Origin of the sequence: Neobacillus solisequens (genome assembly GCF_051233465.1) — a bacterium.
Lineage (GTDB): Bacteria > Bacillota > Bacilli > Bacillales > Cytobacillaceae > Neobacillus.
In genome coordinates this window covers 57,672-115,342 of the sequence record NZ_JBKFGJ010000010.1, presented here as the reverse complement: position 1 = coordinate 115,342, position 57,671 = coordinate 57,672, and the positions used below count along the sequence as shown (strand labels likewise).

The window sequence follows — 57,671 nt, the reverse complement described above, 5'->3', positions numbered from 1 at the left end:
ATAATTCATTAAGATGAAAAATTCATTTGAAGAACGTGATACATTATTAATAGAAAGGAATGAGGGTGAAATGAAAAAACATATTCTGATCATCGAGGATGAAGCTCAAATTGCCCGTGTCTTAAAAATGGAATTGGAGTATGAAGGGTATCAAGTAACGGTGCAGCATGACGGTATTACCGGCTTGGATGCAGCCTTGCATACTGAGATTGACCTGATTTTATTAGATATGATGCTGCCCGGAATAAGCGGAATGGAAGTGCTGAGAAGGTTTAGAAAAGAAAACAGCGTCATTCCAGTTATTCTGTTAACAGCTCGGAATACAACATTGGACAAGGTAGCAGGGCTAGATCATGGTGCAAATGATTATGTAACAAAACCTTTTGAAATAGAAGAGTTATTAGCCAGGATTCGAGCGTGCATCCGGAATCATCCTATAGGTGGAAATCCTAATGAGGACGCATCCTTATTAACTGTTCAGGATCTCCTCATCAATATGGATACAAGAGAAGTGAAAAGGAGCGGAAAGCTAATCGCTTTAACGCCAAAAGAGTATGATTTCCTAGTTTACCTAGTTATGAACAAAAATAAAATTGCTACACGTGAGAATATTATTATTAATGTCTGGGGTTACGAGTACGAGGGTGAAACGAACGTCATTGATGTTTTTATACGACATTTAAGAAAAAAAATAGATGAAGGTTTTTCAGAACCATTAATTACAACTATCAGAGGCATCGGCTTTACGATAAAGGAGAAGAAGGATGAAGATCACTACAAAAATTAATCTTCTAACCACCGCTTGGATGCTAATCATATTAATTCTTATTAACTTTGCCGTCTTCTTCTTATTTATGAAAACGACTGTAAATATGGAAGTGAATATGCTTTCTCAAAAGGCTGAAGAGGTTTTGGAAGGGCTCGATAAAAATCAGGAGCCATCCGATACAGAAGGAATATTAAAAGAATATTTAGCAGAACATTCCTACATTCGAGTTATTCAGCAAAAGGATCAAATCCTTTATGAAGTAACGAATGATCATTTACTCTCTAAAAAGATTAAAGGAAAATATACAACAAATAAACAATCCCAAACACGTTTAATTTCTGCTGAAAAGGGAGAGGAACAAGTATTGGTCGTACGTATGCCAATCAATAAAAGTACTAGTTTAGAGATTGGTGAACGATTACAGGGCCTAGAAGCAAGAAAGGAAATTCTTCGAGTTATCTTAATATCATGTACAGTAATAGCTGCCTTGTTATCCTTGCTGGGAGGAAGATGGCTCGCCAACATCATTATGAGGCCGATTTCGAATATGATTCATACGATGGAGGAAATTGAAAAGAGCGGTATTCCAAAGACCATCACCATTCAGAATAATACGAAAGATGAACTTCAGATGATGGCAAGTACGTTTAATCGGATGATAGGAAAACTGCAAATCAATATGGAAAAACAAAACCAGTTTGTCTCTGATGCCTCCCATGAATTAAAAACACCTTTAACCGTTATAAAGAGCTATGCCAATTTACTAAGAAGGCACGGTATAGAAAACGAACAATTAGCTAATGAAGCAATCACCGCGATTCATGCGGAGGCAACCAGAATTCAGAAAATGACTGAGACATTTTTAGACTTGGCCGCTTTAGAAAATGAAACTGTTTTAGAACTTGACCAAATAAATTTAGTAGCTTTATGCCAAAGTACTTTAAAACAACTTAAAGATGTCTATCATCGAGAAATAACATTTTACTATGAAGAAAACCCAATTACAATTTGGGCAGATGAGTTAAAAATTAAACAGGTGATCATTATATTACTTGATAACGCAATGAAATACAGTAATGACAAGATACAAGTATTTTTAGAAAAAAATAAACAACGTGCTATATTCCGTGTAAAAGATACTGGAATCGGTATACCTCGGGACGAAATTCAACATATTTTTGAGCGTTTTTACCGGATAGATAAGGCCAGGAGCAGAGAAACGGGAGGAACCGGTCTAGGATTAAATATTGCCAAAAGTATCATGAAGCTGCATAAAGGGGAAATTAAAGTTACAAGTAAAGAAGGTGAAGGAACAGAAGTTTCATTATTCTTTCCTTTATAAGAGAAAAAGCTAATCCATGTGGATTAGCTTTCACAATTTATGCGCATATTACTACTATTGATTTATTTTGCAAACCGATGATTCCCAATCGTTACGGTTACGGGGCGTGATAAAATCCATTTACTTGAAGTGATTTTTGGATTGTAAAAGTACAATGAGCCACTTCCCTGTCCGCTAAATGCTAAAGCTTCATTTACAGCACGCTTTGATTCTACATCAGACTGCTGATTAATCGTTCCATTTTGGACTGGTGTAAAAGCATAGTGTCCACTGTCAATTTGATAGATGACACCATGAACAGTTGAAGGGAAAGAGGGATTTTTTAGACGGTTTAAAATGACTGTTGCGACCGCAACTTTACCTGCATACGGCTCCCCAACCGCCTCGGCACGAACAAGACGGGCAATTAGATCCTTGTCAGCATCAGAAATAGTAGAATTCGGGATTACTAGATTTTGCCCAGCATATAGAGCTGAACTTGTTGCATGGTTGGCATCCATTAAATTTCGAATCGGGACACCAAACTTTGCTGCTATTTTCCAATAGGTTTCACCCGTATTAACTTTATAAGTAGATGTTGCTGCCTCTGTTTGGACATTTAACGTAAAAGACGATATCGATAACATCAATCCAGCTGCAATGACCAGTTTTTTTAATTTATTCATTTAATAACCTCCTAGATTCGCATCGCGGTTTCTCTAGTACCAAGGCTATCAGCTGTAACATACTTATTCACCGCCCAAAAAGTGGAAGGCGTTTTTCCCCCTTACATGCCCCTTGTTATAAAAGGACTTTTTTAACATATGGAAAAAAGGTCCATCAAAGTCCTCCTTCCTGTTAGTGGAAATATATGAAAAATTAGGAGCAAATTTTACAATATATCAACTGCTGTCATAATCCTTTTCACTAATTTGTCAACATTTTCCTCAAAAGCAGCTAGGATTTCACTGGCACAAAGGTAATAATATAATAAGAAACAAAAAAAGGAGGATTTTCGATCATGGAAAATCAATTAGTCAACATTTTGAATAAGCAAATTGCCAACTGGTCCGTGTTATATGTAAAATTACATAACTACCACTGGTACGTAAAAGGCGGTCAATTTTTCACATTACATGTAAAGTTTGAAGAGTTCTATAATGAAGCTGCTTTACATATTGATGAGCTTGCTGAAAGATTATTAGCAATCGGCGGAAATCCTGTTGCTACAATGAAGGAAAGTCTTGCACTTTCTTCTATTCAAGAAGCAAACGGTGCTGAAACAGCTGATGAAATGGTGCAATCCATTATAAATGATTTCTCCATTATTATTGGTGAATTAAAAGAAGGAATGGGTATTGCCGGGGACTTAGGTGATGAAACAACAGGAGATATGCTGCTGGCGGTTCACTCCGGCCTGGAAAAGCATGTATGGATGCTTAAAGCCTTCCTTGGAAAATCAGTTTAGAATAAATCTTTTCAAGTCCAACTTTTACGGTTGGACTTTTTTATATATAATTTTTTTAGGAGGTGATAAAATTAATGAGTAAACATGAAGTTATAGTCTATAGCAGCAATGGCTGTGCCTACTGCGAAAAAGTTAAAGCCTTTTTAAAAGAACATGGAATTGAATTTGAGGAGCGAAATGCATCAATACATAAGGAATATATGGATCAACTAATAGAGAGGAAAATTTATGCTACTCCGGCAACCTTTATAGATGGAAATTTAGTATTAGGATTTCAGGAGAAGAAATTAAACAAATTGCTTGGATCTACAATCGAGTAGAGGGAAAATAAGCTGACTTATTTTCTCCCCTCTCACAACACCGTATTCTTTTGAAACATCTATACCGAATTTGGTTGAGGTTTCAAGGATCAGATAACTCGTTTCAACTCAACATAACAGCTTTCATTTTCGGGTTTTAGTAATCAGTGTAATTGCTTGATAGCAATTCTCCTATTTCGTGCTCTAGCACCTATAAGGAAACGTTTCGCGCAGTGTAATCCTTCATAATCTCTTCTACATCTTAATATAACTTCAATCGCTAACCGATAATAACCCGTTGTGTCATCTTTGTAAAAGCATATCGACGTGAGGGATATTATCTTCTAAATATGTTTCGGATATGGTTTGAAAACCAAAGGAACTATAGAATTTTCTTAAATAATCTTGGGCTTGAATTTTAACATTTGTTTCTTTTAATTCGTTTAGGATAAAATCTAGCCCTTTTCTTAAAAGTTCCTCTGCAATTCCTTGTCCCCTGTATTCTTTCTTCACAAAGACTCTTCCAATAGAAATTTCTCGATAGGAAACACCTGCAGGTACAATCCTTAAATATGCAATGATTTCTCCATTGTCTTCTTTAAAAAGATGATATGAAAAAGGATCTTTACCATCAACTTCTAGGTAAGGACAATTTTGTTCAACCACAAAAACTAAGGTTCTTTCTTTTAAAAGATTGTATAGTTCAATATTTGTTAACTCGTTAAATTTTTTCAAATTCCAACTCATAAAATTTCACCTCTTGTTTTTTGTTGCAAGTGCAATAAACTTTATATCATCAGTAATTTCTTTTGTTTCCTTTTTTAACAAATTCCCAATCAACTTCAACATTTTTTCTCACTCTTTGAAGAAGATTAAAAATAATCTCCACTTCCACTTCTGTAAACCCATCTAAGGCAACCATATTGGAATGATCATTTTCTCTTTTTATGAAAGGATAGACATTCTTGCCTTTCTCTGTTGGAAAAAGTTTTTTTATTTTTTTGTTATGTTCATCATCTTTCTTATCAATGAATCCACTTATCTCCAGTTTCTTTATAGCACGTGCTGCTGTAGTTCGGTCAACCTTTATCATCTCAGCTAATTTTTCTTGAATAATTCCAGGGTTTTCACATATTCGTACAAGGTACAAATACTGCCCTTTTGTGAGGTCATATTCTTTAAATTCCATATTACTAATAGAATCTAATGCCCTTGCAATCATTCCAATTTCACGAAGGATTTCTTTCATAATTAACTCCTTAACTAATTTTTGTTGCAAATACAATAAAAAGTCTTAAATTAAAAATAACTTATTATTGTTGTATTTACAACAAAAAAATCATAAAGATGGCGAGTAAAATTAATTTTAAAATTAACCCTTGGTATTTCTTTACCAATACACCATTTTCCATTTGTGATAGAAACGTCTCACCCGTTTGTTTTAGTGTGTTTTTTTTTACAATTTTTTACATCAAAAACATCCAAAAAAAGTGTGTTATCCCTTCTGGATAAACACACTTGTTATTAGTATATAGATTATTAATTTCCCCAAATGTGAGTTACTACCGGATAAAGTCATTTCTGATTCATTTCACATTCCTATATTGAGTGCGCCCTTTTTTCCCTCTTCATTAATTAACGAGAGGGCATTTAATAGTTCTCTTTTAAATAAAAAACAGCTAGATAAGAACAGTGATAACCAATAAATTTCTTATTAGAGAAGTTCAGAAAGGATACCAAGTTATAAACGGTATCCTTGTTTTTCTTAATTATTTATAGGTTTCACCAAAAAACGCACTTTTCAAATTGGAAAAATGTTTAAAATTGGTTCTAATACTAAAATTTGTATACGTTTTATTCCGAATACATAATAGATATTGCAGGTTTGATCAATAACATCGTGAAGAAATATACTTAAACTAGTTATTGCTTTAGTTCTTCTACTGTTAGCCTGTGAGATACGCTCATATTTTCACTACCTAGATAGTTGCCATGCCTTGCACACTAAAAAAGCTGACCCGTGAAAGTCAGCCTTTTCCTTTATTCCATTGCATTATAAACTTTTTTCGTTTCTTTATTCACTCCATACCAGCCACGTGTTGCAGTATGTCCTTCTCCGGTTCCCGGGTTATCAACGACAAATTCATAGACACGGAAAATGTATGCGCCATTTTCCTCATGGTCATATTGAACCTTTTCATTACTGCTGTTTGAAATATTGAGGGATTGTTTAACAAGATCGGCTGCTTGGTCTTGAGTTAGGGATTGATTTGCACTCCCTTGTTTGGTTTCATCTTTCTTATTAGAGTCATTGCTCGTTTGTTCATTAGATTGGTTTGGACTGTCCTCTGATGTTCTATCATTTTTCTTTTGATTCGTCTCGGCTGCAAGCTTTGCGGCATTTCTAACCATTTCTTCGATTGAAGCTACTTCAGGGACATTTTTGGTATCAGCGACTTGCTTAAATAAATCATACGCTTGATCATATTGCTTTTGTTCAAGCAAGGTATTTCCTTTCTCGATGTTTTGCTTCATCACATCAGAAAGTGTTTTTGCATCCTCAATTTTTTGAGCCCAAACATTGGCTTGATTGACAATTTTTTGATTAACATTTTTTGAAAACTTCTCTGTTAGAAGAGTTTTGATCGTCTGGGATGCTTTTTCAAATTCCCCACTATGATAAAGAGTAATACTATCTTGCATGATCTTGGAGAAATGGAGATAATCTTGCGCTTCCTGCGTTTCTTTTTCCTCAAGCGCATTTTCAAATTGGTTAATCGCCTTATCATAATCTCCCTTTTGCAATGCAGCCTTTCCGGCATCCAAGCTCTCCGTGTAGGCCTTTGGAGTACACGCAGTAAGGAGAAGCGCCGTCATAATCAGTAAAACTAGTTTCTTCATCGTAAACCCCCATTGATTCTTTATTAAAATTGTACCGTTTTCGACAGGATCTTACAATAAGGAAGACTTGGTGAATAAACCCATAAAAAAACCCCTCAGAAGTTGAGGAGTTCGTCATTATTTATTGAACTGCGAGGGACGTGGATGTGGCGGGCGCCGTCTTCTTCTCCCGCTGCCTTTTCCAGCCTGCAAAATCGTTATGAAACCACCTACTACCATCATAACCATTCCGGCTACCTCTGAATGCGAAAATAACTGTGCACCTGAAATTAACAACCCGGTCCCAAATAGGGCCATAACCAACCTTCGCGTTTGATTCTCCTTCTGCTCCATCAGCTTTTTCTCAAAGGTCTTTGATGGATTGATTCTCATCTCACCGGATTCCAGCTGGTCGATCATGTTCATGACCTTTCGTGAAGATGGGAGGATATTTAAAAGTGTATTTTTCACCTGTTCAATAACCGTATCTTTTGCCGGATTAACCGCATTACTGGTCATCAAGTCCTCCACGAATGGCTTCGTCAATGCAATAATATCAAAGTCCCTATCCAACCCGTTGCAAAGGCTATATACTGTCGCAATCGCTTTGCCAAGAAAAGTGGTCTTTGACGGGATTTGAAACGGCTGCTCATACAAAAATTCCCGCATCTCCTCAAGAAAAACTTCATTACTAAGCTTGTCAATATTAAAATTGCCATCTGCGAAACTAGAAAGCACTGCTTTAATATTCTTTGTTAACAACGATTTATCAGCGTTTTTTCTTAAAAAACGAAGATCAGCCAATGCGGCTGCAATTCCACCGGCATCTTTCAAATAAATGGCCATGGCCAGCTTGATCATGTTCTCCCGCATTTCCGATGTCATCGTCCCAACCATGCCAAAATCAATATAAACCAAGGTTCCGTCCTGCTTTACCAGCAGGTTACCTGGATGGGGATCAGCATGAAAGAAGCCTTCCTCCATTAACTGCTTTAAAAATGACAAATATAAAATCGAGGCGAGTTTCTTCTTATTAATATTTAAGTTGTCGATCTCATTGATTTTGACACCCTCGATAAACTCCATCACCAACATTTTATTAGTTGATAGCTCCTGGTAAACCCGTGGAACCTCAACACCTGGAAACTCTGCAAACTGTTCACGGAAGTTCTCGATATTGTTTGCTTCTTTTACATAATCAAGTTCATCATGGATGACTTCCTCAAATTCTAGATAGACGTCCTGTAAGTCTACGAACTTTTCCACTTTTGTAAAACGTCGGGCAAAAGCAATTAAGATTTTTAATGTAACTAAATCGAGTGCGATTGTTTCTTCTATTCCGGGACGCATAATTTTTACTGCTACTGGTTCGCCGTTTTTCAAGACGGCCTTATGTACTTGACCTAATGATGCTGCAGCAACAGGTGTTTCATCAAAAAAGGTAAACTGCTCTTGAATATTACCATTAAGCTCGCCTTCAATGCACTTCATCGCTATCTCAGAATCTACCGGTGCCACCGAATCCTGAAGCTCTGCCAGGGTGTCAGTGTATTCCTTTGGCAAAATATCGACTCTAGAGCTGACAAATTGCCCTAGCTTGATAATTAACCCGCCCATTTTTACTGCAGTAGCTGCAAATTTCTTAGCCTGTGAGATATAAATAGTCTTGGCCCTTCGCTCGGCTCCCTCTTTGCTGCGAAATCGTTTCGTTTTCCCATGCCACCAGAAATGGAAAAAGAAACCGATGAACATAAAAAAGGTGGTGCGAAATCGTTTGTTGAATAGTAAGCGTGTCATCTCACGCATGCTGGACTCCCCTTCCTGCAGGCTTAACGGGAAAGGTCTGCGTGGATTTACTTTCCCAGTTTGTTTATGCTATTCCTGTTCCGTTTCTTCTTCGGCCTCCGTCTTATCAAAAATTTCCTGAGCCATTTTTTCAAAGCGTTTGGACTTGTTGAAAAAGAAATTTGCAAACTTGTTCATAATTTCCGATTTAACTAGAATCACTGTCCCTTTCCGTGCGTCACCAAATACCACAAACTTTTCTCCTGGCTTAATTCCTAGTTCTTCCCGTGCTTCCGATGGGATGACAACCTGGCCTCTTTCACCCATGCTGGTTGTCCCAAAAATTTTCCCATGACTCATCATGTTTCATCACCTCACTTGTATGTTAAATCATACTTTTCATACAAACTATATCTTTCACAAATTATACATATGGCGATTTTATGACCTAAGGATCTTTATTAAAATTTACAAACAAATCGTCCAAACGGTACAATAAATGTAAAAAAATGCGAGGAAAAATCATGAATGCATTTATGCTATTAATCTTTGCCATATTAAGCGAAGTGTTTGGCAGTTCCATGCTTAAAGCAACTAATGGCTTCAAAAAACTATTACCCTCTTTAGGAGTAGCACTTGGATACGGAATGGCTTTTTACGCTCTATCTTTATCGTTAAAGTCTTTGCCACTCGGATTGGTGTATGCCATTTGGTCTGGCCTGGGAACGGCACTTACAGCATTAGTTGGGATTTTCATATATAAAGAGAATTTTAATGTTAGAAAACTCTTAGGCTTAGTTTCCATAATTGGGGGCGTTATTTTATTAAATGGTGGAGGGAACCACGGATGAAAGGGTATATCGCTTTAGCTATTTCGATTATAGCGGAGATTTTTGCTACTACTATGCTTAAAGCATCGGATGGCTTCACTCATATATTTCCTTCTATTGGAGTGGTCGTGGGGTATGGTCTTTCTTTTTATAGCTTATCGGTTTGTCTTAAAACCATTCCATTGAGTTTAGCCTATGCCATCTGGTCAGGAATAGGGACAGCGTTAACCGCTTTAATTGGTGTGGTTGTATGGGGTGAACTGTTTAATACCATTAAAATAACTGGAATTATCTTCATTATAGGGGGAGTGGTATTGTTGAATGCAACCACCACCCATGATGAATCGGAAAAAGAACCAGTCACATCAACTGGGAATAAACAAGGACAATGACATTCCATCCTATGTAAGGCCAAGACTTTTGATATGAATGGTTCTTTATTTAAAAAATGAAATCACTTTATACTACTGGAAATAAACATGGAGGCATCTTGATTCATAAAAATACGAGTACCATGATAGAATGTCTTAAATTTAATGGAATTAAATCCAACTTCGGATAGTTGCTTTTCCAGTTCTTCATGCAAAAAACCGTTATGGACCTTTGGATGATTTATTTGAACATTTTTGTCAAAGTCAATAATCATGAGCTTACCACCATGATTTAAAATGTTAAACAATTCTTGTAAAATTTTTTTAGTATCTGGAATATGAAGAAGGACTAGTGACATTAACACGATGTCTGCCTTAAGGTCCTGAGTTTCTTGAGTAAAATCGGAATATAGTACGTTAGAGTTGGTGATTCCTTTGTGGGCAATTTTAGCTTTCGCAACCTCTAACATTTTCTGCGAGGAATCAACCATTAAAATAGAACCAACTAAATCTGATAATTCTAAACTAATTAGACCCGTTCCACTCCCATAGTCTATTAAAGATTTTGATTTACTATTTTGCAGTTCTGGTCTTACTTCCTTTACTATCACTTTTGCTAGCTCTATTCTTTCTTCTGTATCATATCTTTTTGCCATCTCTTCAAACACGTTAAGTTCCATCTTCCACTCCCCTTTTGATAAATAATGAAAGCTACATAGTGGTCATTATAGCAAATATTATCTAATAATATTAAGCCTTACTCCTAAAACTAACAGGTGAAATAATCACTTGGAGGTATGGATGAATGACTAATCAAAATCAAAAGAAGCCTATTTTTCCCCCGCAGCATCAAACCACGCAGCCTGGAGTTGAGGCAGAAATGAATCCCCGGCCCATTTCTCAAGGCCCAGAATACAAGGACGGTGGAAAACTTGCTGGCAAAACGGCGATTATAACGGGTGGAGACAGCGGGATTGGAAAGGCAGTTGCCCTTTTATTTGCTAAAGAAGGGGCCGACATTGCCATTGTTTACTTAGACGAACATGATGATGCCGGTGAAACCAAAAAGCTAATTGAGGCGGAGGGTCGCAAATGTCAGCTATATGCCGGTGATATCGGCCATGAAGATGTTTGTAAAGATATCATTCACAAAGTACTGTCAGAGTTCGGGAGTCTGGATATACTCGTGAATAATGCCGCTGAGCAGCATCCGCAAAAGAGTCTATTAAATATTACATCAGTACAGCTGGAAAAAACATTCAGGACCAATATATTTTCTTATTTTTATATGTCCAAAATGGCCTTACCTTATTTAAAAAAAGGTGCTTCCATTGTTAATACAGCTTCGATTACAGCCTACCATGGCAATGAACAGCTGATTGACTATTCAGCAACAAAAGGGGCCATCGTTACCTTTACCCGTTCATTGGCACTATCACTTGTCGGACATGGTATCCGGGTCAATGCGGTTGCTCCGGGACCCATTTGGACACCGCTGATTCCCTCCACTTTTACAGCTGATCAGGTCGCCACTTTTGGTTCTGATACACCAATGGGAAGAGCAGGGCAGCCGTATGAGTTGGCACCCGCCTATGTTTATTTAGCGTCTGATGATTCTTCTTATGTAAGCGGGCAGACTATTCATGTGAATGGAGGAACTATTGTAGGCGGATAAAAAAATCCTGCAACAGATTTCGATTACTTTTGAAAAGTGTGAATTTACACCAAAAAATGTAAGGTAGAAGGTATTAATTTGCATCGCTATTGCGGTGCTTTTTGTTTATATAAAAATGGCTATCTTTTTTGTAACAGAGCTATTCACTGTATTTATTCGTTTCTTCAATACTTCACGTTTCCAAATCTGTAATAAGGGCAATAATTTCTTTAATATAACAAAAAGGAGGAAATATTATGTAATCATCAAAGATTTCAGAATTATATGAATCAGCAAAAGTATTGAAGGATTTTCCCCTCAGACATTAAGCACAGTTTTTCACAAAATTTAATTCTTTTAATAAAAAATGACATCCCCCAATTTTTTGGAGAATGCCTTTCCGCAGGAAAACGTCTTTTAACTCAATCACCCTTTCGTGAAATAAGGAAAATGCGATGTCTTTTGACATCGCAATCTGACCAAGTGTTGTATTAACCTATTTTATCGGTGTGTTGTGGGAATGTAGAGGATGTACTATTTAACGTGGAATACTGATTTCAGTAACGAATGGCACATCTTATATTGAGAATAACCATAATTTTACATTTGCTGTATCAATGACTTACTAGCCCGAAAAACAGGGACTTTACCAGCTTGGATTAGGAATTCTTCCCCCGTTTTAGGATCAAGACGAACACGAGCTTCACGGTGACATACTTCAAATTTCCCAAATCCTAAAATTGCAAAAGAATTTCCGCTAACTAGTGATTGTGTAATAACATCGAATACAGCCTCTATAGCTGATTCTGCATCTTTTCTGGAAAGCTCTGATTTCGCTGATACTACTTGTATTAATTTTGTTTTGTTCAAGGTTATACCTCCAGTTTGTTTATTCAATGCTCAAAAAATGAACAATACATCCCTTACTTATTCAGATACAAAAATAGTGAAAAAAAGTGAGACGCTACTCCGGCAATCACAAAAACGTGCCATATAGCATAGAGGTACTTAAACCTCCCCCAAACATATAAAATAGATCCAAATGTATGATCTTCTTAAAGTTTTTTCATTATAAAATAGCCTTGATATACTTAAAACAATGAAAGTCTCTCTTTCATCCTTACAGCTCCTTAACCGTGCCAGTGTGAATCAGGTTTGTAAACCCCAAAAATTACTTTTATTAACTCAATGGGTAATATCGATTTTTGTGCGAGAAAATTAGAAACAATCGAATATGAGGAAATAAAGAGGTTCATTAAAAATATGCGTTGAAGTCATGATAAACAATGGAATTAAAAGCTTAAGAACAATTATTCTTATATTTGATACTTACTTTTTTAATGGTAACACATTTTATCTAATTTATCAAATTTACTATTTTATCATTATCCGTCGTTTTATGTCAATAATTTTTAATTCTAATTTCTATTCATTTTTTATAAAATTTATTCAGGTAAAATTCTCAGGAAAATAATTCATAACAAAAGTAATTTCATTATTCATTCTACCCCATTCTAAAGTCTTTATTGAATCTTATGTTTCAAGAGTCATTTCATTTCTAAAGGACTTAATACGGTTCCCTTTGACAGGATGGGTAACACAAAAAGAATGACCTTTTAAACTACTCATTCTTGAGTAGGGTTCCTTGTTTTTTAAAAATAAAAAAACAGACTCCCATAAAAAGAGTCTGTCAATTTTTATTTTTATAATTAAGCTTTACGCACGTTAGCTGCTTGAGCTCCACGTTGACCTTGCTCAACATCGAAAGTCACTGCTTGACCTTCTTCTAAAGATTTGAAACCTTCGCCTTGAATAGCTGAGAAATGAACGAATACGTCTTCTCCACCTTCACGTTCGATGAATCCGAAGCCTTTTTCGCTGTTAAACCATTTTACTTTACCGTTTTCCATTTTTGTTGCCTCCTAGTGTGTAAAAGCACACATTGTGTTACTATCCTTGCTCTCAGTGATCATCAAGACGAAAAGCTTTACTAATACGATCCTTTACACCGAACAAAAATAATTCATATTTATATTAACATATTTCACAAATATTTGCAAGAAGACATAAAGTGACCATTTTGGCCTTCCTTAATTTACACATTTAGTTTTATATTCTTTTGATGTTCTTATTAAAGTAAATCAACTGTTAGCAAAACAAGGATAAAGTCACTTAGTTCTAAAATAAGGGTTATTTTATAAGCCATTATTTATTAAATTAGGATATTCCGTAATTGTATGCTACACTTGGTTTACCATTTGATTTACTGTTTTCATGTCCCCTACTCCTTTACGAGTGGGGGTTTTTTTCACAAGAAAGAAAAGCAGACTCCAATAAAAGAGTCTGCATTCCCTACTTTATAAAATTAAGCAGCTTTACGTACGTTTGAAGCTTGAGGTCCATGCTGACCTTGCTAAACATCAAAAGTCACTGCTTGACCTTCTTCTAAAGTTTTGTAACCTTTACCCTCATCCATAAATTTATCTTTCCTTCATCTTATTTTTACAAAAATGCATATTCTCCTACAGGAACTCCTATTATTTAATATCCATTCACCCATCTTATTTGTTTGTAATATTGATGTACTTTTTTATCAACTGTTCTGCCATGTTACTTAAACAAGAAAAAAAATTTGCTACATCTGTCGCTGGTTTCTACTTTTAAATTTTAATAGATGAAAAAGAAATCTTACGAAAATAATTGGTATTCAAAGGAAAAGACCCCCTTTATGTCGAAAACAATTACTTAAAGGGGATGACCATAATGAATAAAGTTAGTTTATTAAAAAAACTACGAGATTCAAGTAAAGGTAATTTGTTTTCAACAGAGGTTCCAAAGGCTACAAAAGAAGATGAAAAAAAGATTAAAGAAATGGTTAGTGAATTAGAAAATGAAGGTAAAATTAAATTGAGAGAATGTATGCAACGGGAATACTCCGTCTATTTACATGGAATAATTAAGTATGCTTCAGAATAAACAGGTCCATTTTCAATCCTAAGAGTTCTTCAAAAACCCTTAATCCCAATAGACGACTTAAATTTTCAGCCTATTTATATTTTTTTGTTTTCACTTTTTCCTTTGGACTCTAAAAAAAATTGTAGGACGATTACAAGCAACTGATTTATTTATAGTTTTCCATTACAAAATCGTGTTGTAAACGTCTCTCTAATTTTTTTAAGTTACCCCATCTTCTTCAAAAGTTTGGAATTTATAAGCCATTATCTTTTCTGTATTTTTATTAATGTGTTCGACTCTGATTTGTTAGCGCATTAAAAAAACGTGTATCCTTTTAATGTAGAAACGCATCCGTTTTCATTCGGATGTATTCCCTCCATTATTGCTGGTTGTCTTTAACCCATCCGATTTTTTTGCACTTTTACTTATATAAGGTTTGGCACTCTTGGCTTTGTTGGCACTAGCATTCCAACGATTCCAGCCCTTCTTTCCTGTTCCCCTACCTGTTCCGCTTTTAACCTTGGCTTTATTCATATAATCACTCCATTATTGTTTGTTTTGTTGTTTTGACATTTTACTTGGCTATTACCCGTACGATGGATTATACAATATCATAAATGTAAAGCAGCGAGCAATCCAAATCTTAGAGCTGTCCCTCAATTCACAGTGATTTGAAGTCCTAATTTAATCGTGATCCATCTGGGATTCGTTTTCGTTTATCATCAGCCAGTCGTTTCATCAAGAGATGTCCCTGTCAGAAAAAAGGAAAGAAGAGTGTTGACTTCGTCAACACTCTATACAATTCCACGTCCACAAAAGGATGGTCTCTCATACAATCCTCTCTATATTAAGATCATAATGCTCCCTTTTTAGCGATAGGACCTGGAAGTTTTTTTACGTTTACCACTTGCCCCTTTCCCCACAAATTCCCTATTCCCTTTATAGTTTCTCATTGACTTTTCCTTAGGCTTCTTGGAATATCGCGGTGTCTCAGAAGTTAGCTGAACCAGACCATCCCTCTGGTCCTTCGACAACAATTTCAAGGCAATTGAAACTAACGCGGTCGAATCGTATTGATCGAGCAATTCACTTGCTGCTTGTTTAAACCGTGTGTCCTGATCCTCCTCAACCAATTGAATCATCTTTTCTACTGCTGCCCGCTGTATAGATTCCATTGCTTCTGCTACGGTTGGTATTGATTTGCGCTGGATCTTTCCTTTTGATGCTTTTTCTATACTGTGAATCTGCCCAATTTCTCTCGGTGTAGCAAAAGTAATAGCTTGACCCGTTTTACCTGCTCGCCCCGTTCTACCGATTCGGTGAACATAGCTTTCTGGGTCTTGAGGAATGTCAAAATTGTAGACGTGGGTAACCCCTGAAACATCAATACCCCTCGCAGCCACATCAGTCGCCACTAAAATATCAATGTTTCCCTCACGAAATTTATTCATCACAACATCACGCTGCCGCTGATTTAAATCACCGTGCAACCCATCAGCAAGATATCCTCTTTTATTCAATGCATCACTTAATTCATCAACACGTCTTTTTGTCCTTCCAAAAATCACAGCTAATTCTGGATTATCCACATCCAGCAGACGGCAAAGCACTTCAAATTTATCTCTTTCCTTTACCTCATAATAAACTTGCTTTACACTTGGAGCGGTAACTTCCTTAGCTTTTATTTTCACTAGCTCCGGAGCGTTCATAAACCTTTCCGCAAGATTTTGAATCGGTTTTGGCATGGTTGCAGAGAACAGCAGGGTTTGTTTTTCTTCTGGAGTCTCTTTTAGGATTCGTTCAATATCCTCCAGAAATCCCATATCTAACATTTCATCCGCTTCATCTAAAACCACCATTTTAATGCTATCTAACCTAAGCGTTTTACGTTTAATATGGTCCAACAGTCTTCCAGGTGTTCCCGTAATAATGTGGGGGACCTTTTTTAATGCTTTAATCTGGCGGTCAATAGACTGACCTCCATAAATAGGGAGAGAATTTATACCCATGTATTTTGCAAGCCGATTAATCTCTTCTGAAACCTGAATAGCTAATTCCCTTGTGGGTGCAATTGCAATCGCCTGAACATTTTTTTTGCTCTTATCCAATTTCTCCAAGATTGGTATGGAAAAGGCAGCTGTTTTTCCAGTGCCGGTTTGCGCTTGACCAATAATGTCCTTCCCTGTCAAAGCTATGGGAATGGCTTTTTCTTGAATAGGAGATGCTTCTTCAAATCCCATATCCTTTATGGCTCTTTGAATGGGTTCACTAATGCCCATATCATGAAATGTTGTCATATTTCAAAAACCCCTTCTTTGTTTACGCTATTTTTTATATTGGACTAAACTATTTCAAGAAATGCACATTAGAATATAATTTTGAAATGCATCTGATACCCGAGTGCTTCATGAATAACGTTATTTACAAATTTTGGTGGTTTTACATTATTGGAAACTGGTGAATGCATCCGTTCTTGGAAGGTTTGCCTCTAATGAATTAACTTACATATATCCGGATAAAATATGAATGTTCCAAGAAACCTAAAAGTGTAAAAGTCAATCAATTTTGTGTATTTACAGGAGGATATAAAGTGGAAAAAGGTAAAGTTAAGTGGTTTAACAGCGAAAAAGGCTTCGGATTCATCGAACGTGAAGGTGGGGAAGATGTATTCGTACATTTCTCTGCAATTCAGGACGAGGGGTATAAAACACTTGAAGAAGGTCAAGATGTGACTTTTGACGTTGAACAAGGTCAACGCGGACCCCAAGCAACAAACGTCCATAAAGCTTGATTTAGAAGGAAGAACATAAACAGACGCTTAGAGTCTGTCAGACTGTCGACAAATTCGAAAAACTTCGAGTTTGGTGGCAGTCTTTTTTGTATAATTAAGGTATCGAGATTTTCTGGGGTGAATGAAATGCTTAGTAAAAATACACAGATGAATCGTAACCAAATACACTGCTATGAATTTGTGGACTTGTCCGAAAATGGCATAAAAATCGACTCCGTAGGGTCTAATTAAAGAGTAATAACAAAAATAATTGCTTGAAAAGGCATTCCGAATAGGCTTATTCGGAATGCCTTTTGTCTACAATCTGTGGCATCCCTATTTAAAGGGATGCCTATATTAGATTGATATTGAGAATTTTTTTAAACCATCAGGATTTCATTAATTTACACAATAAAAATGAAATGCCTATCATACTTGACACCCATAACCAAGCCAATCCCATATTGCCTGAATCAATTGCTACATATATTGCTGTTCGAATGGTTTGGTTTTTCCTGGGATATTTCCAACAAACATTAAAGTAGCTCCAAATTGTATATTAATTAATTCCTTTAAAACCACACTTCTTAAAAGTTTTCATTGATGTTTCATTTTGAAGATAATCGTAAAATAATTGGGCTTCTTTAGGATGGGAACTATTTTTAATAACACCCAAAGGATAAATAATAGGAGCGTGAGAATTTTCGTCAGCTGTCGCTACAATCTTAACCTTATGAGAAATCAATGCATCTGTTTTATATACAATTCCTGCGTCAACATTGTTTGTCTCTACATATGTAAGCACCTGTCGAACATCCTTAGCATATACGATTTTTCCTTCAATAGCCTTCCAAACATTTAACTTTTCCAATGTTTCCTTCGCATATTGGCCTGCTGGCACTGCTTCTGGGGTACCAATAGAAATTTTATCTGTTTTGGTAAGGTCTTCGAATGCTTTAACCTCTTTTTTTGAATCGTTCGGTACCACTAAAACTAATTCATTCCCAACTAGATCTATTCCTTTTGACTTATCGATTAGTCCGTCTTGTACCAGTTTATCGAATTTGTCTTCGGCGGCAGAAAAGAAAAGATCGACAGGTGCTCCCTGAGAAATTTGTTGTTGAAGTGCCCCTGAAGCTCCAAAGTTATAGTTTACTTTCACATTTGAATGTTCCTTTTCAAAGGTTGCTTTAATCTCATTTAAGGCATTTTGTAAACTAGCAGCTGCTGAAACAGTCAACTCTACCTTCTCAACAGGAACTTCTTGTTTCTGCTCCTCAGGCTTTTTCGTTTGTTCCTTCGCTGAACATCCAGCCACTGCTAATAAAAGCAGCATCATCGCAAGAAATAAAAGATATGGTTTTCTCATTATCCATCTCCCTTTCTAACTAATTATAACTATTTATATCTAATTATAATTATCTATAATTAAAGTGTATATAAGCAATATCACAGTAGTCATTTTTTTATAAGAAATATACTTTTTATTTGGCGGTAAGTTAAAATAAAGCTATGGAGGGATACAAATGCAAAATGAGCTTTCCTATACAATTGAAGAGGTGTCACAGCTATTAAAGGTATCGAAATTAACCCTTTATGACCTGGTCAAAAAAGGAGAACTACCTGTGTTCCGTGTAGGAAGACAGATGAGAATTGATTCTAAAGACTTGGACAATTATATAAAAAATCATAAAACAAATCAGAATATTACATTCCCACCTTCTGTTGCGGATTCTACTAGGAACGAAACAAAGGAATCCCAAAACATCGTCATTAGCGGACAAGACTTGGTTTTAGATATATTAGGTAAACACATCGAGAAAAATTCAGCCTATAAACCATTAAGATCTTTTACGGGAAGTTTAAACAGCCTAATCTCTATGTACAATGGAGATGGTGACATCGTTAGCTTGCATCTGTTTGATGGAGATACAGGAGAGTATAATCTTCCATATATAAAAAAAATTCTAGTGGGTTATCCTTATATTTTAATAAACCTCCTTTCAAGAAAGGCAGGCTTTTACGTTAAAAAGGGGAACCCTTTAAATCTCACCTCTTGGACTGATTTAAAACGAGAAGATGTGAAAATTATTAATAGAGAGAAAGGATCAGGAGCACGAATCCTTCTTGATGAACAACTCAGAATTAACGGGATTCCTTCTAGGAACATTAAGGGTTATGAACACGAAGAAACCAACCATTTAAGTTTGGCTTCCGCTGTTTCGACTGGAATAGCTGATGTAGGTGTGGGAATTGAAAAAGCTGCGAAAATAGTTGGAATTGATTTTGTTCCCTTAATTACAGAACAGTATGACCTGGTTATTCTAAAAACAGCCAAAACAGAAAAAATGATTAACACGGTAAAGGAAATTTTATCATCCAATCAATTTCAGTCTGAAATTACCTCATTAGGAGATTATGATACATCTCAGACAGGGAAAATTATTTATGAAACATATTAAAAAGAAGGCTGCTGAAAATATTAGCAGCCTTTTCTATATACATAAACTATTTCTCTTTTTAAACTAACCTCCCTCGTATTTAAGTACAATCCTTTACAATCTAATGGATATAAATACTTTTATCCTAATTCTGATTAATGAGTCTCCGAACAAGGTTTAAATTCAACAGAAGTATTATATAGCTTTAGAATATTTTTTTATTAAGGCTACCCATTACTTTAAGTACATTCTTTCACAAACTTTCTTTTGAAAATAGAAATAGTATTAATATTGAGTAATTGTAGACCTAAAAATCACTGCTAATTTTTGTTAAAAAAATTTTCCAGCAAATTGTTCTTCTGAAATTACCTTAAATCCATTTCTTTTTAATAAAGCAGAAGTAACGCCCATCCCCTCAAGTTTTTTTCCAATGAATTCACCGTTATAAATCATTGAACTGCCACAGGATGGGCTGTATTCCTTTAGAACTACTACGGTAGCATTTATTTCTTTAGCTTTATTTAGAGTAGCGTAAGCACCTTTTATGTAAAAGTCCGTGACATCTTTTCCTGTCTTTTCAATTACTTTAGCTTTTCCATCAAGTACATCTTCCCCGTTACCACCTATTATTTCAGCAGGTTCTCTGGGAGTTGAAAATCCACCGAGTAATTCTGGACATATTGTAATTGCTTTATTTTCTTCTACAAGTTTAGCTATTTCGTTATTTAAACTGTGAGTACTGTTATATCTCACCTTCAGCCCTGCTAAACAAGAACTTACTAATATCATATATATACCTCCCGATTTAATCTTCCTAAGTAAATTTTGTTGAACTAAAAGCTGAAAATACACCCCAACTAAAATAAACCACTTTATTAGCAAGTTGCATTAGCTTTATCTCCTGTACCCCAGTAATTATTAAGACGGTCATTACTATCTTCGAATTCTCGATAATCTTCAAAATAATCAAGGCAATTTTTAGGGTAAGACCAATCAAGGTCAGTTAGTAACCATTTTTGTTGGAGTCCATTGAATGAGTTTAATATTTCTTTTAGCTCTAAAAAATCATCAAAAATGGTGTTCATTTCTTCCCACCTTTCAAGCAATTATTGCCCTTATTTTAACATTTTTTTCTTGAACTAACCTTTAGCTCAACAAGAAAAAGAATGTCGCAGCGATCATTGCCGTAACCCATATATAGCTCAAGCACCCTATACTATAAGAACGTTCCTTCACGTTCTTTCAAGTATATTAACCCTTTTCCTGACCCCAATGTTTTTTTTAAAATTGTACCTTTTCAAGTGACACTAATATAATACAATTTAAATTACATATTGATTTTGGAGTTCTGTAGAAGTGAGGTAAATTCAAATTGAATCGAAAAATTATTAATTTAGCTGTTGGAAAACCAAAGGAATACGATTGGAATCATAAAAAGGAATTTTCCGGAATAGGTAAGTCGACAGTAACATCCTTTAAGGTAGAGAAATCTAGCATTGTTGGTGATGATGTTGCAAATCACCAATTTCACGGTGGACCAGACCGTGTAGTATGTTTGTATCCATTCGAGCATTACTCTTATTGGGAAGGGCTATTTCAAAAAAAGCTGATTCTACCTGCTTTTGGGGAAAATATTACTGCAACAGGCATGACGGAAGAACAGGTTTGTATTGGAGACATATATAAATTTGGGGATACTATTCTTCAAATTACACAAGGGAGAGTACCTTGTGCTAAGATTTCCAATTATAACGATGAAAAGCAACTTTTAAAGAAAGTGATTGAAACGACCCTAACTGGCTACTTCTTTCGGGTTTTGGAAGAGGGAACTATTATGTTGGATTCGGAAATAACTCTTTTGGAAAAACACCCAAAAGAAATATCCGTATCATTTGCTACACAAATTCTTTTTCACCAAAAAGAAGATAATGCATCAATTGAAAAGATACTGACGGTTGATGCCCTTGCAGAGGATTGGAGGAATAGATTAATAAAATTGTTATGATTCTTCTGCTGTGTCGAAAACGATGGAGACCGCTAAAGCCTAGCCTAAAAGAAGGATCAGCTAGAGAAGTTAAATGCCCATTAAGCATTTAACTTCATAAAGATTATAGTCATGTAGCAGTCAACGGATTTTGTTGTTTAATTTCTTGTATTGATAAATTTAAACTATAGTTACCATGTTCGAGCAGTTGATCAAGAAACTGGTTTAATTGCTCTTGGGATTGAACCTTAATTTTTAAATGATAGCATCCACCCCCAGATATCCGGTGGGCCTCCACGATCTCATGATGTTCTTGGATAAACTGTCTAAATGATACATGATTGGCTGTTTTCATATGAATAATCACAAAAGCTGTAAAGGCCAGTCCTAATTTCATCTCATCGACAATAATAGAGTAGGACTTAATGACACCATTTTCCTCAAGTTTCTTTATTCGGTTTCCCACCGCCTGCCCGGTCATATGAATCTGTTCACCTAACTCCTTCCATTGAATACGTGAATTTTGGGATAACAATCTGAGAATCTGAAAATCAATTTTATCAAGTTCCATATTATTTCCTTTCACCATGAAATGAATTGATCTAAAAGGGTTTCATCAGAGTATCGATAAAAATAAAGGGATCATTTATGATTTTATTATAATCATAAATTTTTTGATGAGGTGAAAAAAATGAGCACAACTTTACTATTAATTGATATTCAAAATGATTATTTTCCAAATGGAAGGATGGAATTAAGCAGCCCTGTAAAGGCAGCTGAGCATGCAAGCAAGATTCTTAACTGGTTTAGACAGAAAAGCAAGCCTATTTTCCATATTCAGCATATCTCCATTCAAGAAGGAGCAACCTTCTTTCTTCCAGAAACGGAAGGTGCCCATATAAATGAAGCAGTTTTACCATTGAAGCATGAAAGCATTGTTATTAAACATAGACCAAACAGCTTTCATACTACTGATTTAGAACAGCAATTAAGAAACAAAGGAATCACAAAACTAGTAATCTGCGGGATGATGACGCATATGTGCATTGATGCCACAGTCAGAGCCGCAAAGGATCTTGGTTTTGAATGTACCCTTATTGAAGATGCCTGTGCGACTAGAGACTTATCATTTAAAAATAAAGTCGTTCCTGCTGATCAGGTCCATCATGCGTTTGTTAGTGCCCTTAATGGAATATATGCAAATGTCATGTCTACTGAAGATTTCCTGCAACAAGCTGAGAAAAACTAATAGAAAAGCGCACAGCTAGCAAAATCTGTGCGCTTTCTTCCGGCTAGGACCGTTAATTGAAAAAGAGTTTCACTTTATTTTTATCTGTTAAATTTCTCTTGGTAAACTTGCTAAGTTCATCTTCGTTTTCAAATTCCCTTAAATCTTTTCCATACCATTTTTGCAATTCTTCTCTAGTTACTTTATATTCTTTTTCTACAAAGTTAAATTGAACCCAATCTACATTTTTGACTAAGGCAAATATAAACGTTGCATTATATAATGCAGTCTTTTCATAATTTTTTTCTGTCGTCTCATTTGTTTGTATATTTTTATAATTTACTATAATACCATAGGGTTTCTCTTCTGTTTTAAGTTCTAATCCATTTATTCCTTCACCTTCAGGACTTGGCAATTGTCTAGTGATATTTCCTACAGCTCCATTATCGCCAACATAAGAGTTTTTATATTTGAATAGATCTTTGTTAAGGTTGCTTTCCGTGCTCGAACTACATCCATTAAAGATAAGTAATAATAACATAAATAAGAAGAAAAATTTTATCATCTTCCCCACAATGACATCACCCTAAATTATTTTATCATGATCATATACAAATGTTGTAAAAATAATCTACAATTTAGATAGCCACACAACAAATTTATAATAATCGGAGGATAAAGAATGAAGGAGATGGATCATCCTTTACTAAATAAACTCATTTCCCTAGAGGAAGTCTTCTGGTTCAATCCTAAATTGGAGACATTTGAATCAGCCATCCATAAATCCCTTCTTTCACAAGAAGATGTTTGGGATGCAGAGGCGCGTCTTAAACGGTTTGCTCCCTATATAGCCAAAGTTTTTCCGGAAACACAGGATATGAATGGTTTGATTGAATCTCCTTTAATAAACATTCCTTCTATGAAACAGTCTCTGGAACAGGATTACCAGCAGACCATACTAGGAGAGCTATTATTAAAATGTGATAGTCACCTTCCCATATCAGGCTCAATCAAAGCAAGGGGCGGAATTTATGAGGTTCTTAAGCATGCTGAGGATTTGGCGCTTCAACATGGACTGTTAACGCCTCAAGATGATTATTCTATTTTAGATCACGCTAAGTTCCGCCAATTCTTCTCACAATATTCCATCGCAGTTGGTTCAACTGGAAACTTAGGACTTAGTATTGGCATCATTAGTGCGAAGTTGGGCTTTAAGGTAAGGGTTCATATGTCGGCGGATGCAAAACAATGGAAAAAGGATCTGCTTCGAAGTAAAGGAGTAAGGGTCATTGAGTACAAGGAGGATTATAGTAAAGCTGTTGAGCAAGGGCGAATTCAAGCAGACGCTGATGCGTCTTGTTACTTTGTCGATGATGAAAATTCCCGCAACCTCTTTTTAGGTTATGCTGTTTCAGCATCTCGTTTAAAAAGACAACTTGAAGACTTGGGGATTACCATTGATGAACACCATCCGTTATTTGTTTACCTTCCATGTGGAGTTGGCGGCGGCCCTGGAGGCATCGCTTTCGGCCTGAAGTTAATGTTCCAAGACCATGTCCACTGTTTCTTTGCTGAACCTACCCATTCCCCGTGCATGTTACTAGGATTAATGACAGGGCTTCATGATCAAATCTCCGTCCAAGATATTGGGATCGATAATATAACGGAAGCAGATGGACTAGCGGTGGGAATACCCTCAGGGTTTGTAGGCAAAACAATTGAACCTTTTTTAAGCGGTTGTTATACCATTAGTGATGATGAGCTATATAAGCTGCTAAAGGAACTGGCTGATACAGAGGAAATTTATTTAGAGCCTTCCGCCCTTGCTGGTATGATTGGGCCTATTAAATTATGCAAAGAAAAAGGCGATTTACCCCTAAAAAGCATACACATTGTTTGGGGAACCGGAGGAAACATGGTTCCCAAACAAATCATGTCGGACTATTACCAAAAAGGATCGCAGCTAAAAACACGGGATTAGTCCCGTGTTTAGCTATTACATCAATATGGATTTTAAGAAATCATCCTCTTCAATTAGTTCAAGAGCTTTTTTCCGATAGTCTTCATCATGCAAATATGTATATCGACTCGGTTTTATGGTTGGTGCCATTTCAACTGCTTGTACAAATTCATCCTTTTTCAAGCCAATTCCTTTTACATAATCAAAAAAACCAGTTCGTGTAAAAACCTTCACCATTCGTTCAACACGATGATCCTGCACTTTTGCCATAAGATAAGTAGCAACACCCACTTGCATTCCATGCATGGCCGGTTTTTGGGAGATTTTATCAAGAGCATGAGAAATCAGGTGTTCTGCCCCGCTGATCGGTGCGCTGTTCCCGCTAATTACCGAAGAGATCCCGCCCATTGTCAGGGAGCTAATTAATTCTTTTAGAAGGATGGGATCACGGATATCTGTCATCGGGGTTCTAATGAAGCTATTGACTGCCTTTTTACTAAGCATATAGGCGAAATGATTGACTTGATCAACCCCATGTTTTTCTTCGAACTCCCAATCCACGAGTGCAGTAATATTAGACATTAAATCGCCAATACCCGCGAGGATAAAACGGTCCGGAACATTTTGGATAATTTCTAGATCAGCAATAATTCCATACGGAACTTTGGCCGGCACGGTTGTTTTCTTTTTCTCTACTAGAAGCGAGCAATTGCTGCTGGCGAAACCATCATTTGAGGCGGAGGTAGGAATACTTAAAAATGGGCTGCGTCGGGTAAAAGCCATATATTTTCCATAATCAATCACCATCCCCCCGCCCATGGCAATCACGGCATCAAAACGAGGCAGCTCAAATGCTCTTTTAATCAGGTCAAGAATGTCCAAATCTGCCGGCATCAGCACTGCTTCTATTTTCGCAAAGGTAATGGATTTCAGAATATCTTTTCTAAAGTTATGAAAAGTAAAATCGTCAAATAAGAAGAGGACATTTTTAAAATCGTGTTGTTTTAAAATTCGTTCGAGGGTAAAGACTGCTCCTTTACTAATCTCTAAAATGGCAGGTATAGAAATATTTGTTACAACATTCATTATGATTAATACTCCTTTTTTCGTCATTGCAAGGTCAGTTCTAAGACTGATTTCATGCCAGTTAGTGCCATAAATGGGTTAAGATTGCTTTGTCACTTTCCATAGAACTCCTGTATTTGGGAGATAGCCTTCCCCGCTTCCAGGCGGCTTTCGGTAGCCAAAATCAACAATATACATTTCTCCATTATACCCGAAAACAACATCAATGGGTCGTTCCAGGCCTGACCCATCCGTTTGTGATGCTGGCAAACCGCTGGAATTAATCGCAAAAGCAGTGATCTTACCAGTACTCGTATTGATTCTGGAAACGCGATGCCCCACCCCTGGGGTTAGTTTTCCTCCGGTTGTTTCTGGAGCTTCACTGCCAAATTCGGCAATATAGGCCTCATTTGTCGGACCAAACGATGGATTATAGTTAAAATCAAAACCCATGGTCGCTGAATGCGAGGTAAATACAGCGATTGGTTTTGGTGGTGTCATAGGATGCCGAGTCAGCAAAAATGTCGGCTGCTTCTTCCCTTCCGCCTTAAACATTGGATTCGTAACGGGGAGACCGCCAGTGTAATCCGGCCAGCCATACCACATTCCCTGTCTGACCCATTGGAATTCATCGGGGGACTCGGCAACAGGTCTGCTTCCCCTGACATCCATGCCATGATTTGAACAGAACAGCTGATTGAAACGGTCAAATTTAATGCCAAACGGATTTCGCAGTCCCCAAGCAAACAGCTCAAGCTCCGAGCCGTCGGGATTTGCTCGTAGAATACTGCCGCTTGCTTTAACGAAGCCTTTAATATACTCATTTGGATAAACTGGCATCCCAAATGGTGAGAAAGGGCCTGTCTGCACTGAATCATTTGCGGTGTCCGTTAAGAGATTTCTTGTTTTAAAGTTCTTACCTGTTACTTGAATGTAGGTTCCTGGATAATCATGAAAAAAAGGATACTTTTTTAGCCAGTGATTGTCTTCTCCGACTACACCAGTATTAGTGGCGGTTCCCTGTCCAAAATACATCTTGCCGTCCTGACCAAAGACAACCCGATTATTGTGATGGTCACCATAGCTCGGCAATCCGATAATAATGTCCTACTTTTTTCCATCAAGACTCACGCGGGTAATTACACTACGGTGCGCCACGTAAAGATACCCCTTATAAAAGGTTACTCCAGTTAATGGCGTATTAAAGCCATCAGCTAAAAGCTGAGGACCGTTTGTAGTCAGGCGGTAGATTTTTCCCCTACCAGAGATGATTCCTGCATCAGCGATGATGAGTTCATTTCGGTCTGTAATAGTCAGCCCAATCGGAGTAGTAATATTCGTTTCGACTGCCTCTATTTTATAACCCTGGGGAAGCTTTATTGTTTCCGTCCGGTAATTGCGCTTCGGCTGTGCGGTTTGAACCATTTGCAACACCCCTTGGATATTCTTTTTCTATAAAAATATTCAGGGGGGCTTGGAATACATGACTATTGTTTATGTTATTGATTGGTTTGATGTAATTTTGGTTTATTTTTATAGGTGCTTAATTCGATAGTCGAGGTTTCTTATTGGCGACTGTTTCTTTTTGCTCACTCTCATTTCGGGCGCCGAGGGGGCTTATTGGCTACTATTCTTTTTGCTCACTCTTATTCCGGGCGCCAAGGGGGCTTATTGGTGACCGTTTCTTTTTGCTCACTCTTATTCCGGGCGCCAAGGGGGCTTATTGGCGACTGTTTCTTTTTGCTCACTCTTATTTCGGGCGCCAAGGGGGCTTATTGGCGACCGTTATCCCATTTTTTGATTTAATTTGTAGCCAAAAACCCCATTGGAGAATTTAACCTTTTTTCACTCTGCAAGGTTTTGATGAACCCTTCATAACGTCCGCTAGCTTCCTTTTTCACTTTACACGGTCGTTATGAACCTCTTATAGCGACTGCTTGCTTCCTTTTTCGCTTTACACGGTCGTTATGAACCCCTCATAGCGACCGCTAGCATCTTTTTTCACTTTACTCGGTCGTTATAAACCCCTCATAACGACTGCTTGCTTCCTTTTTCACGCTGCTCGGGCGTTATGAACCTCTCATGGCGACTGCTTGCTCCCTTTTTCACTATACCCGGTCGTTATGCATTCCTCTATAACGACCGCACTCTATTCCTTCCTCAACATAAAAGGTTAGATCCACTATTCTCCACCATAACCTCCATCAAAACAAACTCATTTCCCTTCATCGCAGAAACAAGCATCGCCTCGAACTCATTTGGATCACGGGGCTTCACACCTTTTACTCCGAAGCTTTCAGCCAATAGGACAAAATTAGGATTGGAAAAGGTGACGCCGTAACTTTCACCAAACTTCTGCTTCATCTGGTCCACTTCTAGCTTAAGCATTGAATCATTTAAGACAATGACAATAAACGGCAGACCGAGACGCTTTGCTGTCTCCAGTTCGGCAAAATTCATTAAAGCGCCTCCGTCCCCAGTGACCACAATAACCGTTTTCTCGGGGGCTGCCAATTTGGCACCGATTGCTCCTGGAATCGAAATACCCATGGAGGCCAAGCCATTGGATATGATTAACTGCTTAGCGTGCATGGGCTGGTACGTCCTGGCAATAGCCACCTTATGGGAGCCGACATCCGAAATAATCAGGGTGTCTTCAGTTTGCACTTTTTCAATCACATGCAAAATGGCCTCAATCGTAAACCTGCTTGACCGGTTTTCTACTATAGAATAGGACTCTTCCAGTCTTTTTTTTAAATCTCCGGAAGGCTGCCATGGCTTGGCGCTTATTTCCTTGGAATCCAGCATCTTTAGTGACTCTTTTATATTCCCCACCAATTCAGATCGAACCTGATAATAGTCATCCACCTCAGCACAACATGCCCCAATGTGGATGACAGGTACCTTTTTCTGATTCCATGCAGAAGGCCCGGCTTCCACTAGATCCAGACCTATGGCAATCAGTAAATCACTTTCTTCAAATCCACGTACGACATAATCTTTCTCTTTAAACCCAAAACAATAGTAATTTTGCGGGTGCTCCTTTGGTAAGATGCCTTTTGCCATAAAGCTCGTCGCCAATGGACAGCCTAATTTCGCTGCAAATTCTTGAACCTCTTGAACAGCATCCTGTCGAATTACTTGATTTCCAACAATGATAAAAGGTCGCTGACTTTCCTGAAGCAATTGCAAAACTGTGTTAACCGAGCTAGCGTTGGGCACACAATTTGTGATGTCCGATACCCTAAGAGGCTGACTTGTCACCGCTTCAGCTGCAATATTTTCCGGAAATTCAACATAAACTGCTCCTGGCTTTTCTTCATATGCCTTCCGAAAGGATTGTCGGATAATTTCAGGAATCGTATTCCCGTCTTTGATTTGAATCGCCCATTTCGTTACCGGTTCATAGACCCGCACCAAATCCACGAACTGATGGGCTTGTTTATGATGAGTCTCCAATCCTTTTTGTCCGGCCAAAGCCACCACAGGAGAATGATCCAAGTTAGCACTGGCAATTCCCGTTAACAAATTTGCCGCTCCCGGACCAAGAGTAGCTAAACATACCCCTGGCTTCCCCGTTAATCTTCCGTAAATATCTGCCATAAAGGCTGCCCCCTGCTCGTGGCGAACAGGGATATAGCGGATTTTTTCAGAAGAAGATAAGGAATCTGCCAAATCCAATACTTCACTTCCAATTATGCCAAATATAAATTCAACACCCTCGTTTTCCAAGCACTTTACCATTAAATCTGATGCTTTCATAACAGTCTCCAACCTCCATCTTTTCTATTATTATTGTTTGCAAAAATAAGTACTTTAATATAAATAACAATATATTTATATAAAGAATGGGGACGTATGGTCTATAAAGGCTATAATGGCATAAACCTTGAATAACAAGGATTGTAACCCAAGTTATCGACTTGAGATTTTTAGCCGATAGGAAAGTATAAACTTTCCTATCAGGCATAGGTGCAACTACGCCTAGTCAACGCTCTAAAGGCTCGCCAATCGGCGAGTTTTCTAATGATTGTAAATAAACCGCCATAACTCAGGCAATTCCAAGAAACTAGCCCACGTTAAAATGAAGGTAACTTCGAAATAGGTGGGGAAGTGGCCTTGATAAAGAAACACGAACGACTAAAGCAATTTTTCTTTATATTTATAAAAAGGACAGCCATTTTTATTGGAATTTTGGCCGTTTTAATCTTTATTGCTGGAAAAATCAATTGGGAACCTTTGGAGAACAGGGTAATAGACAAACTATCCAGGCAGGAACCTGTTGGTGTCCAATATACCGAGCCGTTTCAGGCGCAAGTGAAGCTCGATATACCAGATACGAAAGCGTATAAAAAGGAAAAGTATTTAATTTTTAAAACTAATATTAAAAATACGGTTCAATTGCTAGCCTCGAAGATGGGATTCCCTAGAAATGGACCCAAACACAACTTAACTAGCATTAAAAAGGAAGTAGCTAATAAAAGCAGATTTAATCATTTGGTTTCTGTTAATGGGATTGAATTTACGGACGATCAGGCAGCGGATCAAACCGTGGCCTTATCTGATTGGGAGATCATGAAAAACAACTTATCAGACGGATTCCATGCACTGAAAGAAGTATTAACGGTCCGTATTATGACTGAGGACGGAAAACCTATAATTGTTAAGACTGATGAGGAAAAAGCAGTCGTGGTTGATTTTGATTCATCCGACAAAGTATTAAGATGGGGGAAGGAAATCCAAGCTGCTTCAGATAAATACGGTATTGACCCTGCGGTGATTGCGGCAGTGATTGAGCAGGAATCCGGTGGCAATCCTGAATCACATAGTCCGGCCGGAGCGATTGGTTTAATGCAATTAATGCCAAAGACAGCCAATGGATTAGGGGTTGATCCATATGATCCAGCTCAGAATATTGATGGAGGCACAAAATATTTAGCGATACAGCTTAATCGGTTTGGCAATTTGGAAATGGCGTTGGCTGCCTATAATGCCGGTCCAGGAAACGTGCGAAACCTTAGATATTTATATATATCTGAAACTCAGAACTATATACGTAATGTCCCAGCCCTAGCCCGAAAATACCAGAAGAAATTCACATTGCATAAGTAAAAAGAAGAGCGATCAATGCTCTTCTTTTTGCTGACGAGATAGAATAATCAAACTCACCGTAATTATTGTAAAAGCTGTAAACGCAAGCATCGGTATGGTGATAAATCCGAGCCAGTTAATATAATCACGCGAGCATGGTACCCCAGTTGTGCACATTTCGAATTGCTGAAGTGCTGGGATTTTCTGCAGCAGCGTATGATACCCCGATAGCACCATTCCAATCATGGATAATGGAAGTACGTATCGAACAATTCCGCGATCCTGGCGGTAAAAGGCAATCCCTAAAATGATCGCAAGTGGATACATGAAAATACGCTGATACCAGCATAGGGTGCAGGGGATAAAATGCATCACTTCACTAAAATATAAGCTACCTAGTGTGGCGATTACCGCAGCTATCCAAGAGATTAATAATGATTTGTTCATGTTATTTCCCCTTTGCCGCCTCGTTAACCTTCTCTTGTAAATCTTCCAAGGTTTTACCGCTGAACATTTTTCCATTTACAAATAAGGTTGGAGTTCCGGTTACACCCAATTTTTTCACATAATCCATGTCTTTTTGCCAGGCAGCCTTTGACTTTTCATCATTAAAGTTCTTTAAAACCTTATCAACTTCTGGCTCACTGACGACTTCCCGCAGAGTATCAATCAGAAATGATTTCGTAAAGTAATCCATTTTTTCATATTTCGTGTCTTCTGGCTGTTTTTCATAGAGCAGGTCATGGAATTTCCAGAATGTCTCATTACCGAGTTCTTGATAGACAGACTCAGCAAATTGAGCTGAACGAGTTGAATCCACATTGATGAACGAATCATTCATAAAATACAGCTTTGCCTTGCCGGTATCCACAAGTTCTTTTTCAATAAGTGGAATGGTATTTTTATTAAAATCCTTACAGATTGGGCATTTGTAATCGCCGAATTCAATGATCGACACTGGCGCAGAAGCATCTCCTAGGAAGGGCTCATTGCTGTAATCAATTTTGGCGATGGAAGTTTTTTTTGTGGCTTTTTCTTCTTTTCCAGAAAGATTGCCTAGAAAAATTAACGCTAAAACCCCGACGGCAATTAAGCCAATCATCCAAAACACAAACTTGGATGATTTATTCTCTTGTTTCTTTTTATTTGCCATAATCAATCTCCTTTTTAGACAGGCTATTAAGGATAACTATATCATAAAATCTCTTAAAAACTTAAAACCTTGCTCTATTAGAAAACACGCTGATTGACGAGCCGTTTAGCAGGTGAAAGAGGTGAAGTTGGCCATTATGCCTGATAGGAAGGTTATTCCTTTCCTAACCGCCAAAAAAAGCCGTTTAAAAACGGCTTTAGTTGATGCTTTGTTGATTTTCCAATTGGTTAGCCGTCATCTTTTGTTTTCCGAAGACGATTAGGAACAACAACCCTAGTCCGGCAAAAATCGTATAAATGATAATGACCTGATTATAATTGATCATTTCTGAAATCAAACCAAATAGGAAGTATCCTAATGTTGAACCAATGGAGGTTGTATTCATGTACAGGGTTGTTGCCGTTCCTTGCGCCTCAGGGATGAAGTCTTGGAAATAGGAAATGGCAATCCCTGCTGTGATGGATACCTGGGCGGCGCTCAGAAGCTGCAGCGGGTAAATTTGCCATGGTTCCCTTACAAAACTGAATAGTAAAAAGTAAACTGTTGCAATGGCAAAACCAATTTTGATTAAGATCGCATTATCGATTTTGGTTGCCAACACACCGACTATAATCATGAAAGGAACTTCAAATATGGGCGGAACACTAAAAACAATTCCAACATCCACTTCTGTCCCATGCAAAACCTTTGTAACAAACTGCGGAACATTCAACATATGAATGGAAGTTGCAGCAGATAGTAAAAACGCAGCAGCCAAATATCCGAAAATATACGGCTGTTTCATGTACTTCGTTACGGTGATGGATTCTTTGGCCACTCTTTGCTCACTGGTTATATCCTTCAATAAAAAGATCACGGTCAAAAGCACCAGTAAGTAACCGGCGGCAACAAACAAAAATAGACCTTTAAAGCCAAAATGAAGCAATAAAACAGAACCCAATGCAGGTCCAACAGTCCATGAAAGAGCAAAGAACATCCTAAAGATATTCATGATAAAAGGTGTTTCTTCACTAGGGATGTTTGCTTCCTTCAGAGCATCTCGTGCATAGGCCCAAAGCTGTGGAATACCGGCGGCTGTCACGCCCAAGATGAAAAATCCAGTCAATGCCAACCCGAGAAAATTTCGAAAATAGGCATATAACGAATAACCAATCATCCCGGCAATCGATGTTAGAATAATCAGCTTTCTTCTGCTTACCTTTGTATCCGACAATTTGGCAATATAACTGCTAATCGTAACCCCGCCTATGGCCGTGATCGTCATAAACACGCCAAAGCCCACATTGCTCATCCCCACTTCATCAATCCCGAACAGCGAGGAAAATGGAGCAAAAAAGGATGATGCGAGGCCGAGAATAAAATTAATTAGAAAAAGAACAGGAAAGGAAGGGAGTTTCCAAACAAACAGCGCTCTTTCTTTTACGGTGGAAAATGTCGTTTTGATCATACCAGCTACTCCCCTTTATCATTTAAAATGGAGATTAGTAAAACCTACTAATCTCCATCCCTAAATAGAATAACATAATTTTAAAATCTTCAAATAAAGAATTTTGACAATCTAAAAAAACAGGTTGAGCATAAACTCTTCCTGTTCTATTTATTCCTTATCGATGAGAAACAATAATCTCACATTCACCTTGAATATCAAATTCTTTCACTCCAACAGGAATGATTGCATTTGCTCCTTTATTTAAAGGATACTTTTCTCCATTTGTAAACAGCGTTCCCTCTCCACTTATTACACTTATCAACAGATACTGATCAGGATAGGAAAATGTTGCAGTCCCGTTAACATCCCACTTATACACTGAAAAGAATTCGGATTCAACAAAAGTTGTGATGGTAACCTGTTCCTTACTGTTAACCTTTGGCATCGTTTTTGTATCTTGATGTGGAACAGTTGTCACTTCAATTGCTTTATCCAAATGAAGCTCACGGACATTCCCTTCAGCATCCTGGCGGTTGTAATCGTACACACGATAGGTGGTATCAGAGCTTTGCTGTGTCTCAAGTACCAGAGTTCCTTCACATAATGCATGGATGGTCCCGCTAGGCACGAAGAAGAAATCGCCTGGCTTAATTTTCACCCTCCGAAGCAATCCATCCCAGTTACCGTCTTCTATTTGGTGAATAAATTCCTTTTTGGTTTGAGCAGTGTGACCAAAAATCATCTCTGCCCCTTCTTTGCAGTCAATAATATACCAGCATTCCGTCTTCCCCAGTTCACCATTTTCATTTACTTTTGCATAAGCATCATCTGGATGAACCTGTACAGACAAATCCATATTGGCATCAAGGATTTTCGTTAGTAATGGAAAGATCTCTTCCTTAGGATTTCCGAATAATTCAGGATGTTCTTCCCAAAGCTTGTCCAATGTTATTCCAGAAAATGGACCATTTGCAATGATAGACGGTCCATTCGGATGTGCGGAAATGGCCCAGCATTCACCTGTATTTTCGCTTGGTATTTCATACCCAAATTCTTGGTGTAAGGCGGTCCCGCCCCAAATTCTTTCTTTAAAAACGGGAATTAAAAATAACGGTTGCATCTGTGACTACCTCCATATGATGTGTTTATTTTTCTTGAAGTGCCTGATGTGCCAATAGCAAAGATCCGATGATACCGGCCTTGTTTTCTAAACCAGGACTAACTATGTAGCTGAAAAGCTCCGGTAAGGAGACATAATCATTGATCATTTCTTTTAAATGGTGGAAAATATAAGGGAATACCTGCTTTTGATTCATAACCCCGCCACCAAGAATAATTTTTTTCGGTGACAAAATAAGAATATATTGCATAAGAGCTTGGGCAATATAATACCCTTCCATATCCCAAACTTGTTCTTGATCGACAAGATCTTTCGCCTTCTTGCCCCAACGTTCCTCAATCGCAGGACCTGCTGCTAGCCCTTCTAGACAATCCCGATGATATGGGCACTTCCCTGCATAGGAATCAATAGGGTGGCGTCGTACAAAGGTATGTCCCATTTCCGGATGGGACAACCCCTGAAGCAATTTCCCCTGAACAATTGCTCCCGCACCAATACCAGTACCAACCGTAATATATAAACAACTATCCAAGCCTTTCGCAGCTCCAAGAGTTGCTTCACCTAATGCAGCAGCATTGACATCTGTGTTGAAACCGACCGGTACAGCAAATGACTCTTTTATAGCCTGGACAAACGGGAAATTTCTCCATGCCATTTTTGGAGTTGAGGTAATATAACCATACGTAGGGCTTTCAGGATTTACATCAATAGGTCCAAAGGATCCAATTCCAATAGCGTCCAAATCAAATCTTTTAAAAAATTGAATAACCTCACCCATAGTTTGTTCTGGTTCAGTGGTAGGAATTTGAATGAGTTCAACAATATTTCCTGACTCGTCTCCAACTGCACAAACAAATTTTGTTCCTCCTGCTTCAATTGCCCCTAGCATATAGAATTCCTCCATTATCGATTCATATTAACAGTTGTTACTTCAGAATCCTTGTTACTTTAAAATATTCATTTCCCCAAAAAACTATCCCAATGTGGGACGTTTTTGGTTTTCATCTATGGATCTGATAAACTTGTCTGTTGATTTACGCTCCAGTTGCTTCGCTTTCCGTAGGCGTTTCGGCGAGCCTCCTCGGCGCTTGCGCCTGCGGGGTCTTCTCCAGAACCGTACTCCCACAGGACATTGATTTTCTTCCTAGAATTCGCCCACGCACGAAGGAAATGCGTTAGCATTTTCGAGGAGTCTTCACAACTTCCGCTCCAATCAACATAGTGTAAAAAATCAACACTGTTCTTTAACACAGCCCAACTATTAAATTGATACGTCTTCCAATAGGCCGACTAATTGCAATCCTTTCAAAATACCATCCTGATCTACATCATGGGTCACATATGTGGCCACAGCTTTCACCTGTTCTTCGGCGTTACCCATGGCAATACTATTTTTTACAAATGAAAGCATTTCAATATCGTTCAGCCCATCGCCAAAGGCATACACTCGTTCCATGGGGATATGTAAATGGCTGATTAATGCCTCGATTCCTTTTGCTTTTGAACCGCCGGCAGGAAGGACATCCATGGAATACTCATGCCATCTGACAAATTCAAATTTCTTAAATTGGTAGCGATAATGCTCCTCTTCCTCCTCCATACAGAAAAGTAAAGATTGATAGACTTCTTTATTGTGATAGAAATGAGGATCATAGAGTGGTATTTCGTTAATTTTCAACGAGCCGATTCCTTCTTCAATGTACAGATGGGATTCAACGTTTTTATACATATGATCATGGTGTTCATAAATAAGGGGGTTTTTTCTGCTGCCTGAAAATTGAGTTAACAAATGAAGCTCTTCTTGATCTAACGGATTAACATAGACCGTTTTACCTTCATAAACACAGTAAGAACCATTAAAGCTAACATACGTATGAATTCCAAGTTCATCTCTTAAATCTTTAAACATAAATGGGGCTCTTCCAGTGGCAATGGCCACCACGTGACCAAGTTCTTGTAATTTTTTAACTGCCATCTTAGTGGACTCAGGTAATTCCTTATTATGATTAAGCAGGGTGCCGTCTATATCAAAGAAAATCATTTGCTTTTGTGTCATGGTCTCCACCCTTTCTATTGATACAAAAATGAACCCCCTCACATAACCGTTATATAACGTTGTGAGGGGGAATCATTATTAGTTAGCTAATCCTTCTTTTTTCAATACATCCTCAAGTGCTTGTACACATGCATCGCCGTCTTCGCCTTGAGCGTTGATCGTGATTTGTGCTCCACTTGGAATACCAAGTGACATAACACCCATAATAGATTTGAGGTTAACTTGCTTTTCCTTGTAAGTTAAAGATACCTCAGATTTGAATTTTGATGCAGTACTAACTAAAACAGTTGCAGGACGGGCATGGATACCAGCCTGGTCGATTACAGTAAATGTTTTTTGTGTCATATTTATTACCTCCTGTTTAATCATAGTTATGAAAGCGTTTCACTGTCAATCAAAGATTGTCACCATTTTTTTCGATAACTTCTTTATACCAATGGTAGCTTTTCTTCTTAATTCGGCGCAAGTCATGCTCGCCTTCCTCGTGCTGATTGACATAGACAAAGCCATAGCGTTTTTGGAAGCCATTCAACCAGCTTAATAAATCGGTAAACGACCAAGTGCAGTATCCTAGCATGTCAACTCCGTCAGATATCGATTCCTGCACCGCTTTTAAGTGTGATTTCAAGTAATCAATACGGTAATCATCATTGATGATATCCCCATCTTCTACTTTGTCATACTCACCCAAGCCATTTTCACTGATTAAAATGGGTAATTTGTAGCGATTTGTGATGCGGCGCAGTCCGATGCGCAATCCGGTAGGGTCAATGTTCCAATCCCAGTTGGTTCTTTCAAGATTTTCATTTTTGATGGTTTTAAAAACTCCAGGGATCCCGGTATCTTTTGAGGTGCCTTTTTTCCCGGTAGTATTAAAGTGCCCTTCTGTTACACCGCCTATTAACGGATTCTTTTCATAGGTTGTGGTTTGATAGTAGTTAACCCCCATGAAGTCCGGCTTGCCTTCTTTTAATAAAGCCAAGTCTCCACTTTCAACGATTGGGGCAAGATCCTTGCTTTGTAAATAGTTCCATGCCGCCTGCGGATATTCTCCCAAAGCGTAGACATCCATCCACCAATGGTTGTTAATCTCCTCGGCATTCTCTGCAGCCAAGATATCTTCTGGCTTAGAAGAAGCAGCATATGCAGGAGAGTAGGCAAAGCTCGGTCCGATTTTTCCATCTGGTACATATTTACGGAACTCTTTAATCGCGCTGGCATTGGCCAAATTCGCATAATGGTTAACCTGGTAGAACAGCTTATCATCTTTCAATCCCGGCGGATGAAGGGCCATTCTGTATCCTAAGCCTGTAAAAATATTTTGCTCATTTAAACTAACCCAATACTTAACCCGATCCCCAAAATGTCTGTATAATGTAACTGCGTAATTAGTGAAATCCTCTACGATTTGGCGTGATTCCCAGCCGCCATACTCATCCTGTAGCGCCTGAGGAAGATCCCAATGGTAGATCGTTAAAATAGGTTCAATTTTATTGACAACTAATTCATCGATTAAATCATTATAAAACTGGATTCCCTTTTCGTTTACTTCCCCTTTGCCTTTAGGAAAAATTCGAGTCCATGCCACTGAAAAACGATATGCCTTCAATCCCATTTCGGCCATCAGCCGCACATCCTCTTTATAGCGATGGTAATGGTCTACAGCAACATCACCAGTTGTTCCTTTAAATGTTTTTCCAGGAATACGGACAAATAGATCCCAGTTCGATGGGCCTTTGCCATCTTCATCCCATGCACCTTCTACCTGATAGGCAGCAGATGCGGAACCCCATAAAAAGTTTTGCGGAAATGGAAATAGCTTATCATGTATCATTAACAACTCTCCCTTTTCTATGTAATCACATCAATCATAAGGAAGTTCCGGCGAGAAATTCACCGGAACTATATTGTTACATTTCTACTTTCTGAAAAAATTGGGGAAGATATTCTTTGTGAGCTTCGAGCATTTCGTCTAAAATTTGTTTGCCAATCTTATCAGATGGAACCAATGGGTTAATTGTCATCGCCAATAATGCTGTATGATAATCGCCGGTAACAGCTGCTTCTGCAGCAACACGTTCAAACGATTTAATCTGTTGCACCAGACCTCTCACCGCAACAGGAAGGTCACCCACAGAAATTGGCTTTGGACCATCTTTTGTAATAATACAGTTCACTTCGACTGCGGAATCATCTGCAATGCTGGCAATAGCGCCATTGTTTCTGGTGTTAACAGGCTGAATATCACGCTTGTCGTTGTAAATAGAATTAATTAGGTTACATGCGGCATCGCTGTAGTATGCCCCACCGCGTTGCTCTAATTGTGGCGGTTTGATCGCTAACTCAGGGTCCTTGTAAAGTTCAAATAATTCTTTTTCAACTTGCTTTACTACCTCAGCACGAGTTCCTTTTGTGGCGGCAGCTTCTAATTCTTCTTCAAGCATTTCGCTTGTTTTGTAGTAATAGCGGTGATATGGACAAGGAATCGCTTTTAAACCGCGAAGGAAATCCAGTTCCCAGCCAAGAGCCGCAATATTTTTCATGGTCATAGAATGATCGGGATTCGCTAATTTTTCAATTACTTCATCTAGAATGCTAACTCCATCTAGGTAGACGTCCAAACCATATACCATATGGTTAAGACCGGCAAAATCTACATGAATGCGATCTGATGTAACATCAAGTGCTTGAGCAATGCCCATCTTAATTCCAACAGGCACGTTACATAATCCAACAACTTTTTTTATGTTGCTGTAACGTAAAACGGCTTCTGTCACCATTCCGGCAGGATTGGTAAAGTTAACGAGCCATGCGTCAGGACATAATTCTTCGATGTCCTTGCAAATATCCAGAATGACTGGAATTGTTCTTAATCCTTTGAACAATCCGCCTGGACCGTTTGTTTCTTGACCAATCACGTTGTTTTTCAATGGGATGCGCTCGTCTTTTGCACGTGCATCCAATAGCCCTACACGAAATTGTGTAGTAACAAAGTCTGCGCCTTTTAATGCTTCACGACGGTCTAATGTTAAATGAACCTCAATCGGAAGACCCGCTTTTTCAACCATACGCTTGGCTAAAGCACCTACAATGTTCAGCTTTTCTTCTCCGGCAGGAATATCTACCAGCCAAAGTTCACGAATAGGTAGTTCATCATATCGTTTAATAAAACCTTCTACCAATTCAGGAGTATAGCTGGACCCTCCGCCTATAGTGACGATTTTGATTCCTTTCGTCATGCTTTGACACCTCCGCTTTGCTTTACTGTCTCATAAAGATCAACAAATTCTGTAGCCATATCCTTAATAGTGATCGCATTCATGAGGTGATCCTGAGCATGAACCATGAGCAGTGATACTTCTGTTTTTTCACCCCTTACTTCACCTTGAATTAAAGAGGTTTGGATATGATGAGCTTCATTTAGAGCATCAACAGCTTCCTGTAATTTTTCACGTGCTGTTTTAAAATCTCCTTCTTTGGCCGCATAGATAGCTTCCATGGAGCTGCTTTTGCCATTTCCCCCGTGTAAAATAATTTGAAAGATAATCGATTCTAGGTTTTCCATTATAATATCCTCCTGTGTTGCCTAAACCCCACTAATCAATAGTGGGGCTTTTGGCGTAAATAGTTCTGTAAAATTAAATGGCTTTTTGATCTGATTCAAAGCTCTTTTCTTGAGTGTATAATTGCTTATCCCACATTTTGTAGAATGGAAGATAGATTAATAAGTCAAGAACGATGTTGAAAACTTGAATTAGTGCACCGGAAATGTGACCGCCACTTGCCAAGTATCCTCCGATGATTGGAGGTGTTGTCCAAGGGATGGCAATACCCGCTGGTTTTGCAACTAAGCCTAAATCCATACCGATATATGTTGTAATAGCGTTTACAATTGGTGCTAAAATGAATGGAATAATCATTAAAGCGTTCATTACAATTGGCATACCGAATGTAATTGGTTCGTTGATCATGAACACGCCTGGAGGTAAGGCTAGCTTACCAAGTTGTTTCATTTGCTTACTCTTAGACCACATTAACATAATCATGACAAGTCCGAATGTTGCACCAGAACCACCCATGTTTACAAATACTTCAACAAACTGCTGGGTAATAATATGTGGTAATTCATGCCCTGATTTAAACGCTTCCATGTTTTCAGCAGTAGCTTGTAACCAAATTGGCGACATAACGCCTCCAACGATGTTCATACCGTGCAAACCTGCAGACCAAAGTAATTGAACCAAGAATAGTGCGATAATCGTACCTGGTAATGTTCCGCCCAATAAACCCAGCGGCTTGCCTAATACAAGTGCTACGATATCGTGAATGCTGGAAATTCCAAAATACTCAATGACTAAACGGATAAGCCAAATAATTGTGATCACAATAAAACCTGGAATTAAAGCAACGAAGGATTTGCTGACAGCCGGTGGAACCCCATCAGGCATTTTAATGACAATATTTTTCTTAACAATAAAATTATAAACTTCAGTAGAGAATAAACCAATTAAGATGGCAACGAACAAACCTTTACTTCCCATATAAGCTACTGGGATGGCACCGCCCACTTCAACAGCTGTTTTTGCTCCTTCTGGAGTGAATGTCACATGGAATGGAGTGGCAACCAAGAATGCACATAGGGAGATAACCCCTGCTGTAACACCATCCAAGTTATACTTTTCAGCTAAACGATATGCAATACCAAAAGCTGCGATGAGACCCATCATTCCGAAAGTTGCATCATTGGCGTATAATAATTTCGTCAACCATTGGTCTCCAAAAATACCAGCCATAAATTCAGAGTAGTGCGGGAATGGCAAGAAACCTAAAATCAGGAAGAATGAACCGATGATGATCATTGGCATTGCAAGAATGATACCGTCACGAAGCGCTTGCAAATGTCTTTGCGCGGCTAATTTACCGGCAACTGGCATAAAGTACTTCTCTAAAAAACTCAGGAATTTATTCATGTAAGTCCCTCCTTATTTTTTAATTAAAGCAAGAGCCGTTTTTAACACTTCCGCACCATTACACATTCCGTAGTGTACTGGATTGATGGCATCAACTGGAATACCTTTTTCCTCACCAAGTTTTTTCATTTGTGGAAGTAAGTAGCGAACTTGTGGTCCAAGCAATAACACATCAGCGTTGTCGATATGGCTTTTTACTGCATCCGCACTTTCAGCCCAAATTTTAGCTTCGATCCCTTGGTCTTTTGCTGCTGCTTCCATTTTAGTTACCAATAGACTTGTAGACATTCCTGCTGCACAACATAATAAGATATTCATTAAAAACCCTCCTAAAGTGTTTTAATTGATGTTTAATCGTGATGTTCAAGAGAAGTTTGCAAACTAAAAGATATGAGATAATTTCGGGATTTTTGTACTACCGTTTGTAGTACTTTGTGCTTCCTCTCTTGATGTCTTTATTCTATTAGAAAAGCGCTTACATTTACACATAACCTTTTTCCGTTACGCAACGGAAATGGTTGTTCAAAATAGACTGACAATAGGAAACGCTTACATTTATTCCGATAAAAAAAGAAGCTGAACGACTTTGTTCACCCTCTTTTAGACGACTCTATTAATTTAATGGCAGAATCAAGTACTTCCTTCCCATTAAAAATGCCATAATGCACAATATCAATCACATCAACAGGAATCCCTTTTTTATCACAAAGTTCTTTAAAATCAGGCAGCATATACCTAACTTGTGGTCCTAGCAGCAGGACATCTGCAGTACAGATTTCCCTTTTTACCACATCTATGGGCACGGCCCAAATATGACATTCAATGCCTCTCTCGCTAGCGCTTTTTTTCATTTTTGATACTAATAAACTCGTAGACATCGCAACGGAACAGCATAATAAAATATTCATCGTTCTAATTCACCATTTCATTATTTTTTTGAAAAACAGACGCAAACTCTTGGTATGTTTTACATTTTAACAATTGCTGAACCACTTGGCCGTTATCAATGATATTGATTAATAGGTCATACATCTTTTGCAAATCACCTGAGCTATTCTTTTCAACACTTAATAGGCAGATAAACTGCACTCTTTTTCCGCCCCAGTCAATTGGCTTTTGCAGGGTGCAAATGGCCCAAAAGGTAGAATCAGTCTGCGGGGTAAGAGGGTGAGGAATCGCGACAAAGTTCCCATAACTTGTTGGCGACAATTCTTCTCTCTCTAAAACACTTTTGAGAAATAGATCATTTACAAGACCCAATTTTTTTAGCTGCTTGACCACAAAATGTAAGACATCTTCTCTTGTTTCCAAATGCTGACGCAGAAAAACTAATTCTTCGCGAATATAGTTCCCTTTTTGATTGACCTCAATGCCTAGGTACTGTTCAATTTTTTCAAAGTCGCCACCGCCTAGAATGGTTTTTACATGAATCACTGGCACTGGCAACTGCATCGGAATAGGGATGGTACTGATGAGGAAGTCTAAGTTGTTTAACGGAATTTGATTGATCTTATAGAATTCTGTGGTACCCACAATTTCAATTCTTGAACCGAATTTTGCCTCAATTTTAGTAGCAAGAAGTCTGGCACTCCCCACTCCAGATGCACAAACAATCATACATTTCTTTGGCTGGTCCATATTCTTTCTATTTTCAATAGCAGCCCCTAAATGGAGCGCCAAATAGCCCATTTCATTTTCATTAATTTCTATATCAAGCAGTTTTTTTAACACCATTCCTGCGATCACAGATGCCTGAAATGCTGCAGGATAATTCGTTTTGATTTCCTCTAGTAACGGATTTGGCAAGTTAATCCCATATTGGGTTCGATGAATCGCCGGTTTTAAGTGGAGGCAGATCGACAGAAAAAGTTCCTGATCGTCCTTTATGTTTAAATGAAGCTCCTGATCAATCGTTTCTAAGACAACCTTTGCGACATCATAAATCTGCTCTTCGATGAAGCTCTGGACCTCTTGATCATTCAAATGAAGGGCTGTAATCATTTTCGTTCCCAGCAAGTGGATGGTGATATAAGCAATCTCCTGCTCTGGAAAACGGATATGTAGTTCTATTTCAAGATCATGGACAATTTCTTTGGCAACCTCATATTGCTCGGTAGTCTTTAAGTCTGCCAATTCATTGTTATATAAGGTGACATATTTTTCACTTTTAATTCGGTTATAGGAAATGGCAATATGAATGATGAGGTTAGTTAAGCCTATATCAGATAGGACGATTTGGTGATTTCCAATATGAGTTAAGATGATTGACTTTATACCGTTTAAATCAACACCAGCAAAAACTGGATTATCCTTAAGGATCATATCAAATTCAGACTCAATATCCGCAAAAGCATAATCAGCAATACATAGGCGCAATTTGAATTCTGAACCTATCAATCTCAACCCAAAATTAGACCGCTTCTCCACCTTAATTCCGTACCGTTTGAAAATTTCTTTGGCTTCTTTAAAGTCATTTTGTAAAGTGGACCTGCTAATGTATAATTCCTCTGCTAAATCATCCAATTTAATATATTCAGTTAAAAGTAGCCGCTTCACAATATAATGAACACGTTCTTCGGGCAATGTCGGAATCTTTCCAGAGTGATCCTGATCATGACCAACGATATCTTGGAGAAAATGGCGAAACAATTGCTCATCGTGGATAAACAATTGATATCCTGTTCCCCGTATTGATTTAATGGACGCTCCAATATCTTTAACATTCGCTTCTAGTTCTTTAATATCATTGCGAACGGTCCTGGAAGTTACGTCTAACACTTTGGCCAAATAATCGCTTGTAACAGGAGAGTCCGCTTTCATTAATTCACGTATGATCACAGTTTGCCGCCCATTTAACATGATCAATCCTCACTTCCGACTTTACCAATTACTATTAATTTTATATGCTAGCATAAAATTTAGCTACAACAAATTCACCATTCTTTTTAGTGAGCACATTATTAATAAAAATAAAGTAGGAATAGTATAATAATGTTTAGAAATTCACAATAAGGAGCCCAAACATGACTAAAAACTATATTGGTTATATTGGTACATACACGAAAGGCGACAGCAAGGGCATCTACTCTTTCCATTTAAATCCTGAAGGAAAAATCGAAAACGTTCAGGTTGCCGCTGAATTAGAAAACCCTACCTATTTGAATATCACTAAGGATCATCGCTTCTTATACTCTGTTGCTAAGGAAGGCTCAAACGGCGGGGTTGCTTCTTTTTCTATTACGGAAGATGGCAAATTAACTCCGATTAATAAGGAAGTGCTCGATGGAGCATCACCATGCTACGTGAGTGTTGATAGTAAAAGTCATTTTGCTTTTTCAGCAAATTATCACAAAGGAACGATTGAATCTTATGTTCTTAAAGAAGATGGCTCCGTTTCACCGGCAGTTTCGGTTATCAAGCATGAAGGCCGAGGACCAGATCCACGACAAGACAAAGCCCACACTCACTTTGCCGGAATGACACCGGATGAAAAGTATGTAGTGGCTGTCGAGTTAGGAATTGATGCTCTTGTTACCTATAAGGTAGCGGAAGATGGTACTTTGACAAAAGTAAACCTATTACCATTAAAAGCAGGCAGCGGCCCACGCCATATCACGTTCCATCCTAATGGAAAATACGCGTATATCATGACGGAATTCAGCTCAGAAGTGATCGTATTAACCTACCATCCGGAAAATGGTCATTTTTCCGAAAAGCAATACATATCTACGCTTCCCGAAGATTTCAAAGAAAATAACCAAGGCAGCGCGATTCATATTTCTTCTGACGGTCGATATGTTTATGCAGGAAATCGTGGACACAACAGCATCGCAGTTTTTAGTGTGAAGGGGGACACTGGTGAGCTTACATTTGTGGAGCACACTTCCTCTGAAGGGGATTGGCCAAGGGATTTCGCGTTAGATCCTTCTGAAAAATTCATCGTCGGATCGAATCAGGAATCCAGCAATCTTGTGCTTTATGCCCGGGATGCTGATTCAGGACGACTTACCTTAATTGATTCTGATATCGTCGTGCCCTATCCGGTTTGTGTGAAGTTTTTGAATGTGTATAGATAAAGAGGATAAGCAAATGTGCTTATCCTCTTTTTTGAATATTTTTGTCAAATGTCCCAAATCTATATGTTGTTGAGGAATGGTATTCTTGATTCCGCTCGATAATCCATTGCGGGAAATGTGGATGATGAATGGCATCCGGAAGTCCTTGTGTCTCAAAACAAATCCCCAAATATTTGCGGGAAGGAACCCCTAGAATTTTCCCTTCTGAGCTAATTTGATTTCCTGAATATATTACGACGGCAGGCTCATCCGTTTCTATTGTTAAAAATCTACCACTTTCCTGGTCTTTAAGAATAATCTCCTCATTATGATGTGTATGTAAAACAAACGGGTGGTCATAGCCTTTACCCGCCAGTATGTTCTGCGGATGATCAGCTTCCATCCCCGTACGAATGAATTTCTCACTGGTAAAATCAAATGGTGTACCATTGACAGAAGCGAGTTCACCAGTCGGTAGAAGTTCCTCATTTAATGGCAGATATTGATCACTTTTTACAGTAAGAGTATGATCACAGATATCTCGTTTTACATTCCCGCTTAAATTAAAATAGGAATGATTCGTCATATTCAATACTGTTTTTTCATCAGAGATGGCGGAATAATGAATGTTTAATTCATTTTTGTTATTTAATGTGTAGGTCACCATAATATTTATATTTCCCGGATAGCCTTCTTCTCCATTTGGGCTTAAATAGGAAAAACGAACACCTACTTCTTGCTCCGTATCGAATGGATCTGCATCCCAAACCACCCGATTAAACCCATTTACGCCCCCGTGAATGTGGTTATTATTTTCGTTTTTCGCCAAAGGATAGGTCTTCCCATCGATTTCAAACGTACCGCCTTTAATGCGGCCGGCGACACGACCAACAACGCAGCCAAAGAAACTGTTATCAGAAACATAGTCTTCAAGCGTTTCATAACCCAGGACAATATTTTCCTTATTACCATCTCGGTCAGGAACAAAGATTTTCGTGATGTGGCAGCCGTAATCGAGACAGCGGATTTCGATCCCATTATCGTTCAGTAATGTGTATGAATGGACGTTTTTTTGATTAACTTGACCAACCTCTTCTACAGCAACTTTCATTCTCAATCCTCCCATTGTTAACATGTCTCTCCAATTTTCATCATACCAAACATTCACTTCAGCGAATATGAAAATAGGTGAATATAATTTGACTAAAAGCAGTAGGATATTATAGATTTGTGGGAAACCCGCCTTTCCCATTAGAGAGAAAATTTCTGTTTATAAGGAGCCCTATATGAGTCACATACAACGGATAACCGATCAGATTATAAAAAATTCAGATAAATGGGCAATGGGCTTACTTGCCGCCGGTGCACTCGTTGGTGCCTATTCATACAAAGTGGAACGGTTTAAGTACGAAATAAAAGAGATTTCTTTGCAGATAAAAAACCTTCCCTCGGCGTTCGAGGGTTGGCGAATTGTCCAATTTAGCGATACCCATTTGGGATATTTTTTTGGCGTCGAAGATTTCAAACCATTGGTTAAGATGATTAATAACTTGCAGCCAGATATCCTCATCTTCACCGGAGATCTGATTGACATCCGAACGAAAACACCCGAACGCTATTTTTCTATACTCCAAGAGCTGAAGTCAGGACGAGGAGGAAAATGGGCTGTTCTGGGGAACCATGATATTCACCATAAATATCGTGTGACTCAATTGTTGGAAGAATCCCAGTTTACAGTATTAAATAATGATTTTGGTGTGGTTGAAGCAGGCCATGAACAGCTTTATATCGCGGGCATTGATGATGTGGTACGCGGGTATCCAAATCTCGATAGAGCACTTGAGGGACTTTCTGAAGATGATTGTATATTCCTGTTGGCACATGAGCCTGACTTTGCCATCTTCAGCAGCAGTTATCCCATTAGTGCCCAATTCTCCGGCCATTCCCATGGCGGACAGGTGCGGCTTCCCTATCTAGGTCCACTTACCAAACATAATATGTCAAATAAGTATCCGGAAGGGCTTTATTATGTTGGGGAAAATAAAATGCCTTTATATGTGAATCGGGGGATCGGGACCACTGGATTACCATTAAGATTATTTTGTCGGCCGGAGATTACGGTGTTTTGTTTAAACTCATAAGGAATTTGGGAGGGTGTCCAATTTGGAGTTTGGGCACTCTTTTTAACTAACCATCTATTTGTTTTTCTAATGAGATAGGGCTGATAGAAACTCTCTATCTGTCCGTTTTTATAGTGATGAAAATGTGCTGATTGGAGCCACCCCTGTAAACTAAGAACGATTAAAACCGGTCCATATTTGTGAAACCTTACCGATTATTCTATAATGTTCTTTATAAGGAACATTCTGTTATGAAAAAGGAGTCTCCAATGAATGACCTGCAACGTAATACAGAAAAGTTGAACCGCCGATCTTTTCTAAAAAAATCCGGGAAATGGTCGATTGGTTTGCTAGCCGCAAGCGCCCTTACTGGTGCTTACTCGTTTAAGGCTGAACGTTTTTGGTATCAGATCAAGGAAATTCAATTGAAGGTAAAGAATTTGCCAAAGGCTTTCGATGGGTGGAGAATTGTTCAATTCAGTGACACTCATTTGGGGTTTTATTATGATATTGAGGATTTTAAACTAGTAATTAAGAAAATCAACCGATTAAAACCGGATCTGATTTTCTTTACTGGGGATTTAATCCAGGCGGGAAATATGGAGCCTGAACGATACATTTCCTACCTTCAAGAGTTAAAGGCAGCGCACGGAAAATGGGCTGTGATTGGTAATCATGATATGTCAATCAAGAACCGTATAATCCAAGTATTACAGAACGCAGAATTCAGCGTCCTAGAAAATAAACATGATGTCATCAAAGTTAATCAGGATCGCCTATATATTGCAGGCATTGATGATGTAATGTATGGTTTTCCGAATATCCGAAAGGCAGTGGAAGGCTTGTCCGAGCAAGATTGTGTTTTATTCCTTGCCCATGAACCTGACATTGCCAGTCAAATCGCTAAATACCCTATCAAGGCCCAGTTTTCAGGCCATTCTCACGGAGGACAAGTTAGACTACCTTTCTACGGCCCACTTATTAGACAAAAAATGGCCATTCACTATGTAGATGGGCTATACCATATCGGGGAAACAAAAATACCTCTGTATGTTAATCGTGGCATCGGTACCACGAACCTGCCAATCCGCCTTTTTTGCAGACCGGAGATTACGGTATTCCAGTTAACAACATAAAGGGTGTCTTATAAACTTTTAGACACCCTATTAAAAATCCCCGATATTCTCTTTTTATATAAAGTTAACAGCATTTTCCCTTCAGATGCCCCTTGTGCATGAAGATCCAACTCATTGGACATTTCATATTTAGAAGGCCACAGCCAGTTACCAAGCTCGATCACACTATGTTTAACTTTGTCATAACTTAAAAATTGATAATCCAAAAAGTCCAAATACATCTTAAATCCCTTTACAGGACGATATGCCCATAAGGTCCGTCTCTTTTTCAAGGGATATTTCATCATAATCTCTAAAAATGGAAACTGCTGATACACTATTGATAAGGTACGATGCATTCGTTTAAAGGTTTCATGTGATTGCGCCAACTGAAATATCTCAACAAGATCCAGTTCTTGACGGTCATGCTGAATTACTTGAAGGATATCAAAAAAATACTTCATTGAATTCATGTTATGTCGCCAACCATGGAGACAAATCATATAAAAGGTATGGTTTGGTGACAGTTCGGAGATATACTTAGACTGGCCAATGTGAGTTGCCTGCTGCCAGAGATCCTCAATTGAAAATCTAGATGTTTGCTCTTTAACCAAACTCCAATGCAATTCAACTACCAAAGGAATCGTGGAATTCGGCAACGGCTTACTAAAACTGCAATGAAAATGACCTGGGATTTGCTCCTCCTCCACATAAAAACCCAATGAATTTATTAGCTGAATTGCTTTGCTAACATCACCTTGTTTGATGAGCAGATCGATATCAGAAGTAGCCCGGGCCCCGGTATGCCCAAAGTATTTTTCTGCAAAATAAACACCTTTTAACGGAATTACAGCAATCTCTTGACTCTCAAAGCATTTTAACAGTTGCTCTGTTTGCTGTTTTATAAATAGGTTTAGAAACAAACTTTGCTCATATTGTTGTTTTAAAAACTGTTGGAAAAAAGCAGGTGTCTGGTCAAGCTTTCCCTGCTGCTTCAGCAAAAAATAAAACTGTGAAGAGGTTCCATCTTCCTCAATAGCCTGAATAGCATTTTGATAAAATGAAGCCTCACGAGGGAGAAGTTTATTAGAATCATAGAGAATACTCACTAATTCAAGACACATCCTCATCCCTCCTTCACCAAGGATAACGGCTTTTTAGAATGGAAGCTCGTTTCATTTAAGTTGCGATAAAGACCTGGTAGTCTCATTAACTCCTCATGTGTTCCTTGCTGCACAATTCTTCCATCATCCACTACCATGATCATGTCAGCATGTTGAATTGTCGTCAAACGGTGGGCGATCACGATTGTCGTCCGGCCCTTCATCAATTCATCCAGAGCCTCTTTTACATAAAATTCGGTTTCTCCATCTAAAGCAGAGGTCGCCTCATCCAGTAATAGAATAGGAGCGTCCTTAAGAATTGCCCGGGCAATCGCCACCCGTTGTTTCTGACCACCAGACAGCTTTACTCCATTTTCGCCAATTTCGGTGTCATATCCATTTGGAAGTGACAGCACAAAATCATGCAACTCAGCTTTAATGGAAGCCTCGACCATCTCTTTTTCAGTAATATTCGGCCGAGCAATCATTAAATTCTCCTTCACCGTTCCGGAGAATAAAAATGATTCCTGCGGGACTAGAGCGATCGCGCTTCTTAATTGGGATGCCGTTAAATCCCTAATGGACTTTCCATCAATTCGTATATCCCCCGCTTGCGGCTTGTAAAATCCTTGCAAAAGATTAAAGATGGTACTTTTACCGGCTCCGCTTGGTCCAACCAAAGCCACCACTTTTCCATTAGGAATTTCCAGATTAAAGTCCTCAAATACATGTTTATTTTTCAAATAACCAAAAGTAACGTTGTTAAATTCAATGGTACCAGTGAGATCTCTTGAATCAGTGAATGAAGGCAGTTCTGATACATCTGCTGGTTTTTCAAACACATTTAATACTCTTTCAAGAGCTGCGACAGACCGTTGAAAGCCTGCCCAAACGTTAGCCATACCGGTTATGGGATAAAATAAATGGTTCACCAAATTAAGAAAGGTTAACAATGCCCCAACCGTTAATTGTCCATTTGATACAAATAGTGCCCCAACCGTTAGATTAATAATAAACGTAATATAGCCAACAATTCTTTCCCCTGTATAATACCAGTTTTGCAGCTTTGCATTTTCTAATTCTAATTGATATAACTCCCTATTTTGCTTTTCATATCTTTTATATTGAAGTTTTTCTAAAGTAAAGGAACGAATGACGTTAAACCCATGAAAAGTTTCACTTAGATGGCTGTTTATCTCTCCAATCAGCTTATGAATCAATCTGCCATTTTTCCGCAGCAATAACCCAAATACCAGGCCGGAAAGGGCTGCTATTGGAGCTACGATTAAACTAACCAGGCATAAAGTAAAATTAATATTGACAAGGTAAATAAATACAACTACATAAATAATTGGCAGTCTAATAAGACTTATTAAACTACTTCCGATTATCCCGTCAACTCCATGAATGTCATTGGAAAAATGTGACATCAATTCACCTGACCGATAATTGGATATTTGGCCAGCAGGCAGCCTTAATACATGGTTAAAAAAGTGATTTTTCAGCTCCATTTTGACCCCATTAGTAGCGATCATATTGCAGTACGTATAGGAAACATTTGAAACAATGCTTATGAAAATCAATAATACTCCATATGGAATGAATGATAACACTTGCTTATATCCACCATGAATCGCGGCATCGGTAAGCTCACCATAAAACTTTGCAAACGCAATCGTTAAATAAATATCTACCCCTAATAATAGAAGAATTAAGACATAGGCCTTCCATCTTTTTAAAATAAACGGCAGCACAAAAGAAAACGCCTTGCGCATATCCTTTAGTGAGAAATACTGTTTCATGAGTGAATCAATCTGGTTCTTCATGGTTTGGACACTCCATCATTATCTAAAATTGAAATCTAGTCTTTTTATTTAGAAATTGCCGCAAAATGGCTGATAGTATAGGAAATGCTAGGATTGTTTTACTCCATATTCGTAATACAAGATGATTCGAGGACAATCGGACATGCTGTTTCTTCACCTGAGCAAGCTTACCAAGAATTCGATCTGCCTCAATTGGCTGGTCAAACCCTAAATTGGTATCCCCTTTTAATACATACAGATTATGTTCTTTTCTGACAAAACGATGAGCAATCAATCGACCAGTTTGTGAGTAGAATAAAAGGACATCTCCCTTTTTAATGGTAGAAAGATCACAAAGAGAGAACCGACAAAGATCTCCTTGCCGGATAAAAGGAAACATACTATTACCAATAGCCGGTAATTCCAGCCAACCATCCCTCGTGATACTCGTTTTTAACAGATAAAGGGTTGAGTGGTCAACCAACATGTTCAATCAGCCCACATTGAATGAGATTGTCTAAATAATCTTCAATGTCCTGTTTTACTTGATTCTCACTTTGTGTGGGTGCAAACTTTGCTAACACAGCATTCGTTAGCGACTCTACTGTTTGAATCTCCTTTAAAAGTGACCAGCAAAAACCGCCCAGATGATTTAATTTCGTGATGGTAAACTGATTGGAATTTAATAGAATCCATTCTCCATCCAGCTCTGTCACTTCACAATCTATTTTTTGAATATATTGTGTGCTCATTAACATCAGCCCCTATCTACCTTCAAAGTATAAGTGTTTAATATAAATACATTGATGTTCGTTATTTTGAACACCAAAACCAAAAAAAATATCGTTCAATCTCTATAAATTTAAGAAATTAGTTTCCAAAATGAATTGTCTTTTACAAAATGAAGTTCATAAACTGGTGTGTTTTTAACAAGGAGAAGTAACAAATCACTGATGGTTTTCAGTTCTTCCTTACTATGTGGCCAATAAAACACCTTATCCATTAATTGAAGGAAAGCGTCAGACTTTGGAATCAACATACGACTATTCTGCAGGGCCTGATGTAAAATTTGGATGCTTTTTAACTTCTCAACCTGATCAATTGGTTTCGCTTCTATTTCACTTCGAAAAGGTGAATTATATACTATACCTCCTTCAGAGGTTATCTTCACAAGCGTCGCCTCATCTGAAAGCAGCTCTCTTGGAAATGAAAGTTTAGCAGCTGTCGACTTACCAGCACCTGATTGTCCTGCAAAAATATGCGCCCCTTCATTTTCAATGACACAAGAGGAATGAATTAATAACCCCCAATTGTGATGCACAATGAAAGAACTAAATAAATTGGTTAACGCATGTTTTAAAGCTAGTTGATTATAAACTGAAATAGTTGCAGAACGGTACTGATCCTCTACTTTGATTGAATAGTCTGCCCTTTGAAAAATAATTTGATTGTCTCTCTTAGAAATATCTACATGATAATCTTGAAAAGGTACACCATAGCCATCTTTTATATTAATTTCTAGATCTGTTTTTTGCACTGTCTCTAATTCATGTATATTGAAATTCTTTTCAAAAAAACGGCCAAGTTGTTTTGACTCGAAATTTATTTGGATGAGAAAGTCACCGATTTTAGTATAAATGGTTTTCATATAAATCTCCCATTAATATATTCGTTAAAATGAGTGAGGAGGACAAATCTATACTTGTCCTCTTCAAACATTTACTTTTTGTATTTTAGTTTACTTTAGGATTACATTGTCCTTGGCCAATGTTTCCATTACCATTACCGTTTCCATTTTTATTGCCATTTCCAGGTTGCCCCGCCCCACACGGCTGTGGATTAGGATTCGTTTCAACCGGGAATTTGACACCGTCATTCCCTGTACCAGGATGGTCATGATTCCCTTTCCCTGGGTTCCAGCTTTGAGCAGTTTCGAAACGTAACGGTTGGTGGCTTAGAATCTTTGGTTTAGAATAATTAATTGCAGTTGGCATTGTTTACTCCCCTTCATCTTTAATATTCACTTAATCAAAATGGTAATCTTAAAAGAACGTTCTTTATTAAGATAATTATAAGTCAAAAGTCGTGCTTTTTAAAGAACAATTATTCGACAAAATACCCACTAGCCATTAAAGAAAGGACAAATAATTCATGCCCCACTACTTTATATCTTCGCCTCAAGTATGACCTTTATCATCTTCTCTTTATTCGGATAATCTGACACACTAAACTGTTCAATTACCTTATCTAGATCATATTTAACACGCACAATGGATGCTTGATAAAAGGATGATTCTATCTCAATCAAGGCATAGGAAGCCATTGTTAATCCGTCAAAAGGAAGCCCGACACTTCCAATATTCATTATACATTTTCCATCAATATACCTTATAAATGGTTTATGAATATGTGCATAGACATAAAGATCAGCATCTTCTGTCATCATTTTTCCTTTTACATTTTCATCACTCTCATTAGGAAGGACCACTTCAAATAAACTATTAGGAGTAGCATGATAGGCATGAATTTTTACATTTTCAATTTTCAAATTCAATTCTGAAGGTAACTCCTGTAAATAGGTAATATCAGTATCATCTAAATGTGAGAAAATCCAGTCACGCTCCTTACTCATCATTTTGCTCACACTTTCAGGAACTTCGCCATCCATAATACCTCGAATAACCCATTCATCAGCATTACCTTTTATCACTTTAGTATTTAACGATCTCACCAAATCAAGCGAACGTTTGGGCTCTGGTCCACGATAGCAAATATCGCCAAGGACGAAAACCTTATCTAGGTCTCTTTTCTTTATATCATTAAGAACTGCTTCTAAAGCTACTGCATTACCGTGGATATCTGAGATAAAGGCGATTTTCATCAATCTTAATTCCTCCCTACTCTTGTAAAATTTAAATTTATTTTACCAATATTAGGTACCTTCATCAATTTATTCATTATTAAAATTAGGGTTCCTGATGAAATTAGTCCAATCATTTCAACCTTATTTGAATATAATTTCATATGCATACTTTTATCAATTTGGAGGTGATAACGAATGTTTATTTACCTTGAACACAAAGGGCTAAACATTCAGTTTACCGAAAATAAAGTCAAAGAATTATCATTAAAATATAGAGTTAAAATTAGGGGGGCATATTAATGAGTCCTCAAATTAGTCAAAGTTCATATGTACTGGAATTGGACCGTTGGGGCGTTTCCAATACTGTTAGTAATTTTGGAGACAAAACATTATCTACAAACAACTCTAACGGCATCAATAATGCAATTGTTTGGGCAAGTCAACAAGGTTATACGGAGTTTGTGTTTCCTAGGGGAGTCTATCTAATTGATGAAACGATCCCCATTCAGCCACAGAGTTTTATGACTCTGAATTTGGGTGGATCTACCTTAAGAATCCGGAACAACGGGCTGGCATCCTATTCTGTAATCTCATTCAAACAAAACCAAATGTTTTCCAGAGTTACAAATGGAATCATCCAAGGTGACAGATATAACCATGATTACACAACGCCAGGGCAAGCAGCCACCCACGAGTGGGGAATGGGCATTTTGTTTCCAAATGTAGTTAATTCAAACAAAGGCGAAGGTACAAATACACGTTTTATTTCTATCGATAATATCGAGTTCTTAGACCTAACCGGGGATGCTGTGTCTTTATTTGCTACAGGAGGAGCAATTTACACTACGACTACCCCTACTAAATCATACAAAATTACCTTTGAATCAGGATCAATAAATACGAAAGATGGCAGCTTAATAGCTGATTCAACAAAAATCCGTTCAAACATTTTTATAGATTTAACAAACTCTCAAATTACTAATTGGAAATATTTTGGCGTTTATGGAGACATCAGCTATCAATCTTTAGGTTCAGAAATAGACGGAACAGTACCATTTGATATCATTTTTTATAATTCTAATGGAACATACAACTCTTCAATAACAAACGTCGAATTTTTTGATGAAATTCCATTACCTGATGGGGCAACAAGTGCAAAAATTGTACTGCATCAAGCAAATATTCCATCATCAACGGGTAATGGACTAACATTAAGAAGTATGACGATACCAAAATTTACTTTTATTGAAAAGTGCCATATCCACCACAACAGAAGGCTTGGTGTGGCATTACAAGGGGCAAAATTTGTCTGGGTTAAAAATAATGATATCCATCATATAAGTGGTACAGGCCCCTCGGCTGCGTTAGATGTAGAGGATAACTATTCCTTAAATCAGAATCTTTGGATTGAAGATAACTTTCTCCATGATAGTCCCTTACAATTGGTATTTGTAAAGGGGAAAAATTTCCACATAAGAAATAATAAAATTGAAAGAGGTATTGGAATAACAGGATACCCAGGCGTGAGTAAATTATATATAAATGGAAATTACTTTAAAGATACAAGTGTTAACATTAATGGTGAATGCATTATAGACAATAATAACCTTAACAGGACCGGAGTAACTTTAAATAATGGAACTACAGATCCTGCGTTGGTAGATAATAATACTTTCTTAAATAGCTCATTAAGTGTAAATAGACCAAAAGCATATAGTGTCACAATATCTAACTGTAAATTTACTGTTGACTCAGATTATTCAAATGCTATTTCCGGAGCAGGCTTTTCAGCAGGTACGTATCCACAAACAATGGCGAATTGTTTATTTGAGGGTTTCTTAGCATCATCAAGTGTCATTTTCAATGGTGATGAAAATGCTACTGAAGGTTGGGCATACAATAATATATTATTCAATAACACAAAAAAACCTAATAATAATGCTGGTATAAAAATACCTAGAGGTACCTATATAAATTGTAAATTTAATAACACGGGAATACTAAGTCCTAATAAACATGTTGAATTTATTGGATGCACATTTATCTGGAATGGCTATAATCTATTTAATATTTCCAACAACGAGCTAGCGAGATTTGTAAATTGTTATTTTTATGGTGGATCAAATCCTGCATTTTATTTTTCAACTGTAAACAAAGCTCAATTAGATCTAATAAATAATCTATTTGACTATACAAAAGCGACGTCCAGTTCTATTAATATTATTGATGGGTATTGGTATAATGTTACTGGCGGAAAAATATTGGTTGATGGGAATCGTTTTAAATCAAATTTAGCAATAAAAGCGATAAATAGCCCCATACCTACAAGTGACCAATTCGAAATAACATTTATAAACAATACTCTGGAAGGGGCAATTAATTTTTTAGTTGATATTACACAAATGCCTTTATTCAGAAATAATACAATTGGAAATGAACTTGATCCTTACAATTGGTCAACAACAGTTCCAACTACGGGATATTATAAACTTGGCAAACAAATACTAAACAGGAATATGGCCTCAGATGGTTTTATGGGATGGGTATGTATAAAAGAGGGATTTGCTGAAACCTATCCTACTTGGCAGCCTTCAAAGATATATAATACTTCTGATAAAATTTCAGTAAATGGTTATATTTATTATTCTACTGTTTGGAACGCAAAATCCTCGTCAACTATGCCAAACTTTCCAACTAATCCTTTATACTCCACAGTAAAAGACATTGCTGGTATTTCTACTTGGAAGGCAAAAACAACCTACTCGATTGGAGACAAAATCTTGCCATCCTCTGTTTCTGAAAGCTACTATGAATGTACAACAGCTGGTACAACTGGAAATATAGAACCATCATGGGGTACTGCCTCGACAATTACGGATGGTACCGTAGTTTGGACAAAAAGAAATATTCAGGTTTGGAAACTACTAGGTTCAAAAGCTTCATTCAAAAAATTCGGAATATTGAGCTAGTAAAATTTTAAGTTAAGTAAATTTCTTCAATTTTAAAAAAGT

The 57,671-nt window shown here is 37.8% G+C and carries 60 protein-coding genes and 1 pseudogene; 18 read left to right on the top strand and 43 right to left on the bottom strand.

All coding sequences use genetic code 11. The features are described 5' to 3' along the window. Positions 1-70: 70 nt before the first annotated feature. Both ACI3K6_RS11255 and ACI3K6_RS11250 read left to right on the top strand, forming a co-directional pair. Positions 71-787: a response regulator transcription factor gene (locus tag ACI3K6_RS11255; protein WP_435554897.1), complete on the top strand. Its 717-nt coding sequence runs from the start codon at positions 71-73 to the stop codon at positions 785-787. After that, positions 765-2,111 (top strand): sensor histidine kinase, encoded by a 1,347-nt coding sequence (locus ACI3K6_RS11250; protein WP_435554896.1) that lies wholly within the window; start codon positions 765-767, stop codon positions 2,109-2,111. Before ACI3K6_RS11255 ends, ACI3K6_RS11250 begins: the two co-directional genes overlap by 23 nt. 62 nt (positions 2,112-2,173) lie before the next feature. Here ACI3K6_RS11250 and ACI3K6_RS11245 read toward each other — a convergent pair whose 3' ends face one another. Beyond that, complete coding sequence (locus ACI3K6_RS11245) at positions 2,174-2,776, bottom strand: cell wall hydrolase (protein WP_435554895.1); 603 nt, start codon at positions 2,774-2,776, stop codon at positions 2,174-2,176. 335 nt (positions 2,777-3,111) lie between these two features. On the opposite strand from ACI3K6_RS11245, the gene ACI3K6_RS11240 reads away from it, so the two are divergent. Together ACI3K6_RS11240 and ACI3K6_RS11235 are read left to right on the top strand one after the other, a co-directional pair. Then, positions 3,112-3,558, top strand: a complete 447-nt coding sequence (locus tag ACI3K6_RS11240) for a Dps family protein (RefSeq protein WP_435554894.1) — start codon at positions 3,112-3,114, stop codon at positions 3,556-3,558. A gap of 74 nt (positions 3,559-3,632) precedes the next feature. Then, positions 3,633-3,878: a glutaredoxin family protein gene (locus ACI3K6_RS11235; RefSeq protein ID WP_435554893.1), complete on the top strand. Its 246-nt coding sequence runs from the start codon at positions 3,633-3,635 to the stop codon at positions 3,876-3,878. A gap of 282 nt (positions 3,879-4,160) precedes the next feature. On the opposite strand, the gene ACI3K6_RS11230 is transcribed toward ACI3K6_RS11235, so the two are convergent. The 5 genes from ACI3K6_RS11230 to ACI3K6_RS11210 form a co-directional block, all read right to left on the bottom strand. Further along, the gene (locus tag ACI3K6_RS11230) at positions 4,161-4,604 is read right to left on the bottom strand and encodes a GNAT family N-acetyltransferase (protein WP_435554892.1); all 444 of its coding nucleotides are present in this window, start codon (positions 4,602-4,604) and stop codon (positions 4,161-4,163) included. 49 nt (positions 4,605-4,653) lie between these two features. Then, a complete protein-coding gene (locus ACI3K6_RS11225; protein WP_435554891.1) occupies positions 4,654-5,106 on the bottom strand; it encodes a MarR family winged helix-turn-helix transcriptional regulator in 453 nt (150 codons plus the stop codon). Between the two features lie 791 nt (positions 5,107-5,897). Then, positions 5,898-6,758, bottom strand: a complete 861-nt coding sequence (locus tag ACI3K6_RS11220) for a hypothetical protein (RefSeq protein ID WP_435554890.1) — start codon at positions 6,756-6,758, stop codon at positions 5,898-5,900. Between the two features lie 117 nt (positions 6,759-6,875). Further along, a complete protein-coding gene (locus ACI3K6_RS11215; protein WP_435554889.1) occupies positions 6,876-8,543 on the bottom strand; it encodes an ABC1 kinase family protein in 1,668 nt (555 codons plus the stop codon). A 69-nt stretch (positions 8,544-8,612) separates the two neighbouring features. After that, complete coding sequence (locus ACI3K6_RS11210) at positions 8,613-8,882, bottom strand: AbrB/MazE/SpoVT family DNA-binding domain-containing protein (RefSeq protein ID WP_335474583.1); 270 nt, start codon at positions 8,880-8,882, stop codon at positions 8,613-8,615. Between the two features lie 164 nt (positions 8,883-9,046). Between ACI3K6_RS11210 and ACI3K6_RS11205 the strand changes: the two genes are divergently transcribed. Beyond that, the gene (locus ACI3K6_RS11205) at positions 9,047-9,373 is read left to right on the top strand and encodes a DMT family transporter (RefSeq protein WP_435554888.1); all 327 of its coding nucleotides are present in this window, start codon (positions 9,047-9,049) and stop codon (positions 9,371-9,373) included. Further along, positions 9,370-9,744, top strand: a complete 375-nt coding sequence (locus ACI3K6_RS11200; protein WP_435554887.1) for a DMT family transporter — start codon at positions 9,370-9,372, stop codon at positions 9,742-9,744. The genes ACI3K6_RS11205 and ACI3K6_RS11200 overlap by 4 nt, the downstream gene beginning before the upstream one ends. A gap of 62 nt (positions 9,745-9,806) precedes the next feature. Here ACI3K6_RS11200 and ACI3K6_RS11195 read toward each other — a convergent pair whose 3' ends face one another. After that, complete coding sequence (locus tag ACI3K6_RS11195; RefSeq protein ID WP_435554886.1) at positions 9,807-10,403, bottom strand: class I SAM-dependent methyltransferase; 597 nt, start codon at positions 10,401-10,403, stop codon at positions 9,807-9,809. Between the two features lie 125 nt (positions 10,404-10,528). On the opposite strand from ACI3K6_RS11195, the gene ACI3K6_RS11190 reads away from it, so the two are divergent. Further along, complete coding sequence (locus tag ACI3K6_RS11190; protein ID WP_435554884.1) at positions 10,529-11,398, top strand: SDR family oxidoreductase; 870 nt, start codon at positions 10,529-10,531, stop codon at positions 11,396-11,398. A gap of 579 nt (positions 11,399-11,977) precedes the next feature. Here ACI3K6_RS11190 and ACI3K6_RS11185 read toward each other — a convergent pair. Beyond that, the gene (locus ACI3K6_RS11185; protein WP_335474571.1) at positions 11,978-12,247 is read right to left on the bottom strand and encodes an HU family DNA-binding protein; all 270 of its coding nucleotides are present in this window, start codon (positions 12,245-12,247) and stop codon (positions 11,978-11,980) included. Between the two features lie 839 nt (positions 12,248-13,086). Beyond that, a complete protein-coding gene (locus ACI3K6_RS11180; RefSeq protein ID WP_028401851.1) occupies positions 13,087-13,287 on the bottom strand; it encodes a cold-shock protein in 201 nt (66 codons plus the stop codon). Positions 13,288-14,140: 853 nt separating this feature from the next. Here ACI3K6_RS11180 and ACI3K6_RS11175 point away from each other — a divergent pair. Beyond that, positions 14,141-14,353 (top strand): hypothetical protein, encoded by a 213-nt coding sequence (locus ACI3K6_RS11175; protein WP_335474568.1) that lies wholly within the window; start codon positions 14,141-14,143, stop codon positions 14,351-14,353. A 336-nt stretch (positions 14,354-14,689) separates the two neighbouring features. Here ACI3K6_RS11175 and ACI3K6_RS11170 read toward each other — a convergent pair whose 3' ends face one another. Together ACI3K6_RS11170 and cshA are read right to left on the bottom strand one after the other, a co-directional pair. Continuing rightward, a complete protein-coding gene (locus ACI3K6_RS11170) occupies positions 14,690-14,866 on the bottom strand; it encodes a DUF3934 family protein (protein ID WP_435554883.1) in 177 nt (58 codons plus the stop codon). 335 nt (positions 14,867-15,201) lie between these two features. Next, on the bottom strand, positions 15,202-16,629 hold the full coding sequence (gene cshA, locus ACI3K6_RS11165; RefSeq protein WP_435554882.1) for a degradosome RNA helicase CshA: 1,428 nt from the start codon (positions 16,627-16,629) through the stop codon (positions 15,202-15,204). A 293-nt stretch (positions 16,630-16,922) separates the two neighbouring features. Between cshA and ACI3K6_RS11160 the strand changes: the two genes are divergently transcribed. Further along, the gene (locus ACI3K6_RS11160; RefSeq protein ID WP_335474563.1) at positions 16,923-17,123 is read left to right on the top strand and encodes a cold-shock protein; all 201 of its coding nucleotides are present in this window, start codon (positions 16,923-16,925) and stop codon (positions 17,121-17,123) included. 367 nt (positions 17,124-17,490) lie between these two features. Here the strand turns inward: ACI3K6_RS11160 and ACI3K6_RS11155 are convergent. After that, positions 17,491-17,657, bottom strand: a pseudogene (locus tag ACI3K6_RS11155) (molybdate ABC transporter permease subunit); the annotation flags it as partial. Between the two features lie 4 nt (positions 17,658-17,661). Further along, positions 17,662-18,471 carry a molybdate ABC transporter substrate-binding protein gene (gene modA / locus ACI3K6_RS11150; RefSeq protein ID WP_435554881.1) on the bottom strand — a complete coding sequence of 270 codons (810 nt, stop codon included), beginning with the start codon at positions 18,469-18,471 and terminating at the stop codon, positions 17,662-17,664. A gap of 157 nt (positions 18,472-18,628) precedes the next feature. On the opposite strand from modA, the gene ACI3K6_RS11145 reads away from it, so the two are divergent. After that, positions 18,629-19,564, top strand: a complete 936-nt coding sequence (locus tag ACI3K6_RS11145; protein WP_435554880.1) for a substrate-binding domain-containing protein — start codon at positions 18,629-18,631, stop codon at positions 19,562-19,564. Positions 19,565-19,873: 309 nt separating this feature from the next. Here the strand turns inward: ACI3K6_RS11145 and ACI3K6_RS11140 are convergent, their stop codons facing one another. Together ACI3K6_RS11140 and ACI3K6_RS11135 are read right to left on the bottom strand one after the other, a co-directional pair. Next, positions 19,874-20,332, bottom strand: coding sequence for a 2-thiouracil desulfurase family protein (locus ACI3K6_RS11140; protein WP_435554879.1), 459 nt, complete (start codon positions 20,330-20,332; stop codon positions 19,874-19,876). 86 nt (positions 20,333-20,418) lie between these two features. Then, positions 20,419-20,628 (bottom strand): hypothetical protein, encoded by a 210-nt coding sequence (locus ACI3K6_RS11135; protein WP_435554878.1) that lies wholly within the window; start codon positions 20,626-20,628, stop codon positions 20,419-20,421. Positions 20,629-20,915: 287 nt separating this feature from the next. Between ACI3K6_RS11135 and ACI3K6_RS11130 the strand changes: the two genes are divergently transcribed. Beyond that, positions 20,916-21,548, top strand: coding sequence for an MOSC domain-containing protein (locus tag ACI3K6_RS11130; protein ID WP_435554877.1), 633 nt, complete (start codon positions 20,916-20,918; stop codon positions 21,546-21,548). Between the two features lie 109 nt (positions 21,549-21,657). On the opposite strand, the gene ACI3K6_RS11125 is transcribed toward ACI3K6_RS11130, so the two are convergent. After that, positions 21,658-22,098, bottom strand: coding sequence for an Lrp/AsnC family transcriptional regulator (locus ACI3K6_RS11125; protein ID WP_335481680.1), 441 nt, complete (start codon positions 22,096-22,098; stop codon positions 21,658-21,660). 120 nt (positions 22,099-22,218) lie between these two features. Here ACI3K6_RS11125 and ACI3K6_RS11120 point away from each other — a divergent pair, with 120 nt between their 5' ends. Beyond that, positions 22,219-22,776, top strand: a complete 558-nt coding sequence (locus ACI3K6_RS11120; RefSeq protein ID WP_435554876.1) for a cysteine hydrolase family protein — start codon at positions 22,219-22,221, stop codon at positions 22,774-22,776. Positions 22,777-22,828: 52 nt separating this feature from the next. On the opposite strand, the gene ACI3K6_RS11115 is transcribed toward ACI3K6_RS11120, so the two are convergent. Beyond that, on the bottom strand, positions 22,829-23,320 hold the full coding sequence (locus ACI3K6_RS11115; protein ID WP_435554936.1) for a DUF4825 domain-containing protein: 492 nt from the start codon (positions 23,318-23,320) through the stop codon (positions 22,829-22,831). A 117-nt stretch (positions 23,321-23,437) separates the two neighbouring features. Here ACI3K6_RS11115 and ACI3K6_RS11110 point away from each other — a divergent pair, with 117 nt between their 5' ends. Further along, positions 23,438-24,736 carry a D-serine ammonia-lyase gene (locus ACI3K6_RS11110; protein ID WP_435554875.1) on the top strand — a complete coding sequence of 433 codons (1,299 nt, stop codon included), beginning with the start codon at positions 23,438-23,440 and terminating at the stop codon, positions 24,734-24,736. 15 nt (positions 24,737-24,751) lie between these two features. Here the strand turns inward: ACI3K6_RS11110 and ACI3K6_RS11105 are convergent, their stop codons facing one another. From ACI3K6_RS11105 to ACI3K6_RS11090, 4 genes are all read right to left on the bottom strand, one after another. Then, a complete protein-coding gene (locus tag ACI3K6_RS11105; RefSeq protein WP_435554935.1) occupies positions 24,752-25,804 on the bottom strand; it encodes an iron-containing alcohol dehydrogenase family protein in 1,053 nt (350 codons plus the stop codon). Between the two features lie 75 nt (positions 25,805-25,879). After that, positions 25,880-26,872, bottom strand: a complete 993-nt coding sequence (locus ACI3K6_RS11100; protein ID WP_435554874.1) for a PQQ-dependent sugar dehydrogenase — start codon at positions 26,870-26,872, stop codon at positions 25,880-25,882. Between the two features lie 15 nt (positions 26,873-26,887). Then, positions 26,888-27,205: an NHL repeat-containing protein gene (locus ACI3K6_RS11095; protein WP_435554873.1), complete on the bottom strand. Its 318-nt coding sequence runs from the start codon at positions 27,203-27,205 to the stop codon at positions 26,888-26,890. Between the two features lie 735 nt (positions 27,206-27,940). After that, the gene (locus tag ACI3K6_RS11090) at positions 27,941-29,542 is read right to left on the bottom strand and encodes an acetolactate synthase large subunit (RefSeq protein WP_435554872.1); all 1,602 of its coding nucleotides are present in this window, start codon (positions 29,540-29,542) and stop codon (positions 27,941-27,943) included. Between the two features lie 357 nt (positions 29,543-29,899). Here ACI3K6_RS11090 and ACI3K6_RS11085 point away from each other — a divergent pair, with 357 nt between their 5' ends. After that, on the top strand, positions 29,900-30,892 hold the full coding sequence (locus ACI3K6_RS11085) for a lytic transglycosylase domain-containing protein (protein ID WP_435554871.1): 993 nt from the start codon (positions 29,900-29,902) through the stop codon (positions 30,890-30,892). Positions 30,893-30,904: 12 nt separating this feature from the next. Here ACI3K6_RS11085 and ACI3K6_RS11080 read toward each other — a convergent pair whose 3' ends face one another. The 14 genes from ACI3K6_RS11080 to ACI3K6_RS11015 all read right to left on the bottom strand — a co-directional run bounded on the left by ACI3K6_RS11080 (position 30,905) and on the right by ACI3K6_RS11015 (position 44,458). Further along, positions 30,905-31,318: a disulfide oxidoreductase gene (locus tag ACI3K6_RS11080; RefSeq protein ID WP_335479141.1), complete on the bottom strand. Its 414-nt coding sequence runs from the start codon at positions 31,316-31,318 to the stop codon at positions 30,905-30,907. A gap of 1 nt (position 31,319) precedes the next feature. After that, entirely contained in the window at positions 31,320-32,024 is a 705-nt protein-coding gene (locus ACI3K6_RS11075; RefSeq protein WP_435554870.1) for a DsbA family protein, read from the bottom strand. 196 nt (positions 32,025-32,220) lie between these two features. Next, complete coding sequence (locus ACI3K6_RS11070; protein WP_435554869.1) at positions 32,221-33,471, bottom strand: sugar efflux transporter; 1,251 nt, start codon at positions 33,469-33,471, stop codon at positions 32,221-32,223. Between the two features lie 157 nt (positions 33,472-33,628). Beyond that, a complete protein-coding gene (gene manA, locus ACI3K6_RS11065) occupies positions 33,629-34,573 on the bottom strand; it encodes a mannose-6-phosphate isomerase, class I (protein ID WP_435554868.1) in 945 nt (314 codons plus the stop codon). A 25-nt stretch (positions 34,574-34,598) separates the two neighbouring features. After that, entirely contained in the window at positions 34,599-35,462 is an 864-nt protein-coding gene (locus ACI3K6_RS11060) for an ROK family protein (RefSeq protein ID WP_435554867.1), read from the bottom strand. Between the two features lie 372 nt (positions 35,463-35,834). Beyond that, positions 35,835-36,629 (bottom strand): Cof-type HAD-IIB family hydrolase, encoded by a 795-nt coding sequence (locus tag ACI3K6_RS11055; RefSeq protein WP_435554866.1) that lies wholly within the window; start codon positions 36,627-36,629, stop codon positions 35,835-35,837. Between the two features lie 78 nt (positions 36,630-36,707). Beyond that, a complete protein-coding gene (locus ACI3K6_RS11050; RefSeq protein WP_335479128.1) occupies positions 36,708-36,974 on the bottom strand; it encodes a phosphocarrier protein HPr in 267 nt (88 codons plus the stop codon). A gap of 49 nt (positions 36,975-37,023) precedes the next feature. After that, on the bottom strand, positions 37,024-38,463 hold the full coding sequence (locus ACI3K6_RS11045) for a glycoside hydrolase family 1 protein (protein ID WP_435554865.1): 1,440 nt from the start codon (positions 38,461-38,463) through the stop codon (positions 37,024-37,026). Between the two features lie 76 nt (positions 38,464-38,539). Beyond that, the gene (locus ACI3K6_RS11040) at positions 38,540-39,868 is read right to left on the bottom strand and encodes a 6-phospho-beta-glucosidase (RefSeq protein WP_435554864.1); all 1,329 of its coding nucleotides are present in this window, start codon (positions 39,866-39,868) and stop codon (positions 38,540-38,542) included. Further along, the gene (locus ACI3K6_RS11035) at positions 39,865-40,194 is read right to left on the bottom strand and encodes a PTS sugar transporter subunit IIA (protein WP_435554863.1); all 330 of its coding nucleotides are present in this window, start codon (positions 40,192-40,194) and stop codon (positions 39,865-39,867) included. Before ACI3K6_RS11035 ends, ACI3K6_RS11040 begins: the two co-directional genes overlap by 4 nt. Before the next feature lie 73 nt (positions 40,195-40,267). Further along, a complete protein-coding gene (gene celB / locus ACI3K6_RS11030; RefSeq protein WP_435554862.1) occupies positions 40,268-41,599 on the bottom strand; it encodes a PTS cellobiose transporter subunit IIC in 1,332 nt (443 codons plus the stop codon). 12 nt (positions 41,600-41,611) lie between these two features. After that, positions 41,612-41,917: a PTS sugar transporter subunit IIB gene (locus tag ACI3K6_RS11025; RefSeq protein ID WP_335479114.1), complete on the bottom strand. Its 306-nt coding sequence runs from the start codon at positions 41,915-41,917 to the stop codon at positions 41,612-41,614. Positions 41,918-42,189: 272 nt separating this feature from the next. Next, complete coding sequence (locus ACI3K6_RS11020) at positions 42,190-42,507, bottom strand: PTS sugar transporter subunit IIB (RefSeq protein ID WP_435554861.1); 318 nt, start codon at positions 42,505-42,507, stop codon at positions 42,190-42,192. A gap of 4 nt (positions 42,508-42,511) precedes the next feature. Beyond that, entirely contained in the window at positions 42,512-44,458 is a 1,947-nt protein-coding gene (locus ACI3K6_RS11015) for a BglG family transcription antiterminator (RefSeq protein ID WP_435554860.1), read from the bottom strand. A gap of 164 nt (positions 44,459-44,622) precedes the next feature. On the opposite strand from ACI3K6_RS11015, the gene ACI3K6_RS11010 reads away from it, so the two are divergent. Next, positions 44,623-45,675 (top strand): lactonase family protein, encoded by a 1,053-nt coding sequence (locus tag ACI3K6_RS11010; RefSeq protein ID WP_435554859.1) that lies wholly within the window; start codon positions 44,623-44,625, stop codon positions 45,673-45,675. Between the two features lie 19 nt (positions 45,676-45,694). Here ACI3K6_RS11010 and ACI3K6_RS11005 read toward each other — a convergent pair whose 3' ends face one another. Continuing rightward, the gene (locus ACI3K6_RS11005) at positions 45,695-46,765 is read right to left on the bottom strand and encodes an aldose epimerase family protein (protein WP_435554858.1); all 1,071 of its coding nucleotides are present in this window, start codon (positions 46,763-46,765) and stop codon (positions 45,695-45,697) included. A 175-nt stretch (positions 46,766-46,940) separates the two neighbouring features. Here ACI3K6_RS11005 and ACI3K6_RS11000 point away from each other — a divergent pair, with 175 nt between their 5' ends. Continuing rightward, entirely contained in the window at positions 46,941-47,795 is an 855-nt protein-coding gene (locus ACI3K6_RS11000) for a metallophosphoesterase (RefSeq protein ID WP_435554857.1), read from the top strand. A 248-nt stretch (positions 47,796-48,043) separates the two neighbouring features. Beyond that, the gene (locus ACI3K6_RS10995) at positions 48,044-48,910 is read left to right on the top strand and encodes a metallophosphoesterase (RefSeq protein ID WP_435554856.1); all 867 of its coding nucleotides are present in this window, start codon (positions 48,044-48,046) and stop codon (positions 48,908-48,910) included. A gap of 8 nt (positions 48,911-48,918) precedes the next feature. Here the strand turns inward: ACI3K6_RS10995 and ACI3K6_RS10990 are convergent, their stop codons facing one another. The 7 genes from ACI3K6_RS10990 to ACI3K6_RS10960 all read right to left on the bottom strand — a co-directional run bounded on the left by ACI3K6_RS10990 (position 48,919) and on the right by ACI3K6_RS10960 (position 54,678). After that, complete coding sequence (locus ACI3K6_RS10990; RefSeq protein ID WP_435554855.1) at positions 48,919-50,013, bottom strand: nucleotidyltransferase family protein; 1,095 nt, start codon at positions 50,011-50,013, stop codon at positions 48,919-48,921. A 2-nt stretch (positions 50,014-50,015) separates the two neighbouring features. Beyond that, on the bottom strand, positions 50,016-51,818 hold the full coding sequence (locus tag ACI3K6_RS10985; RefSeq protein WP_435554854.1) for an ABC transporter ATP-binding protein: 1,803 nt from the start codon (positions 51,816-51,818) through the stop codon (positions 50,016-50,018). A gap of 22 nt (positions 51,819-51,840) precedes the next feature. Then, positions 51,841-52,284: a S24/S26 family peptidase gene (locus ACI3K6_RS10980; protein ID WP_335479095.1), complete on the bottom strand. Its 444-nt coding sequence runs from the start codon at positions 52,282-52,284 to the stop codon at positions 51,841-51,843. Further along, a complete protein-coding gene (locus ACI3K6_RS10975; RefSeq protein ID WP_335479093.1) occupies positions 52,274-52,549 on the bottom strand; it encodes a PqqD family protein in 276 nt (91 codons plus the stop codon). The genes ACI3K6_RS10980 and ACI3K6_RS10975 overlap by 11 nt, the downstream gene beginning before the upstream one ends. A gap of 110 nt (positions 52,550-52,659) precedes the next feature. Then, entirely contained in the window at positions 52,660-53,445 is a 786-nt protein-coding gene (locus ACI3K6_RS10970) for a hypothetical protein (RefSeq protein ID WP_435554853.1), read from the bottom strand. 85 nt (positions 53,446-53,530) lie between these two features. Further along, entirely contained in the window at positions 53,531-53,791 is a 261-nt protein-coding gene (locus ACI3K6_RS10965) for a hypothetical protein (protein ID WP_335479089.1), read from the bottom strand. A gap of 170 nt (positions 53,792-53,961) precedes the next feature. Further along, positions 53,962-54,678, bottom strand: coding sequence for a metallophosphoesterase family protein (locus ACI3K6_RS10960; protein ID WP_435554934.1), 717 nt, complete (start codon positions 54,676-54,678; stop codon positions 53,962-53,964). Between the two features lie 281 nt (positions 54,679-54,959). Between ACI3K6_RS10960 and ACI3K6_RS10955 the strand changes: the two genes are divergently transcribed. After that, a complete protein-coding gene (locus tag ACI3K6_RS10955) occupies positions 54,960-57,629 on the top strand; it encodes a right-handed parallel beta-helix repeat-containing protein (RefSeq protein WP_435554852.1) in 2,670 nt (889 codons plus the stop codon). Positions 57,630-57,671: the final 42 nt, after the last annotated feature.

Bases quoted from the DNA above. Each gene is read 5' to 3' on its own strand.
- ACI3K6_RS10965 (WP_335479089.1), bottom strand. From the start codon at position 53,791: ATGCCAACTGCAATTAATTATTCTAAACCAAAGATTCTAAGCCACCAA.
- ACI3K6_RS10980 (WP_335479095.1), bottom strand. From the start codon at position 52,284: ATGTTGGTTGACCACTCAACCCTTTATCTGTTAAAAACGAGTATCACG.
- ACI3K6_RS10970 (WP_435554853.1), bottom strand. From the start codon at position 53,445: ATGAAAACCATTTATACTAAAATCGGTGACTTTCTCATCCAAATAAAT.
- ACI3K6_RS10975 (WP_335479093.1), bottom strand. From the start codon at position 52,549: ATGAGCACACAATATATTCAAAAAATAGATTGTGAAGTGACAGAGCTG.
- ACI3K6_RS10985 (WP_435554854.1), bottom strand. From the start codon at position 51,818: ATGAAGAACCAGATTGATTCACTCATGAAACAGTATTTCTCACTAAAG.
- ACI3K6_RS11235 (WP_435554893.1), top strand. From the start codon at position 3,633: ATGAGTAAACATGAAGTTATAGTCTATAGCAGCAATGGCTGTGCCTAC.
- ACI3K6_RS11190 (WP_435554884.1), top strand. From the start codon at position 10,529: ATGACTAATCAAAATCAAAAGAAGCCTATTTTTCCCCCGCAGCATCAA.
- ACI3K6_RS11175 (WP_335474568.1), top strand. From the start codon at position 14,141: ATGAATAAAGTTAGTTTATTAAAAAAACTACGAGATTCAAGTAAAGGT.
- ACI3K6_RS11210 (WP_335474583.1), bottom strand. From the start codon at position 8,882: ATGAGTCATGGGAAAATTTTTGGGACAACCAGCATGGGTGAAAGAGGC.
- ACI3K6_RS10960 (WP_435554934.1), bottom strand. From the start codon at position 54,678: ATGAAAATCGCCTTTATCTCAGATATCCACGGTAATGCAGTAGCTTTA.
- ACI3K6_RS11005 (WP_435554858.1), bottom strand. From the start codon at position 46,765: ATGAAAGTTGCTGTAGAAGAGGTTGGTCAAGTTAATCAAAAAAACGTC.
- ACI3K6_RS11095 (WP_435554873.1), bottom strand. From the start codon at position 27,205: ATGGTTCAAACCGCACAGCCGAAGCGCAATTACCGGACGGAAACAATA.
- ACI3K6_RS11205 (WP_435554888.1), top strand. From the start codon at position 9,047: ATGAATGCATTTATGCTATTAATCTTTGCCATATTAAGCGAAGTGTTT.
- ACI3K6_RS11010 (WP_435554859.1), top strand. From the start codon at position 44,623: ATGACTAAAAACTATATTGGTTATATTGGTACATACACGAAAGGCGAC.
- ACI3K6_RS11025 (WP_335479114.1), bottom strand. From the start codon at position 41,917: ATGAATATCTTATTATGTTGTGCAGCAGGAATGTCTACAAGTCTATTG.
- ACI3K6_RS11135 (WP_435554878.1), bottom strand. From the start codon at position 20,628: ATGAACACCATTTTTGATGATTTTTTAGAGCTAAAAGAAATATTAAAC.
- ACI3K6_RS11060 (WP_435554867.1), bottom strand. From the start codon at position 35,462: ATGCTAGGGGCAATTGAAGCAGGAGGAACAAAATTTGTTTGTGCAGTT.
- ACI3K6_RS11035 (WP_435554863.1), bottom strand. From the start codon at position 40,194: ATGGAAAACCTAGAATCGATTATCTTTCAAATTATTTTACACGGGGGA.
- ACI3K6_RS11115 (WP_435554936.1), bottom strand. From the start codon at position 23,320: ATGATAAAATTTTTCTTCTTATTTATGTTATTATTACTTATCTTTAAT.
- ACI3K6_RS11055 (WP_435554866.1), bottom strand. From the start codon at position 36,629: ATGACACAAAAGCAAATGATTTTCTTTGATATAGACGGCACCCTGCTT.
- ACI3K6_RS11250 (WP_435554896.1), top strand. From the start codon at position 765: ATGAAGATCACTACAAAAATTAATCTTCTAACCACCGCTTGGATGCTA.
- ACI3K6_RS11200 (WP_435554887.1), top strand. From the start codon at position 9,370: ATGAAAGGGTATATCGCTTTAGCTATTTCGATTATAGCGGAGATTTTT.
- ACI3K6_RS11255 (WP_435554897.1), top strand. From the start codon at position 71: ATGAAAAAACATATTCTGATCATCGAGGATGAAGCTCAAATTGCCCGT.
- ACI3K6_RS10995 (WP_435554856.1), top strand. From the start codon at position 48,044: ATGAATGACCTGCAACGTAATACAGAAAAGTTGAACCGCCGATCTTTT.
- ACI3K6_RS11125 (WP_335481680.1), bottom strand. From the start codon at position 22,098: ATGGAACTTGATAAAATTGATTTTCAGATTCTCAGATTGTTATCCCAA.
- ACI3K6_RS11070 (WP_435554869.1), bottom strand. From the start codon at position 33,471: ATGATCAAAACGACATTTTCCACCGTAAAAGAAAGAGCGCTGTTTGTT.
- ACI3K6_RS11090 (WP_435554872.1), bottom strand. From the start codon at position 29,542: ATGAAAGCATCAGATTTAATGGTAAAGTGCTTGGAAAACGAGGGTGTT.
- ACI3K6_RS11015 (WP_435554860.1), bottom strand. From the start codon at position 44,458: ATGTTAAATGGGCGGCAAACTGTGATCATACGTGAATTAATGAAAGCG.
- ACI3K6_RS11180 (WP_028401851.1), bottom strand. From the start codon at position 13,287: ATGGAAAACGGTAAAGTAAAATGGTTTAACAGCGAAAAAGGCTTCGGA.
- ACI3K6_RS11050 (WP_335479128.1), bottom strand. From the start codon at position 36,974: ATGACACAAAAAACATTTACTGTAATCGACCAGGCTGGTATCCATGCC.
- ACI3K6_RS11195 (WP_435554886.1), bottom strand. From the start codon at position 10,403: ATGGAACTTAACGTGTTTGAAGAGATGGCAAAAAGATATGATACAGAA.
- ACI3K6_RS11110 (WP_435554875.1), top strand. From the start codon at position 23,438: ATGAAGGAGATGGATCATCCTTTACTAAATAAACTCATTTCCCTAGAG.
- ACI3K6_RS11145 (WP_435554880.1), top strand. From the start codon at position 18,629: ATGCAAAATGAGCTTTCCTATACAATTGAAGAGGTGTCACAGCTATTA.
- celB (WP_435554862.1), bottom strand. From the start codon at position 41,599: ATGAATAAATTCCTGAGTTTTTTAGAGAAGTACTTTATGCCAGTTGCC.
- ACI3K6_RS11020 (WP_435554861.1), bottom strand. From the start codon at position 42,507: ATGAATATTTTATTATGCTGTTCCGTTGCGATGTCTACGAGTTTATTA.
- ACI3K6_RS10990 (WP_435554855.1), bottom strand. From the start codon at position 50,013: ATGTGTCTTGAATTAGTGAGTATTCTCTATGATTCTAATAAACTTCTC.
- modA (WP_435554881.1), bottom strand. From the start codon at position 18,471: ATGAGAAAACCATATCTTTTATTTCTTGCGATGATGCTGCTTTTATTA.
- ACI3K6_RS11075 (WP_435554870.1), bottom strand. From the start codon at position 32,024: ATGGCAAATAAAAAGAAACAAGAGAATAAATCATCCAAGTTTGTGTTT.
- ACI3K6_RS10955 (WP_435554852.1), top strand. From the start codon at position 54,960: ATGAGTCCTCAAATTAGTCAAAGTTCATATGTACTGGAATTGGACCGT.
- ACI3K6_RS11215 (WP_435554889.1), bottom strand. From the start codon at position 8,543: ATGCGTGAGATGACACGCTTACTATTCAACAAACGATTTCGCACCACC.
- ACI3K6_RS11140 (WP_435554879.1), bottom strand. From the start codon at position 20,332: ATGATATTAGTAAGTTCTTGTTTAGCAGGGCTGAAGGTGAGATATAAC.
- ACI3K6_RS11045 (WP_435554865.1), bottom strand. From the start codon at position 38,463: ATGATACATGATAAGCTATTTCCATTTCCGCAAAACTTTTTATGGGGT.
- ACI3K6_RS11170 (WP_435554883.1), bottom strand. From the start codon at position 14,866: ATGAATAAAGCCAAGGTTAAAAGCGGAACAGGTAGGGGAACAGGAAAG.
- manA (WP_435554868.1), bottom strand. From the start codon at position 34,573: ATGCAACCGTTATTTTTAATTCCCGTTTTTAAAGAAAGAATTTGGGGC.
- ACI3K6_RS11245 (WP_435554895.1), bottom strand. From the start codon at position 2,776: ATGAATAAATTAAAAAAACTGGTCATTGCAGCTGGATTGATGTTATCG.
- ACI3K6_RS11225 (WP_435554891.1), bottom strand. From the start codon at position 5,106: ATGAAAGAAATCCTTCGTGAAATTGGAATGATTGCAAGGGCATTAGAT.
- ACI3K6_RS11080 (WP_335479141.1), bottom strand. From the start codon at position 31,318: ATGAACAAATCATTATTAATCTCTTGGATAGCTGCGGTAATCGCCACA.
- cshA (WP_435554882.1), bottom strand. From the start codon at position 16,629: ATGACAACATTTCATGATATGGGCATTAGTGAACCCATTCAAAGAGCC.
- ACI3K6_RS11040 (WP_435554864.1), bottom strand. From the start codon at position 39,868: ATGACGAAAGGAATCAAAATCGTCACTATAGGCGGAGGGTCCAGCTAT.
- ACI3K6_RS11220 (WP_435554890.1), bottom strand. From the start codon at position 6,758: ATGAAGAAACTAGTTTTACTGATTATGACGGCGCTTCTCCTTACTGCG.
- ACI3K6_RS11230 (WP_435554892.1), bottom strand. From the start codon at position 4,604: ATGAGTTGGAATTTGAAAAAATTTAACGAGTTAACAAATATTGAACTA.
- ACI3K6_RS11240 (WP_435554894.1), top strand. From the start codon at position 3,112: ATGGAAAATCAATTAGTCAACATTTTGAATAAGCAAATTGCCAACTGG.
- ACI3K6_RS11120 (WP_435554876.1), top strand. From the start codon at position 22,219: ATGAGCACAACTTTACTATTAATTGATATTCAAAATGATTATTTTCCA.
- ACI3K6_RS11000 (WP_435554857.1), top strand. From the start codon at position 46,941: ATGAGTCACATACAACGGATAACCGATCAGATTATAAAAAATTCAGAT.